The sequence below is a fragment of the Kitasatospora sp. NPDC096140 genome, assembly GCF_040303045.1.
In the GTDB taxonomy this organism is placed as follows: Bacteria; Actinomycetota; Actinomycetes; order Streptomycetales; family Streptomycetaceae; genus Kitasatospora.
On record NZ_JBEOUW010000045.1, the window covers coordinates 1 to 56502 of the forward strand.

A 56502-nucleotide genomic window follows, 5' to 3' on the forward strand; every position below is an offset into this window, starting at 1 on the left:
ATAAAACGAACACGCCGAATAAGAACCGAGCCGCGACGCAGAAATGCGAACGCAACCCAGCCCGAACCTGGGAAGTGGTGTTTCAGAGGATTGGCTGCCCCGGGGGCCGTCCGCGCTGATGCGTGTCCGGTGCTCCATGTCAGGCAACTCGAAGAACACTAGACCTCTGGGATGGCCGAGTCAAGGCCCGCAAGCGAATTTTCGGCGACCTCCGCCGCCGGCAGGTGGAAGGCCAGGACGGCGACGTCGTCGTCGTGCTCCGAGGTCACGCCCATCGCCCGCAGCAGACGGGCGCAGATGACGTCGGGGGCGCCGATCGCACCGGTCAGGGTGCGGGCCAGGAGGTCGAGGCCCTGGTCGATGTCCTCGTCGCGACGCTCGACCAGGCCGTCCGTATAGAGGACGCCGGTCGTGCCGGGGAGCAGGCGCAGGGTGTGGGAGACGTGCATGCCTCCCCCGGTGCCGAGCGGCGGGCCGTTCTGTTCCTCGCTGCGCAGGATGGTGCCGTCGGGGCAGCGCAGCAGGATCGGGAGGTGGCCGGCCGAGGCGTAGGAGAGGGTGCGGCGCTCCGGGTCCCAGACGGCGTAGGTGCAGGTGGCGATCTGGTTGGCGTCGATCTCCATGGCGAGGCCGTCGAGCAGGCGCATCACCTCGTGCGGTGGCAGGTCGAGGCGGGCGTAGGCGCGGACCGCGGTGCGCAGCTGGCCCATGACGGCCGCCGCCCGCAGGCCGCGGCCCATGACGTCGCCGATGACGAGTGCCGTGCGCCCGCCGTCGATGGCGATGACGTCGTACCAGTCGCCGCCGACGGCCGCCTCGGCGCCGCCGGGCTGGTAGGTGGCGGCGACCCGCAGGTCGGCCGGCTGGTCGAGCTTCTGCGGGAGCAGGCTGCGCTGGAGGGTGACGGCGGCCTCGCGCTGGCGTCGTTCGGCTTCGCGCAGACGGGCGGCGGCGAGGACCTGGTCGGTGACCTCGGCGGCGAAGATCAGGACACCGGCGGGCGGGCCCTCGACGGGGGCGTCGGTGGTGTCGCCGGAGCCGAGCGGGACGCAGGAGACGTTGTAGTAGCGGTTGCCGGTGAGACCGAGGATGCAGCGGGCCTTGACGCTGCGCGGGCGGCCTCCGCGGATGACCTGGTCCATCAGGGGCAGGACGCCCATGGTCCCGAGTTCCGGGAGCGCCTCGCCCGCGGGCAGGCCGGTGGGGCGTTCGCCGAAGAGTTCGCGGTAGGCGCGGTTGGCGTAGCCGAGCTGGTGGAGCGGGCCGTAGGTGACGGCGACCGGGGCGGGGATGCGGTTGAGGACCTCGCGCAGGTTCTGGGGTTTGTGCGGGTCGAGGAGTTCGGAGGCGGCGGCGGTGGAGCCGGCCGGTTCGCGGGGGCTGGGCACGACGACGCCGTCGGCGGAGGGCGCGCCCTCGTCGGTGCCGACCCCGCAAGTCGGGGTGGCACGCCAGGGGACTCCGGTGAGCCGGGCGCTCCAACGCATCAGGTTCAAACGACGGCCGCTTCCTCGTTTTCCAGGCATATCATCACTTTTTGTGTACACGGCAGTACACGGGGTAATGACCAGGTCGGGCTGATCCTGTCAGGCAGAGGCCCGGTTTCGGAAGTCGCGCGCCCGGCGTGGCCGTCCGATCGGTTTCCGGGCCGCATCGGCGGGGGCGGTCAGCGGGGCGCATCCGGTCCGGCGTCGGACGGCCGTCCGGGCTTCGGGTCGAACCCCTCCTCGAAAGCCGAACGCGGGTGCTCCATCGCACCCAGCGAGACCACCTCGCGGGAGAACACCCCGCCCAGCACCCAGTCCATCAGCACCCGGACCCGGCGCTCCGCGGTCGGCAGCCGCCGCAGGTGCCTCGCCCGGTGCAGCCACCAGGCCCGCCGGCCGGTGAGCTTGCCGCCCCGCCGGGTGTGCGCGACGGCGCGGTGCGGGCCGAGCGAGGTCGAGCAGGCCGCGGGACCGGGCTCGTACTCCGCCAGGCCCGGTGCGTGCGGCCCGCCGTCCAGGGCGACCGCGATGTTGCGGGCGAGCAGCGCGGCCTCGGCGAAGGCGTGCTGGGCGTTGGGCGCGCAGGGGGCGCCGTGCGCGTTCGGATCCGGTACGGCCGCGCAGTCGCCGGCCGCCCAGACGCCGGGCAGGGCCCGCCCGTCCGGTCCCACCGCCTGCAGGGTGGACAGACAGCGGACCCGGCCGAGGGTGTCCAGCGGCAGGTCGGTGTCGCGCAGCAGCGGGGACGGCCGGACGCCCGCCGTCCAGACCAGGGTGCGGGCGCCGAAGCGGCTGCCGTCGGAGAGTGCGACGACCCGGTCGACGGCGGACTCCAGGGTGGTGCGCAGCCGGATGTCGACGCCGCGTTCGCGCAGCTCGCCGAGGGTGTGCTCGGCGAGTTCGGGCGACTCCTCGGCGAGGATCCGGTCGGTCGCCTCGACCAGCACCCAGCGCAGGTCCTCCGCGCGGACGTTGTGGTAGCCGCGCACGGCCGTGCGGACCATGTCCTCCAGCTCCGCGAGCGCCCCGACGCCCGCGTAGCCCGCGCCGACGAAGACGAAGGTGAGCGCGGCCTGGCGCAGGGCGGGGTCGCGGGTGGCGGAGGCCAGGTCGAGCTGTTCCAGGACGTGGTTGCGCAGGCCGACCGCCTCGCCGACGGTGGAGAAGCCGAGGCCGTGCTCGGCGAGGCCCGGCACCGGTGCCGTCCGGGAGACCGATCCGGGGGCCACCACCAGGACGTCGTAGGGCAGTTCGATCGGCGCCGGGGGTTCGCCGGGGCTCGCGGCGTCGGCCAGGGCGCGGCGGGCGGCGTGCTCGATCCGGGTGATCCGGGCGGTGAGCACCCGGCAGTCGGGCAGGACCCGGCGCAGGGGGACGACCACGTGTCTCGGGTCGATCGAACCGGCCGCGACCTCGGCCAGCAGCGGGTGGTAGGTGAAGTAGGCCTGGGGCTCGACCACGGTGATCTCCACCTCGCCGCTCCGCAGCCGCTCCCGCAGGCCGCGCTGGAGGTGGAGTGCGGTGGCCGTACCGGCGCAGCCGCCGCCGGCGATCAGGATCCTGATGGTGCACCTCCTGCCGATGTGACGTTTCGTCCCGGCCTCGCGGCCGGGGGTGTCCCCCATCACGCCCCCCTATGAAGGACCGGCGGAGGTGGTCTTGTCCACAGTCCGTACGGGGCTGGTTGCGTCGCGAGTGGCCGTCGTGGCCAGTTGTGCTTCCTGGGCGACTTTCTGACGCACTTTCGGCCGCGAAGAGCCGTGAACTATGGTCGGATTGTGTACCGGGGCGGCTGTCGCCATGACAATCGGCGGCGACGCACCGTGGAGCGGCCACTACGGCCAGTTCCAGCGTTGGCGTGAGAACCCGACTGGGGGACAGTCATCCGGGGAAGGGTAGTTCCCGGACAGGGCCCCGGGCGGTGCCGACGCGCCGAGCCGGACATGGACCCGGCCCGGCGGCACGAAACCGTGGTCACCGGAACGGGACGGGCGGCACGAGCGATGGTTCATCGGGTCATTTCTGACGGGCTGAGCTGCACCGGGGGGTGCAGGGGCGGGCGACGACAGGGTCCGGATTCGGACGCCTGCGGGGGAGAGTTGGGATGATGGAACAGGAGCAGGTGTTGGGGCGGGCGGGAGCACCGCAGGCCGGGCCGGGCACGGTGCCCGAGCAACGCGGCCCGGTGGACCTGTCGGTGCAGGCCGGGATGGCGCAGGCCGGGATGTTCCAGGGCGCCGCGCCGTACCGGACCGAGTCCGCGCAGGCCGTGCCGCCGGTGCCGGGGGCACGGCTCCGGGTGGACGCCCGACGGAATCTGGAGAGCGTGCTGCGGGCGGCCCGCGAGGTGTTCGGCGAGTTCGGCTACGGCGCGCCGATGGAGGAGGTCGCGCGCCGGGCCGGGGTCGGCGTCGGCACCGTCTACCGGCGGTTCCCGAGCAAGGAGGTGCTGGTCCAGAGGATCGCCGCCGAGGAGGTGGCGTGGCTGACCGCGCAGGCGCGCGAGTCGCTGTACGGCGGCGACGGCGCCTGGGAGTCGCTGGCCGGCTACCTGGCCCGGGCGGTGAGCAGCGGGGCCGGTCGGCTGCTGCCGCCGGAGGCGTTCCGCTACGCGGAGGAGCTGGGCCGGGTGCCTCAACAGCGGGTGCCGGAACCGCCCGCGGCGGTCCGCTTCGACCTGCGCGGTGAGGAGGCCCGGTCCGGCGGGGCGGTCGAGCCGTCGGCCGCCGACGCCGATCCCCGGCTGCTGCTCCAGCTGCTGGCCGCGCTGGTGGCGCGGGCCGGTGCGGCGGGCGAACTGCGGCCGGGTGTCACGGTGTCGGACGTGGTGCTGGTGCTGACCGCGTCGGTGCCGGTGCACGCGGCCCGCCCGTCGGTCTCGACGCCGGCGGCGGGCGGCTTCTCGCCGGTTGCTCCGCAGACGGACGGTCAGGCGCTCACCGGTCCCGCGGACCGGCTGCTGCAGATCCTGCTGGACGGCCTGCGGGCGCGCTGACTCCCGGCGGCGGGTGTGGCCGCCGCGCTTGGCGGGCAGGGCAGTTGGACGGATCACCGGCGCGCGGGGCAGGCGCGCGCGCCGGATGCGGGTGTCGCGCGACCGGGCGCCGCACACTGGGCGAACACATCCGCGACGGCCCCACGGAAGAGTGGGGAACGGCCGGTCCGGCTACCGCGCGTCCCTGCGCTATGCCATCCTTTGCCCGTGGTTGGAGCCAATGTCCGGATGCGCGCCCTTCGCGCGCCGTCGGCGCCGCACGCCGGGGAACCGTGCGCCTACGCACGTCCGCGCGCCCTGCCACACTACGGGGGCTGTCGTGGAATCTGGGGTCCGTTGTGAGCGCCGAGGAACAGAACGACTACGGGTACGGCCTCGACTTCGGAGGCCTCTCGGGTAGTACCGCCGAAGGGTCCGCCGCAGGCTCCGGCGGGCTCGGCGGTACGGGCGGGCTCGGCAGCCCGGGCGGGGCCGGCGGACCGGCCCAAGGCCCGGGCGCCGCAGCGGGTTCCGCGGCCGGACACGTCCCCGACCAGGCCGGGATGCCCAGCCGTGAGTCGCTCTCCGCATCGGCCGCCGCGCTGCCCTCCGGCCGGGTGCCCGGCCAGGCCCCGGCGGGCCGCGGCGGCGTCGCCCCCGAGGCGTTCGTCGGCGAGCAGTTCGGCGGCGGCCGGCCCGTGCGCCCGACCGTGCCCGCGCCCGCCGACCCGGTGGACGGTGAGCGCCCGCCCTCCGACGCCGAGTTGACCGCCCGGGTGCGGGCCGGCGACGACACCGCGTACGAGGAGATCTACCGCCGGCACGCCGAATCGGTCCGCCGCTACGCGCGCACCTGCTGCCGGGACAACTTCACCGCCGAGGACCTCGCGGGCGAGGTCTTCGCCCGCACCCTGCAGGCGCTGCGGGCGGGCAAGGGACCGGAGTTCGCCGTCCGCGCCTACCTGCTGACCGCCGTGCGCAACGTCGCCGCCGCCTGGCACCGCAGCGAACGGCGCGAGCAACTCGTGGACGACTTCGCCGTCTTCGCGCAGACCTCGGCCGCCGTGGCCGACCCCGACCTGGCCGACCCGGGCGCCGACGCCTGGGCGATGGCGATGGCCGACCAGCGGATGGTCATGCAGGCCTACGCCGAACTGCCCGAGGACGACCGGGTGGTGCTCTGGCACACCGAGGTCGAGCGGGAGTCCCCCAAGACCGTCGCGGTGATGCTCGGCAAGACCGCCAACGCCACCGCCGTCCAGGCCCACCGGGCCCGTGACCGGCTCGCCGCCGCGTTCCTGCAGGCACACGTCTCCGGCAGCCAGGACCGGGCGTGCGAGGGGTACGCCAACCGGCTCGGCGCGTACGCGCGCGGCTCGCTGCGCAAGCGGGCCTCGGCGGAGGTCGGACGGCACCTCAAGGAGTGCGACCGCTGCACGGCGGCCTGCCTGGAACTGACCGAGATCAACACCGGCCTGCGCGCGCTGCTGCCCGGCGGCGTGCTCGTCTGGGTCGGGGTCGGCGGGTTCGGTGCCGCCGCGGCCGCCGTCGGCGGTGTCGCCGCGGTCGGCGGGGCGGCCGCGGGGACGGCGGCGGCGACCGCCGGGTCCTCGGGCGCGGCGGCCGGCTCGGCTGCGGGCGGTACGGCGGGTGCGGCCGGGTCCGTCGGTGCCGCGGGCTCGGGCGGTGCCGCGGGCGGAGGGGCCGCGGGGACCGGTGCGGCCTCCGGCGGGCACGCGGCCGCCCTGGCCGGCGAGGGCCTGGGCGCGGCCGCCAAGGCCGGGATCGCCGCCGCCGTCGCGGTGGCCGCGGCCGCCGTCGCCGCCTACGCGCTGACCGGTTCGTCCGAGCCGACTCCCCCGGCGGCCGCTCCCCCGGCCGTCAGCGCCCCGGCCGCGCCTTCCCCGGCGGCCCCGTCCCCGGCGGCTCCCCCTCCGGCACCGGCGCCCCCCGCGCCCGCCCCGGCACCCGCGCCCAGCAGCGCCGCGCCGGCCCCGGAGCAGCCCGCGCCGAGCCCCAGTGCGCAGCCGCCCGTCAAACCCGCTCCGGCACCGCCCGCGGCCCGGGCGCCGAAGCCCGCCCCGGCCGCGCCCAGCAGCCCGGCGGCCCCGAAGCCGACCTTCGTGCCCCCGGTCGTGCCCGCGCCGACGCTGCCGCCGGTGCCCGTGCCCGAGCCGCCCGTCGTCCCGACGCCCACCCCGCCGCGGGTGCCGACCCCGACCGTCACACCGCCCACCCCGCCGCTGCCCACCGACTTCTGGGCCGACGCGCTGCCCGTGATCAAGCCCGGCCACAACCGGGTGCCGCCGCCCCAGCCGAGCATCCGGCAGAAGGGCAGCGACAACTTCTGGCAGCGCGTCGGCGGCTGGATCGGCGGTGACCACCACGCGCACGTCCTCACCGTGCGCGCCCCGGCGACCACCCTGATCGACCTCAACCGCAGCTGCACGTCCTTCGACGCGGTGGCCGGAGTGGACGACGCCACGCTCTCGCCCGGCGGGGTGGTCTTCTCCGTCGAGGGCGGCGACGGCCGCACCCTGTGGCGCTCCCGGGCGCTCGCCGTCGGTGACGACGCCGTGCCGGTGCACGTGCCGCTGGCCGGGCAGAAGTCCATCCGGCTGGTGGTCACGCCGGCGAACGGGATCTGGTCGGCGCTGAACGTCGCGGACTGGGCCGAGGCCCGCTTCCGGTGCTCCTGAGGCAGGTGCACCGGAAACGGGCCTCGGGCTCCGGGCCGCCGGGGCCCGGAGGGGGTCAGATGGCGCAGGCGCCGTCCGCGCAGGCCTCCCCGGCCGGGGCGACCTGCACCGGGGCGGGCCGGCGCTCGCCGATCTCGGTGGCGACCTGGTCCAGCACCTTGCGGAAGGTCTCGGCGTCCTGTCCGCCCTGGACCGCCCACTTGCCCTCGAACACGAAGGTGGGAACGGCGGAGATCCCCAGCTCCCGGCCCTCGGCCAGCTGGGCGTCGACCTCGGCGGTGCCCTCGTCGCCCGCCAGGTAGGCGGTCACCCGCTCCCGGTCCAGGCCCACCGCCACGGCGACGTCGACCAGCGCGGCGCGGTCGCCGACGTCGACACCGTCGGTGAAGTGCGCCTTGAGCAGCGCCTCCTTCAACCGGCCCTGGGCCTCAGGGCCGTACTCGGACTCGGCGAGGTGCAGCAGGCGGTGGCCGAGGAAGGTGTTGGCGTGCAGCGCGGCGTCGAAGTCGTACGCGATGCCCTCGGCGAGGCCCAGCTCGGCCACCCGGGCGTCCATCGCCACGGACTGCGGCCCGTAGCGCTCGGCCAGCCAGGCGCGGTGCGGGCTCGCCGTCGCGGGGGCGTCCGGGACCAGCTGGTACGGGCGGTAGACGACCTCGACCTGCTCCTTGCCCGGGAAGTCCGCGAGGGCCTGCTCGAAGCGGCGCTTGCCGATGTAGCACCAGGGGCAGGCGATGTCGGACCAGATCTCGACCTTCATGCGGGGTCTCCAGGGGGCGTCTTGTCAGATGTGTACGAGATGGGTGAACGATGAACCATCTCGGTACATTCCCGACAACTCCCTGACCTGCCGGTTCAGCCGGCCGGCGGCGCCGGGACCACCAGCACCGGGCACGCCGCGTGGTGCACCATCGCCGAACTGACCGACCCCAGCAGCAGCCGGGCGAACCCGCCGTTGCCCCGGGTGCCGACCACCATCGTGTGCTGCCGGGGCGCCGCCTCCAGCAGCACCTCGATGACGTTGCCCAGCACCACGTGCAGCGACATCTCCCCGGCGTACGGCGTCGGGCGCTGCCGCTGCACGGCGACCACCGAGCGGCGCAGCCCGTCCGCGGTGCTCTCGACCAGCGTCTCCACGCTCTCCTGCACCAGCTCCGCCATCCCCGGCGGATAGCCGGCCGGCGCCGGGTTCACCACGGCCAGCACGTACAGCGGCAGGCCGAACAGCTCCGCCTCCGTCATCGCCCGGTCCAGCGCCCACAGCGACCCGTCCGACCCGTCGCACGCCGCCAGCACCCCGGCCGGGCGGCCGGCCGGCGGCCGCCCGAGCACCGACAGCACCACGGGCACGTCCCGCCCCGCGCTCCCACCGGTCACCGCACACCCTCCTCGCCCCGGATCCACAACCCCGCCATCATGGGCGCCCGGACGACGCCGCCGCCGCAACCGCGCCGAGAGAAGGGGGCGGGTCGGTGGGTGCGGCCCGGTCGACGGGCGGAGGAGCGCGGAGGCGGCCCACCGCGCGGCACGGCCGTCCTGCGTCGGGTCAGGGGGTGAGGGCGGGGGGCTGGGGGTGCGGGAGGCCGGTCCAGCAGGCGCCGTGGCGGCGGGCGCGGACGCGGCGCAGCCAGAGTTCGGCGGAGACGAGCTCGGCCAGGCCGGCGAGCGCACCGGGAGAGATCGGGGAGGCGGGGTCCGCGGAGTCGGCGAGGCCGGCGCGGACGGCGGGGAGGTCGATGAGGCCGGCTTCGGCGAGGAGGGGGGCGTCGAAGAGTTCGGCGAGGCCGTCGGCGGCCAGGCGCAGTCCGGCGCGGGCGGGGGCGGTGCGGTCGGGGCGGGGGCCGCGGCCCCAGTCGGGGGGCAGGTCGGTGCGGCCGGCACCGGTGAGGACGGCGTGCAGGAGGGCGTGCCGGGCGCCGGGCTGGAGGCGGACGTCGTCGGGGAGGAGGCGGGCGGCGCGGACGACCTGGTTGTCGAGGAAGGGCGCGTGCAGCCGTTGGCCGGGCTGTTCGGCAGCGTGCACGAGCGTGCGGAAGGAGCGTGCCTGCCGGTAGAGGGCGTGCCGGGCGCGGTGCGCGCCGGGGCGTTCGTCGGGCGCCGGTTTGCGCGCCGCCAGGCGGAGCCGCAGGGCCACGGAGGAGAGCGCCTCGTCGGAGAGCCAGCGGGCGGCCGGCCCGGGAACGCACCAGGCGAGGTCGACGGCCGAGCGGCTCCCCGCCGTCCCGCCGCCGTCCGGGACGTGGCGGGCGGTCAGTTTGGCGGCGGCCTCGTCCAGCGCCTCGGCGTAGCCGACCCGGGAGAGCCGGTGGGCGGCCCGGACCACGGTGAGCGGTGTGCGCAGCGCGCCGGTCAGGACGCCCGCGACGGCCCGGTCGGCCCCGGCCAGCGCGGCGACCGGGGGCAGGAGTTCGCGCGGGCGGCCGGCCCGGATGAGGTCGGCGAGGCGGGCCGGGTGGCCGTCGAGGACCTGGCGGGCCCCGTAGCCGGTGAGGTGGTCGGTGCCGCCGGCGTCGAAGCGGGCCTCGGCGCGGGCGGCGGCGACGAGTTCGGGCCCGGGCTCGTCGGTGAGCCGGCCGGCCTGCGGGTCGGTGCGCAGCCCGGCGTACGGGAGGGTGTCGGGGCCGGGGTCGAGCACGGTGTGCCGCAGTCGCGGGGTGTCGGGGGCGAGTGCGAGGGTGGCCGGCGGCTCGGTCTCGCCGAGCGTGACGGCGGCCAACTGCTCGGGCGCGGCGGGCTCCCGGACGGCGGCCCGGGCCCAGGACCCCTTGACGGCGCCGTTCCTGGCCCCCGGTGCGACTCCGGGAGGCCCCGCGGCCCCTGCGGCCCCCGGTGCCCTCGGGGCCGGGACGGTCGCCGCGGGCACCGGCGGCAGCGGTACGGCCGCGGCGAGCAGCGCGACGGTGGCGGAGGCGGTGCCGTACGAGAGGTCGACGCCGAGCCGGGCCCGCCCGGCGGGGTCGAGGACCGGCGCGGTGGTGCGGACCCGGGAGCGGACGGATTCCAGCAGGGCGCGGGTGAGTTCGCGGACGGCGGGCGCCTCGTCGCGGGGCTGCTCGGCGGAGACCGGGTCGTCGTAGCCGGACAGGTACGGGCGGCCGCCGCGGATCCCGAGCACGTGGCCGGGCGGCACCTGCTGGACGCCCAGGTACGGCGTTCCGGTGCCGAGCGCCTCGGGGGACTCGGGGCAGGCGAGCCGGGCGGCGAGGTGGCCGGTGTCCAGGGCGGCGCCGACCAGGTCGGCCAGCGGGAGGGCGGCGGTGGCGTACGCCGTGCCGCCGGCCCAGGGGGTGTGGAAGACCGGCTGGGCGCCGGCGAGGTCGGTGAGCAGCAGGGTGGAGCGGGTGCCGGCGCGCAGCACGACGGTGTAGCTGCCGGGCCAGGCGGTGAGGTGGCGGACCGCGCCGCCGCGGGCGGCCGCGAGGCCGGCGGCGAGCTCGGCGTCGGTGGCGCCGCAGTGGCCGAGGACGGCGAGCCGGGTGGTGGCGGGGGTGTCCTCGACCGGGTCGGGGGCGGTGGGGCCGGTGCTGACCGCGGCGGGGGCGCCGGGGCGGAGGGTGACCAGGCGGATCTCCTCGGGGCGCCAGTCGCCGACGGCCCAGAGCGGGTCGGGTCCGGTCCACAGCGGGCGCGCGGCGATCGGCGCGACCGTGCCGGGCGTCCCGTGCACGGGCGTGCCCGCCCGGGGCCCGCCCGTGCACCAGCCCGTCAGCCACCGCATCGCGCCTCCACCGGACGAGGACCTGCATCCGCGCGGCGTGCCGAACGCCGGGTGGGTGTGCCGTGGCGGCCCGTGCGCGTCCCGACGTGCCCCCGCAGCTCGATGCGCCGTCAGGGACATCGTGCCACCGCTCGGCGTCGCTGTGGCCGGTGTTGCGGGTTCCGCTTCGGTGGCGGCCTTTCGGCGGCGGGACGGAACCGGGGCTGAACTCCCCGCGGCGGCGGGGCGGAACGGGGGCGGAGTGCGCCCACGGCGGTGGGACGGGGCCGGGCGGGCCGGGCCTCCCCCTCCTTGGCCCGGACCGCCCGCGGGCCGCCTTGGCATGGGCATCGCGAGATGGCCGAAAGGCGTCGCCCAGCCCGGGAGGGCATCCGCATGCCCTCCCGGACTTCACCGCCGCCCGCGGGGATTGAGGCGGCGGCATCCCCCGGCCCGCCGGGTCCTCGACGGCGGGCCGACCCACGACCACCAGCGAATCGCCGACCAGCCGGTGCGGCCAGGGGGCACGGCCGGGCGCACGTGAACACGGGACCGGAGCACGACGCTCCGGCGCGCGGCGCGATCGGCCGGATCCGAGTGGTCCGGACCAACCCCCGTGCGGCGCCGCCGAGTGCGCGATCCCGCCATCCGGAATGCGACCTCTTAACCGTCGGAACGCGTCCGACTACTCTAGGTACAGCAGCTACGGCCCGGTGCCGCCCGGGCCCCGCGCACAAGGCCGCAGGAGGTGCCGCCGCCACCATGACCGTCAGCCCACGTGGACCGAACGAACGGCTCGGCACGCTCCTGACCCTCGCCCAGATCAGCAACGCCGGACTGGCCCGCCGGGTCAACGACCTGGGCGCCCAGCGGGGGTTGACCCTGCGGTACGACAAGACCTCGGTGGCCCGGTGGGTCAGCAAGGGCATGGTCCCGCAGGGGCCCGTCCCGCACCTGATCGCCACCGCGATCGGCGGCAAGCTCGGCCGGCCCGTCCCGCTGGAGGAGATCGGCCTGGGCGACACCGACCCGGCGCCCGAACTCGGCCTGGCCTTCCCGCGCGACGTCGCCGAGGCCGTCCGCTCCGCCACCGACCTGTGGCGGGTCGACCTCGACCTGCGCCGGGGCCCCGGCGGCGGCCGGTGGAGCGACAGCCTGGCCGGCACCTTCTCGGTCGCCGCCTACGCGACGCCCGTCTCCCGCTGGCTGATCACCCCGGCGGACGGCTCGGTGGCCCGCGAGGTGCCGCGCTCCCCCAGCGACACGTCCTCCTACCGGGTCGGCCACTCGGACGCCGCCAAGCTCCGCGAGGCCGCCCAGGAGGCCCGCCGCTGGGACTCCAAGTACGGCGGCGGGGACTGGCGTTCGTCTATGGTGCCGGAGTGCCTGCGGGTGGAGGCGGCGCCGCTGCTGCTGGCCTCGTACAGCGACGCGGTCGGCCGGGCCCTGTTCGGGGCGACGGCCGAACTGACCAGGCTGGCCGGGTGGATGGCCTTCGACACCGGGCAGCACGAAGCCGCCCAGCGGTACTACATCCAGGCCCTGCGGCTCGCCCGGGCCGCCGCCGACGTGCCGCTCGGCGGCTACGTGCTGGCCTCGATGAGCCTGCAGGCCGGCTACCGGGGCTTCGCCGAGGAGGCGGTGGACCTGGCGCAGGCCGCCCTGGAGCGCAACCGGGGCCTGGCCACCGCCCGCACCATGAGCTTCTTCCACCTGGTGGAGGCGCGGGCCCAGGCCAAGGCCCGCAACGCGGCGGCGTGTGCGACGGCGCTCGGGGCGGCGGAGAGCGCACTCGAACGAGCGCGCGCCGGGGATCCCGATCCGGCGTGGATCGACTTCTACGCCTACGACCGGCTCGCCGCCGACGCCGCCGAGTGCTTCCGCGACCTCGGAGTGCCCTCCAAGGTGCGGCAGTTCACCCGCGAGGCACTGGCCAAGCCCACCGAGGGCTTCGTCCGCTCGCACGGCCTGCGGCTGGTGGTCTCGGCGATGGCCGAGGCGGAGGCGGGCAACCTGGACGCCGCGGTCGCCGCCGGCGAACGCGCCGTCGAGGTGGCCGGCCGGATCTCCTCGCAGCGCAGCCGGGAGTACGTGGTGGAGATGCTGCGGCGCCTGGAGCCGTTCCAGGGCGAGCGCCGGGTGCGGGAACTGACCGAGCGGGCGCGGGCGGTGATCGTCGCTCCGGCTTGAGGAGCGCCGGGCGGGCCCGCCACCGCGCCGGGCGGGCCTCCCACTCCGCCGGGCGGGCCGGCCGCTGCACCGGGCGGGCCGGCCGCTGCACCGGGCGGGCCGGCCGCTGCACCGGCTGATGCCTGACGGTAAATGAGGTGCGCCTGCGAGAGGGGCCTGGCTAAGGTCTCTCTCGTCCAGGTGCGCAGGCAGAGGTTACTTCCAACTCCCAATTGGGCAGGTCGCGGGTTCGAATCCCGTCATCGGCTTCGGGCCGGTGTAGCTCAGTGGCCAGAGCAGCTTCGTCACCTCAGCCGTCCTCGAACTCTGGACACCCATACGTGAATAGTTCGTCCGCACCTCCCGGTGCGACGGCAGCGGTTACTTCGGTCGAGTGCCCCCCGTGGGCGCGGTGAAGCTGAGTTCCATCGACCGCGGCCACCTTTGATCTCGGGAGGCAGTGCGCTTCGGAGTGCCCGGTGCGCAGGCGGGGGTTACTTCGGATCTTGTGGTTCCGGGTTCGAGTCCCGGGCGTGCCGTGCGCGAGCGCGGGCGCTAGCTCAAATGGACAGAGCACAAGGCATACAAACCTCCGCCGACGTCGGCCGTCCTCGCGACGGTCGGCACGATCTCGGGCACCCCGGACGCAGCACGCCTCCCTCCCACTGACACCGACACGCCGAGGGGGGCTGTCCCATGTCCAGGTTCAACATCCGCAGGGCGAAGGCGGGCCCGAGCTCGCCGGTGGCCACGACCGGACGGCTCACCCGCAACCACAACGGCGGCACCGGCCACGTCCGGGACGCCCGGTCCGAGCTGTTCCTGCTCGCGGTGGCCGACATGGTCGGCAAGGACACCTACTACGAGCGCGGCGGCGAGCGCGACGACCGCTACACCGCGCTGGTGCGCGAACTCGCCGTCTCCGATCCCGAGTGGACCGTCGGGCTGCTGCGCTGGCTGCGCTACGGCGCCCACATGCGCACCGCCGCCCTGGTCGGCGCCGCCGAGTTCACCCGGGCCCGGCTCGACGCGGGTGCCCACGGGCACTCCCGGCAGGCCGTCGCGGCGGTGCTGCGGCGCGCCGACGAGCCCGGGGAGCTGCTCGCCTACTGGACCTCGCGCTACGGCCGGGCGCTGCCCAAGCCGCTCAAGCGCGGTGTCGCGGACGGTGTCCGGCGCCTCTACGACGCCCGCTCGCTGCTCAAGTACGACACGGCGGGCAAGGGTTACCGCTTCGGTGACGTGATCGAGCTGACCCATCCCTCGCCGGACCCGGACAAGCCGTGGCAGGGCGCCCTGTTCGCGTACGCGCTGGACCGCCGGCACCGGCCGGACGAGGCCGTCCCGCCCGCGTCCGAGCCGCTGCTGACCGCCAACCGCGAGCTGCTCGCGCTGCCCGTCGAGGAGCGGCGGGCAGCGGTGACCGCCGAGGACGGCGCCGAGCGGCTGGCCGCCGCCGGGCTGACCTGGGAGGCGCTGGCCGGCTGGCTGCAGGGGCCGTTGGACGCGCCGGTCTGGGAGGCGGTCATCCCGTCGATGGGGCCGATGGCGCTGGTACGGAACCTGCGCAACTTCGACCAGGCGGGGGTGTCGGACGCGGTCGCGGCCGACGTGGCCCGGCGGATCTCCGACAAGGGTGAGGTGCGGCGCTCGCGCCAGTTCCCGTTCCGCTACCTGTCGGCTCACCGGCACGCGCCCTCGCTGCGCTGGGGGCACGCGCTGGAGACCGCGCTCGGCCACTCGCTGGCCAACGTGCCGGAGCTGCCGGGCCGGACGCTGGTCCTGGTGGACCGCTCGGGCTCGATGTTCGACCGTTCCGGCGGCCCGACCGAGCTCAACCGGGCCGACTCGGCGGCGATCTTCGGCACCGCGCTGAAGGTCCGTGCCGCCGACGCGGACCTGGTCGAGTTCGGCACCACCAGCCGGGTGGTCAAGGTCGGCCGGGGCGAGGCGGTGCTGCGGGTGCTGGATCGTTTCTCCAGCCTCGGCGGCACCAACACCGCCGACGCCGTGCGCGCCCACTACCGCGGCCACGACCGGGTGGTGATCGTCACCGACGAGCAGACCGGCCCGAACCACTGGGGCGGCGACCCCCTCGCCGCCGTCCCCGCCCACATCCCCGTCTACACCTGGAACCTGGCCGGCTACGCGCCGGCCCACGGCCCCAGCGGCGGCGCCCACCGCCACACCTTCGGCGGCCTGAGCGACGCCGCCTTCCGCCTCATCCCGCTCCTGGAGGCCGGGGCGAACGCCCACTGGCCCTGGGAGGAGTGAGGGGGCCGGCGGCCCGCGCGGTCGCCGGCCGTCCCGCAGCCACGGTCGTGGGGGCCGGGGCTGCGGGACGGGACCGCACCGGACACCCGGCGGGGCCGTGCCCGGCATCGGGCACCGCCGGGGGCGGGCGGCCGGGAAGGGATCCACGGGGGTGGTTCCTTCCCGGCCGCTCGCCGTTCCCGCGCGGGCCGTTCGCACTCTCGACCCGGCCCGGCCGCCGTGGCAGCATCGGCGGCGGTGGGGGCGGCCGGGCGAGGCGAGGAGCCTGTGGTGGCGGACGAGATCGATGTGCTGGTGGTGGGCGGCGGGATCGTCGGGCTGGCCACGGCGTACGCGCTGACCGGGGCGCGGCCGGGGCTGCGGGTCGCGGTGCTGGAGAAGGAGACCGGCTTCGCGGCGCACCAGACCGGGCGCAACAGCGGGGTGATCCACAGCGGCGTCTACTACAAACCGGGTTCGTACAAGGCCCGGTTCGCCGTCGAGGGCGCCGCCGAGCTGGTGGCGTTCTGCCGCGAGCAGGGCATCCCGTACGAGGTGACCGGCAAGCTGATCGTGGCCACCGGCGCCGCCGAGCTGCCCCGGTTGGCGGCCCTGGCGGAGCGCGGACGGGCCAACGGCATCCCGGTCACCGAGCTGGACCGGGCCGGGATCGCCCGGTACGAACCGGAGGTGTCCGGGCTCGCCGGGCTGCACGTCGGCACCACCGGCATCTGTGACTTCCCCGCCGTCGCCACCGCCTACGCCCGGCTGGCCCGGGAGGCCGGGGCCGAGCTGCGGCCCGGCAGCGAGGTCCGGACGGTGGCGCGGCGCAGGGACGGGGTGACGGTGGGCACCGCCACCGGCGAGCTGCGGTGCCGGGTGCTGGTGAACTGCGCCGGGCTGCACAGCGACCGGATCGCCCGGATGGCCGGGGACGAGACCGGGGTGCGGATCGTGCCGTTCCGCGGGGAGTACTACGAACTGGCCGAGCACCGGAGGGACTTGGTGCGCGGCCTGGTCTACCCGGTGCCCGACCCGGCGTTCCCGTTCCTCGGTGTGCACCTCACCCGGGGGATCCACGGGGACGTCCACGTCGGCCCGAACGCGGTGCCCGCACTGGCCCGCGAGGGCTACGACTGGCGCACCGTCCGCCCGCGCGACCTGGCCGGGACCCTGGCCTTCCCCGGCACCTGGCGGATCGCCCGCCGGCACTGGCGGTACGAGCTGGGCGAGCTGCACCGCTCGCTGTCCAAGCGGGCGTTCACCACGGCCGTCCGACGGCTGCTGCCCGCCGTCTCCGCCGAGGACCTGGTGCCGGCCACCGCCGGGGTGCGGGCCCAGGCGGTGGCCCGGGACGGCTCGCTGCTGGACGACTTCGCCTTCGCCGGCTTCGACCCGCAGGACCCGCGCTCCCCGCGCCGCGCGGTGCACGTGCTGAACGCGCCCTCCCCGGCCGCGACGGCCTCGCTGCCGATCGGCCGGGAGGTGGCCCGGCGGGCCCTGGCCGCGCTGGAGGCGGGCGGATGAGCCCCGTCACACACCCCGCCGGGGGCCCCGCACGGCCCCGTAGACTCGGGGGATTGTGACTGCCACCGCCCCGATCCCCCAGCCCTCGCCGTCCGCCCGGCTCTCCGCCGCGCCGGCCGGCTACCCCGCGCCGATGTACCCGCACAAGGCCACCGAGGAGCAGCACCGGGAGCGTCGCATCCGCAGCTTCCAGCCGCGCCGGGGCCGGATGACCAACGCCCAGGCCGGCGCGCTGGACCGCGGCTGGGAGACGTACGGCATCCCGATCGACGGCACCCCGCTCGACCTGCGGGAGCTGTTCGGCGAGCTGCCGGTGACGCTGGAGATCGGCTTCGGCATGGGCGAGACCACCGCCGCGATGGCCGCCGCCGACCCGGGCACGGGCATCCTCGCCGCCGACGTGCACACCCCGGGCCACGGCAACCTGCTCGGCCTGCTGGAGCGCGACGGCTCGGACAACGTCCGGCTGGCCGCCGGCGACGCGGTGATCCTGCTGCGCGACATGCTCCCGGACGCCTCGCTGGCCGGCCTGCGGGTCTTCTTCGCCGACCCGTGGCCCAAGCCCAAGCACCACAAGCGCCGGCTGGTCCAGGAGTCCTTCCTCGACCTGGTGCTGCCCCGGCTCGCCCCCGGCGCCCTGGTGCACTGCGCCACCGACTGGGAGCCGTACGCGGAGCAGATGCTGGCGGTGCTGTCCGCCTCGCCGGAGCTGGAGAACCTGCACCCCGAGGGTGACGGGACCGGCTGGCTGGAGCCCGCGGACCACCCGGACGGCAGCATCCCGGGCTACGCACCGCGACCGGAGTGGCGGCCGGTCACCAAGTTCGAACGGGCCGGGATCGCCAAGGGCCACGTGGTCCACGACCTGCTGTTCCGCCGGCGCTGACCCACCGGCCGCCGTTCGAACGGCGGCCGCGCGGCGGCCGTACGGACGTGCCCCGAACGGACGTTTCGTCCCGAGTCCTCCCGACGGGCGGCTGCCGTGGCCTACCCTGTGCCGCATGGGCAGCCCGTCCGGCGGCGGGTCCCGGCCGACCGCCCTGACGACGGTTCGGACGGCTGTTCGGGTCGCCGCCGACGCACCGGAGACGGTCCCGAGCACCGGCGACACCCGGACGATCCCGGGGCCCCGGTGGCGCCGGGACCGACGGCTGCTGCCCCGGCCGGGGGGCTCGTCACCGCCGACCGTGAGGCTCCCCGCCACCGCTTCCGCCGCCGTCGGCGCAGCCGACGCCCCCGGAGGACCGCCGGGCCGCAGCCGCTCGACGGTGCTCTCCTCGGTCACCGCGACCGCCGTTCTGGTCCTGCTCGGCTGCGGCGTGCTGATCCTGCACCTCGTCCAGCGGCAGACCGGCACCGTCGGACTGCTGGTCGGCCTGGGGCTGGCGATGGTGCCGCTGCCCTTCGTGCTGGGCGGTCTGGCCTGGCTCAACCTCACCGCCCGGGTGCCGCTGCGGCACACCGCGTTCTGCCTCGCCTGGGGCGCCTGCGCCGCCACCACCGTCGCCATCCTCGCCAACAACTGGACGGCCAGCTACCTGACCAGGCACCGGGGCCCGCTCGGCGCGCTGCTCGGCGCCGGGATCGCCACCCCGGTGATCGAGGAGACCGCCAAGGCCACCGCCCTGCTGGTGCTGCTGCTGCCGCTCGGCCGACGACTGCGCTGCCGGGGCCTCCGCACCGGGCGCCCCTGCGCGCCGCTGCTGCACCGGTCGCCCGCGCCCCGGCGCCCCCGCCCGTACCCGCGCCGCGAGGTCGGGCCGCACGCCCGGGGCCGGCTGGGACTGCGCCCCTACCTGCGGCCGCTGCCCTACCTCTGCCCCGCCCCGCCGTCCGGCGGCGCACCGCACCGCCGCTCCCGGCCCCGCACCCTGGCCGCCGGGGTGGTGCTCGGCGGGACGACCGCCTGCGGCTTCGCCTTCACCGAGAACGCCCTCTACCTGGGACGGGCCTTCACCAGCGACCAGCGGCAGCGGCTGGACAGCCTGGGCCTCGGCGATCCGCCCAGCCTGCGCGACTTCGACAGCACCGTGCAGACCTTCGTGCTGCGCGCCCTGCTCTCGCCCTTCGCCCACCCGCTGTTCACCGCGCTGACCGGGATCGGCCTGGCCGTCGCCCTGACCACCGGGCGGCGCTGGCTCGCCCGGCTGGCCGCACCGACCGGGCTGCTGCTGGCGATGGTGCTGCACGGCACCTGGAACGCCGCCGCCGACCTCGGCACGCACGGCTTCCTGGTGGTGTACGCGGCGCTGATGGTGCCCTGCTTCGTCGCGCTGGTCTGCTTCGCGGCCTGGGCGAGGGCCCGCTCGGCCCGGCACGGGGTACGGGGTGCCCGGCAGGCCGCCGGGCACCCCGCCGGGGGCCGCTGAGGCCCGCGGCGGGGGTGCGCCGGGCCCGCGGCGGGGGTGCGCCGGGCCCGCGGCGGGGGTGCTCGCAGAACCGATTTCCCATCTCGGCGACTTCCACGTATTGTTGTGTTCACCGACGCGGGGTGGAGCAGCTCGGTAGCTCGCTGGGCTCATAACCCAGAGGTCGCAGGTTCAAATCCTGTCCCCGCTACTCAGTAGCACGAAAGACCCGGAGGACTCGTCCTCCGGGTCTTTCGCGTTTCCGGGTACACGGAGAGCACGGTCCTGCCACGAAGCTGTAACAGCGGCGGATTGCAAGATCCCCCGTCCGGCGTCTGACCCATACTGAGGAAAAATTCATCCAGTTGGGGGCGGCCCGGGGCCACCCCCGGGACAAGGAAGCACCAATGCTCTCGAAGCGCCTGGTCAGCACCGCCGCGATCTGCCTCGTCCTGGCAGCCGGCACCGCCGCGTGCGGCGACACCAAGGGCGACAGCAAGGGTGGCGGCGACTCCAAGGCGGCCGCCTCGCAGAAGCTCGACACCGACAAGCTCAGCGCGCAGGACATCGAGAAGCAGGCCAAGGACGCCCTGGCCGGCGCCACCGCCCTCAAGATCAGCGGCAACATGGTCGACGAGGACGGGAAGATGGAGCTGAACCTGTCCCTGGACAACAAGAGCCAGTGCACCGGCACCATGTCGATGCCCGGCATGGGCAAGTTCGAGATCATCAGCGACGGCAAGACCTCCTACGTCAAGCCGGACACCGCCTTCTGGACCAACCTCGGCGGCCCGAACGGCGCCCAGGCGGCCGAGCTGTTCAAGGGCCGCTACCTGACCGGCTTCGACACCGACCCGGAGATGAAGTCCCTCTCCAGCGTCTGCAACCTGGCCGACTTCAGCAAGAAGATCACCGAGGACGACGGCACCGAGAACAAGGTCGAGAAGGGCTCCGCCGGCAACGTCAACGGCGTGAAGACCTTCAGCCTCAAGTCCACCGACTCCAAGGGCGGGGTGTCGACCATCCACGTCGCCACCGAGGGCAAGCCGTACCCGGTCCGGATCGAGCACACCGGCGGCACGGACGGCAGCGGCCAGATCGACTTCTCCGACTTCGACAAGCCGCTGACCATCCAGGCCCCGTCGGCCGACAACGTCATCGACTTCGCCAAGTTCAAGAGCCAGTTCAAGACCGCCTGAGCGACGCGCCCGGATAAATCCGTTGCCGTCCCGACAGTGGCCTGCCTATGGTGGCGGCACACTGAAAGGAGGTGATCCTGAGTTGAGTACGACCAGGATGCGTGAGGTGGCTGCTCGCTAGAGCCGCCCCTGCCTGCGCGGGGTGAGGCCCCTGGCCTCCGGCAGGCGAAATCCATAGCAGTCACCCGGCCCGCAGGCTCACCGGTACATCCCCGGTGCCTCGGCGCCAGGCCAGTGCACGGGCCGGCGTCGCAGGAGCAGCCTGCGGGCTGTCTGCGTTTTCGGGGACCGTCGGTGTTTTCACGGGTCTTCCTGTCGTAGCCGGGGCGTGCTCCGGGCGTTTCCGTGGTGGGGCCGCGGCGCTAGAGTCGGCGCGGGGTTCCGGAGCGGAGCGGCACGGACACAGGGGGTGGGCGATGGCGGGGTCGCGGCGGCCGGGCGGCAGGTCGGCGATGGGCACGGCGCAGTGGGGTGCCGCCGGCGCACTGGCCGGGACGGGACTGATCGGACTGCTGCTGTTCGCGCTCGGCCGGGACGAGACCTGGCAGGCGCTCGGCGGGGGCCTGGTGGTGACCGGGGCCTCGACGGTGCTCGGCGGCGCGCTGGGCTTCCTGTTCGGGGTGCCCCGGGTGCGCGGCGGCTCGGACCAACCGCAGGGCTCGTACGCGCCGAACACCAATCTGGAGCAGGTCTCGGACTGGCTGACCAAGGTGCTGCTGGGCGTCGGACTGACCCAGCTCGGCTCGCTCGGCGAGCGGCTGCACGAACTCGGGTCGGCGCTGGCGCCGGTGCTCGGCGGGGGCGACTCCGCGGTGCCGTTCGCGGCGGCGCTGGTGCTCTACTTCCTGGTCCTCGGCTTCCTCGCCGGCTGGCTGGTGACCAGGCTCGCGCTGCCCCGGGTGCTGAACGACGCCGACCGGGCACTGGACCTCTTCCTCGCCGGGCAGGACCGCGACCGGCACGGCGACAAGGTCGGCGCCGACGACCTGCGGGTCCGCGCGATGCAGCAGCTCGGGCTGCTGGGCGGCAGCGCCGAGCACCCCGCCGCGCTGGCCGGGCAGCTGCCGCCGGCCTCGGGCTCGCCGGCCGGGCCGGAGGGCGTGGTGGCCGAGGTCCGTTCGACCGCGCGGCGCTCGGCACTGACCGCCGACCAGGTGCGGGGCCTCTTCACGGACGGCTCCGAGGGACGGCGGATCCAGGCGCTCGCGCTGATGCAGGGCGACCCCGCCCTGGCGGACCTGACGAGCGTGCTGGACGCGATCGAGCACCCGCGCTCGGGCTTCGAGCAGTACCACGCACTACTGGCCGCCCGGGGACTGCTCTCCCGGCTGCCGGCCGCCGAGGCGCAGCGGCTGCGGGACGCGGTGGCGGCGCAGCTGGTCGACCCGCGGGGCATTCCGTACGGGTCGGACCGCAGTTGGCTGGCGGAGAAGATCCTCTCCCGGCTGCAGGTGACGGCCTTCGTGCCGGCGCAGCCGGTGGGGTCGGCGCCCGCGGCGGCGCCCGCAGCAGCGGCCTCCCCAGCCTCCCCGGCCTCCCCGGACGCGGCGGCGCCTTCGGCTCCGTCGTCCTCCGGTGCTGCGGGCGCGTCCTAGACGGTGAAGCGCAGTTCGGGCTGCTCCCACGGGGTCCTGGGCTGCGGCGGCCGGGTGCCGGTGCGCTCGGCGCCCACCCGGAGGTAGAAGCGCTCGGCGGGCGGGTGCGACACGACCTTGACCGAGGTGATCCCGGCCGCCCGGGCACGGTCCAGCATGTCCGCGATCAACTGCCGCCCGACGCCGAGCCCCTGGGCCTCGTCCGCGACGAACATCAGGTCCAGCTCGGCCGGTTCACGGATCAGCGCGTAGAAGCCGAGCAGGCGGTCGTCGGTGCTGTCCACGGCCATCCGCACCTCGTGCCGCGCGAGGTAGTCGGGCGTCACCTGGTAGCCGTCGATCATCGCGAAGTACTCGCCGCGGTAGGCGCCGGAGGCCTGGATCAGCCCGGTGAGCCGGGCGGCGTCGGCCGCTTCGGCACGCCGGATCGTCATGTCGGTCATGCGGCGAGTATAGGCGGCCGTATAGGGGCGCAGGTCGCTAGTGGCCATTACATGCCGAGCGACCCCGCCCGACGGCGGTGGTCGGCTGCCCTCAGTACCAGGACGCGGCGGGTGCGGCCGCCCTCGGCCGGGGGGACGCGGTGGACCTCGCTGGCGATGCGGCGCTCGCCGAGCGCGTGGCGCAGGGGGTCGAGGTGGGGGCAGCGGCGGCCCCGGGCGTCGCACAGCGGTTGGACGCGGACCTCGCCGTCCGGGGAGGTGACCCGGACCAGCTCGGTCAGGGCGGCCAACTGGCGCTCGGGGCCGAAGAGTTCGGGGTAGGCGAAGAGCAGGTAGCCGCTCAGGGTGAGGGCGAAGGTGCCGTCGGCGAAGGGCAGTCGGGGCAGCGCGGCGGCGACGTACCGCTGCGGGTGCGCGGCCGAGTCGGCGGCGAACAGCCGCCGGGCGCGGTCCCAGCTGCGCAGGTAGCGCTCGGGCCGGTGGGGGTGGGGCGGGGGGTAGAGGTACGGGCGGTCGGCCATCGCGGTGGCCATCGCCGCCCGGGCGGCCCGGGCGCGGGCCGCGACCACCGGCAGCGGCAGCGCGTACGCCGGGTCGGCGGCGATCACCCGGCAGCCCAGCTCGCGCGCCTCGGCGGCCAGGCCGGCCGCGCCGCCGGGGCAGTCCAGCAGCGGCCCGGGCAGCGCGGCGAGCCGGGCCCGGGTGAGGCCGAACAGCGCGCAGTACTCGTCCAGCGGACGGGAGGTGACCAGGACGTCCCGGGGTTCGGAGGGAGCCCGTTCGAGGGGGAACCGCTCCTCGGGGAACCGTTCGGTGGGAAAGCCTTCGGCGGCCACCCGGCCATCCGAACACGCGTCGGCCCCGCCCGCACCCGGAGGGCGGACGGGGCCGGACGGAGCGGAACGGGGCCTGACAGCCGGGGCCCGACGGGCCCCACAAGCCCGACGGCCGGTACCGGCTCAGCGGCCGAGCAGACCCTGGGCGGCGGCCCGGTTGACGTTGGTCAGACCGCGGACCAGCTGCGCGGTGAGGAACACCAGCACCACCCCGACCAGCGAGACCGCGGCGATCTGCCACACCCCCTCGATGTAGTAGACGTGCCGCACGTGGTGGCTGTCGGTGTAGTCGAACACCTGGTACCCGCGCCAGTCGGTGAAGGTCGGGAAGACCCAGTGGTAGACGGGGTAGAGCGCCATCGCCCAGCCGACCAGCAGGAACACCAGCGTCATGGTGAAGCTGAAGATCGCCCAGGGGAACATCACCACCTGGTGCAGCGCGGCCTTCCAGCCCGCCGGGTCCGCCAGCCGCGCGGTGACCGCCCCCCAGCTGCCCGGGCGGACCCGCCGCGCCGGCTTCGGGCCGGGGACGTCCAGGGCCAGCATGCCGCGCACCCGGGCCCGCTCCAGCCGGCCGAAGCCCCGGCCGGCGACGGTCAGGGCGGCCAGGACGGGCAGGCCGAGGGCGGTGACGAAGGTGCCGAGACCGAGGCAGAACAGGGTGATCGCGACGGCGAACCCGGCGATCGCCACCGGCAGGCCGGTGAGCACGTACCCGATCTCGCGGTAGTAGTGCGCGGAGAACGGCGCCGCCAGGAAGGCCGGCGGCTGTTCCGTCCGGTGGGCCCGGTCGGGACGCGGGTCGGCGTCGTACCCGCCCAGGACGTCGAACTCGTGGTCCAGTGTGCTTCGGCTGCTGCTCATCTCCCGGCCCCCGGCCCTTCGTTGTGACGGTCGTTCGCGTTCCCTGACGTCGTCCAGTCTGGTCGAACGGCCGGGGCCCGGGGCATCCGGAGGCCTGGCGGATCGGAGGTGGGGTTAACCCCCCTCCCCTTCGGGCCGCCGCTCGGCCGGACGGCGGTCGGCCGGGCCCGGCCACGCGTCGGCGAGCAGCACGTAGTGGTCCGGGCCGGACCGCTCGCCGTCCGGGAGCCGGTCCTGCCGCGCCCGCTCCTCCGGCCGGAACCCGAGCCCGGTGAGCACCGTGGCGGCGGCCGCGTTGGCCGCCTCGGCCCGGGCCGTCAACCGGTGCAGGCCCAGGACGCCGAAGCCGAGGTCGCAGAGCAGGGCGGTGACCTCGCGCCCGTGGCCGCTCCCCTGGAACTCGCGGCCGAGGACGCAGCCGAGGTCGGCGGCGCCGTGTTCCCCGAGGGTGAGCGAGGCCTGGCCGATCGGGGTCGCGTCCCGCGGGTCCTCGGCGTCGGCGAGCCTGGTGACGGCGAGCCGGTAGGTGTCCCGCTGCTCGGCCATCGCCTCCTCCAGGTAGAGCTCGATCTGGTCGGCGCAGGTCTCGCGGTCGTGCGGCTCGAACGGCAGGTGCCGGGTGACCTCCGGGTCGCCGAACAGCGCGTGCAGGGCGTCCACGTCGCCGTCGGTGTGGTGGTACTCGCGGATGGCCAGCCGGGGGCCGGTGAGTCGTACGGGGACCATGGCTGCCGACCCTACCCGCCCCCGGCGGCTACCGTTCGGACTATGAACGACGAAGACCTGCGGCTCGCCCCGCGCACCAGGGCCGCCGACCTGCTCGCCTGGGCGGCCGAGCAGGGCCGCACGCCGGTGGCCGAGGGGCCGCTGCACGCGGTGCTGGCGCTGCTGGAGCTGGGCGAGAGCAGGATGCACGACGGCTGGCCCGAACTGACCTCCGACGCGGTGGAGCACCTGCTGTACGAGCGCCTCCACCTGTACGTCCAACCCGCGCCCGAGGAGGACCCGCTCGCGTACGGCGAGGCGGTCCGGCTGCTGATCGACCACCAGCGGGCGGCCCGGCGGCTCAACGCCAAGCGCCAGGAGCGGCTGCACGCCGAGGCCGAGTGGCAGGGCGAGGTCGCGGCCGGGCTGCTGCGCCGCGCCGACCTGGTGACCTGGCCCCGGCTGTACGCGCTGCTGCTGCACGCGCACGGGGTGGACGTCGCGGACGGGGCGGCGGTGCGGGACTGGCTGACCGGCTTCGCCGGGCTGGCGGAGGAGGAGCGGCTGGCCGCGTACGAGGCGCTGGTGCCCACCGGCTGGCTGGACGAGCCGGACGAGCAGGGCTGGGGACCGGGACGGGTGCTGTCGGTCGGCATGGCCACGGACGGCGCCCGGCGGCTGCTGGAGCAGGGCCTGATGCGGCGCAGCTACCGCAACCTGGCCGAGCTGACCGCGCTCGGGCGCCCGATGCCGGACGAACTGGCCGGGGACTTCGGGCACTTCGAGGACGCGGCGGTCGACGCGGCGCTCGACCTGTTCGGGGAGTGGACGGTGCCCGGGCTGCCGCGGCTGCTGGTGGCGGAGTTCCCGGAGCTGGCGCCGGAGCCGGGCCAGGAGGAGATCGACGCCTACCTGGCGCAGCTGCCCGCCGAGGAGTAGCCGCCGTGGCACCCGGAAGCCCCCGGCCGCGTGCGGCCGGGGGCTTCCGGGTGACTGTTGCGGGCTTCCGGGAGGCCGCTACGGGCCTCCGGGTGTCCGTTACGGGTTGAGGCCGTGCTGCTGGAGCCAGGGCTCCGGGTCGACCGGGGCGCCGCCGCCGGGGCGGACCTCCAGGTGCAGGTGCGGGCCGGTGACGTTGCCGGTCGCGCCGACCTTGCCGATCTGCTGGCCGGAGGTGACCTTGCCGGAGCCCGCGATGATCGAGGAGAGGTGGCAGTACCAGATCTCGGTGCCGTCGGGCAGGGTCTCGACGATCCGGTAGCCGTAGGAGCCGGACCAGCCGGCCGAGGTGATGGTGCCCTGGCCGAGCGCGTAGACCGGGGTGCCGGTGTCGGCGGCGAAGTCCAGGCCGGTGTGCAGGTTGGCCCAGTAGCGGGCGCTCTGGCCGTAGTGGGCGGAGAGCCGGTAGTCCTTCACCGGGAGGGTGAGGGCGGCGGCCCGCTTGGCCTCCGCCTCCTCGGCGGCGCGCTTGGCCTCGGCCTCCTTGGCGGCGGCCTTGGCCTCGGCCTCCTGCGCGGCCTGCACGCGGGCGGTCTCCTCGGCGGCGGTGCGCTGGCTGTCGGCCTGCTGCTGGATGCGGGCGGCGAGCGCGAGGCCGGGGTCGGCGGAGAGGGCGACCGGCGTCTCGTCCGGGGCCTCGACGGCGGGTGCGGCGGCCGGGGTGGCCGAGGCGAAGCCGGTGGCGCCCAGGGTGGCGGCGACGGCGGTGACGCCGAGCAGCGGGGAGGTGCCGCGGACCTGGCGCGGCATCCGGTGCCGGTTGGTCTCGGCCTCCGGGCCGAGGGCCTCGGGGCCGTCCGCACCGGGGTGGTCGAGGAGCTGGGTACCGGCTGCGGGGCCGGCCGGGTGTGCCGGAGTGTGCGTCGACGCCACGGAGGCGCGCTCCTTTCCTTCCTTCGCGCCTACCGGGTTAGCTGACGGGTTCGGAGCAGGAAGGTCTCCTACGGCCGGGCCGGGGCCCCGCCGATTCACCCCAAGGAACGTGGTTCCCCGGCTCCCTGACCTGCCCGGAGGCCGGCCGGCGGGATTAGGCGACGGCGCACGGTGCCGTCTGGGTACGGCGTTGACAACCGCGCTGCGTTATCAAACGTTAATCCTAGGACGCTCTGATTCCAAGCCATCCGTCCGGGACGGCCGTGGAGCGAGTGATAGGACGTCAACGAACGCCCCTTCGACACGAGCACCCCATCTGAGTACTCCTACTCATGTGCGGCCCGGTCGGGCGGCCGCATCCTGACGCCATGAGCGCACCGATGCAGAACCGCACGACGGCCGCCTACTACATCCAGGCCATCCTCTCCTTCGCCCTGTCGGGCACGGCCCTCGCCGTCGGGATCGCCTACCTGCCGGTCGGCGGGTGGACCCGGGCGTTCCTCGGGATCGGCCTCCTCTACACCGTCAGCTCCGCGTTCACCCTGGCGAAGGTGGTCCGGGACCGGCAGGAGACGAACGAGATCGTCAGCCGGGTCGACCAGGCCCGGCTGGAGAAGCTGCTCAGCGAGCACGACCCGTTCAAGGTCGAGGGGGTCTGAGGCGGGCCGCCCGACACCCCCTCCCCCCTCCGCCGCGGTCGAGCACTTGACGGCTAAGGCTATTAGCCTTAGCTTTATGGCTATCGGCAGCACCGCCGATGCCCGCAGCGGAGGACCGAGGAGGCCCACCATGAACGCCACCATCACCCCGGACACCCAGTACCTGACCCTCCCCGGCGGGCGGATCGCCTTCGACGACACCCGGCAGGGCGACGGCACCCCCGTCGTCCTGCTGCCCGGCATGCTCGACAGCCGCGCCGCGTACCGGCACCTCCGCCCGCTGCTCGTCGCCGCCGGCCACCGGGTCGTCACCATGGACCTGCGCGGCTTCGGCGAGTCGTCCATCGCCTGGGACGACTACGGCCCCGCCGCCATCGCCGACGACGTCCTCGCCCTGCTCGACCACCTCGGCATCGAGCGCGCCGTCCTCGCCGGGAACTCCTACACCGGCGCGACGGTCGTCAAGGTCGCCGGGGACGCGCCGGAGCGGGTCGCCGGGATCGTCCTGATCGACGCCTTCGTCGAGAACCCGCGGCCCGGCGCCCTGATGCGCGGCGTGCTCGGCCTGATGGGCGCGGCGCTCGTCCACTGGCCCGCCTTCTGGGGCTTCTACCTGCGCCGGATGGCCTTCCCCGGCGCCAAGCCCGCCGACTTCGACGCCTACGTGAACGGGCTGGTCGCCGCGCTGCGCACCCCGGGCCGCAAGACCGCCACCCGCGGGTACGTCACCGGGAACTCCTCGCCGGTCGGCTGGACGGCCGCCGTGCGGTGCCCGGCGCTGGTGGTCATGGGCAGCAAGGACCCCGACTTCCCGAGGCCGGAGCTCGTCGCCGACCGGCAGGTCGCGGCACTGGGCGCGCGGAAGGCGATGATCGAAGGGTCCGGGCACTACCCGATGGCCGACGACCCGCAGGCCACCGCGGACGCCCTGCTGCCCTTCCTCGCCGAACTCGCCTGACCGCCCGACCGCCGGTCCACCCGGCCCACCCGGCCCACCCGGCCCACCCGGCCCGCCACCGGCCCACCACCGGCCGGCCACCGGGCCGACCACGGCGGGACCACCGCCCGACCGCCGCCGACTCCCGCACGAGAGAAGCCCGAAACCATGCCCCGCATAGGACTGACCCCCGACCAGGTCGTCGACCACGCCATCGCCCTCCTGGACGAACAGGGCACCGAAGCCCTCACCCTCGCCGCGGTCGCCGCCCGGGCCGGCGTCGCCACCCCTTCGCTGTACAAGCACGTCAGCGGTGGCCTCGCCGAACTGCGGCGGCTGATCGCCGTCCGGGTCACCGGGGAACTGGCCGACTGCCTCGCCGCCGCCGCGGTCGGCCGCAGCGGGGACGACGCCGTCGCCGCCGTCCTGCGCGCCTACCACGCGTACGCCACCGAGCACCCGCACCGCTACAACGCCCTCCCCCAGGCCCCGCAGCCCGACGACGACCTCGCCGAAGCGGCCGCGCGACTCGTCGGCGTGATCATCGCCGTCCTGCGGGAGTACGGGCTCGACGGCTCCGAGGCGATCCACGCCGCCCGGACCGTCCGCTCCCTGGCCCACGGCTTCGCCTCCCTCAGCACCGCCGGTGCCTTCCGGCTCGCCGAGGACCTCACCACCACCCAGGACCGCCTCATCGCCACCCTCACCACCGGCCTCCGCGCCTGGCCCGCCTGACGAGCCGCCCACGCACCCGGCGGACCGGCGGACACGGGGCGTCGAGCCGGCCGACCCCCCGCGCCGCCCCGACGGAGGACGGGTGGACGCCGAGAGAAAAACGCCGGGGGAAACGCCGGGGGAAACGTCGGAGGGAGGCGCCGAGGGAAGACGCCGCCGGCCCCGCGGATCCGCTTTCGCGACACCCTGCACACAGGCCCCACACATCCCAGGGCGCGAACCGGCCATCGGGTGGGTTCGGGACGGGTGGCGGCCGACCCGGCGGAGCCGCCCCGAGGGCTTGCCCCAGAGGGCGATCGGGGACGAACGAGTCCGGAATGCGGGCGGATTGACTTGATTTTGACGAGATCCGGTCACTTGGCGAGATCCGTTCACACCTTCGTAGGATCATCACCCTAGAATTCGCCGCGTGACGATGACTCAGTGGTCAGTAACGGCAACCGGCGTGCTCGCCGTCCTCGCCCTCGTGGCCGCCGCGCGCTACCACGCCGTGTCCGTCACCCAGCGCGGCCGCGCCGACCGGCTGCAGCACGAACTCGCCCGGCTCCAGGAACAGCTCACCGCCGAACTCTCCCGCCGGGGCGTGGACCTGGCCGCCGTCCAGCACGAGCAGGAACTCACCGCCTCCACCCAGCGCGCCTTCCTCAGCGTGGCCCGCCGGATCCTGGTGATGGCCCACGACCAGCAGGCGCTGCTGGACGAGATGGAACGCACCCACGACGACCCGGCACTGCTGGAGGGCCTCCTCAAGGCCGACCACGCGGCCGCCCAACAGGCCCGGCTGGCCCAGACCCTGGCCGTGCTGTGCGGCGCCCGGGCCGGCCGGCACTGGCCGGAGCCGGTCACCCTGGAGGACGTCGTCCGCGGCGCCCAGTCGCGCATCCTGCCGTTCCAGCGGGTGGTGGTCCGCAGCCGGATCGAGACCGCGGTGGTCGGCGCCGCGGCCGAGGCGCTGATCCACGCGATCGCCGAGCTGCTGGACAACGCCACCCGCTACTCCCCGCCCAGCACCCAGGTGTTCGTCACCCTGATGCCGGTGCACAACGGCGCCGTCATCGAGATCGACGACGGCGGCGTCGGCATGCCCGAGCAGGCCGTCGCCAAGGCCGCCGCCGCGCTCGCCGGCGGCAGCACCCTGGAGGTCTCCCGCCTCGGCGAGGTCCCGCAGCTGGGCCTGGCCGCGGTCGGCCGGCTCGCCGAGCAGTACGGCTTCCGGGTCACCCTCAGCTCGGCGCCCTCCCCGTACGGCGGTGTCCGCGTGGTCATCCTGCTGCCGAACGCGCTGCTCACCGAGCCGCTGCCGCCCACCGTCCCCGGCTTCGGGCCGGGCGACCCGGCGTTCAGCCCCGGCCCCGGGCCGGCCTCCCCGGCCGACCACCCCCTGCTGGAGACCCCGCCACCCGGCCGGGCCCCGGTCGGCGGCGACACCCCACCGCCGCTGCCCCGCCGCAGCCACCGGCGCGACCGCGCTAACCGGCCCGCCCAGCACGCCGCTCCCCCGCCGCCCGCCCCGCCGTACCGCTCGGCCCGGGACGCGCAGACGTTCATGGCGATGTTCCAGGCCGGGACCGCCAGCGGCCGGTCGGCCGCCCGGGGCCAGGGCCGGAACGCACCCGGCCCCTCCTGACCACACCCGCACCGCTTCCCCCGACTCCCCCCGACTCCCCAGCGCTCCGGAGAACTCCATGACCACCACGCCTGATCTCGGTTGGCTGCTCGCCGACATCATCAATGTCCCGCAGGTCCAGCACGCCGTCGTCGTCTCCAACGACGGCCTGGAGATCGGCCGCAGCGCGGGCATCGCGCGCGAGGACGCCGAACGGCTCGCCGCCGCCTGCTCCGGCCTGCAGTCCCTGGCCCGCGGCGTCGCGACGGGCTTCGGCGGACCGGGCAGCGCCACCCGCCAGATCATCATCGAGTACGGCGGCGGCTACCTCTTCATCGTCGCCGCCGGGGCCGGTGCGCACCTGGCCGTGGTGACCAGCGAGGCGGTGGACGCCGGCCTGGTCGCCTACCAGATGCAGGTCCTGGTCGAGCGGATCGGAGCCCACCTCACCAGCCCGCCGCGCGTCGACCACGCGGCGGGGGGCCACCGGTGAGCGGGCCGGTCCGGCCGTACGTCATCACCGGTGGCCGCAGCCGCTCCACCCGCCCCGAGCTGGCCCTGGAGAGCCTGGTCAGCGCGTTACCCGAGCCCCCGGAACTGCCCGAGCACGTGCTGCTGAACCGTGAGCACCGGCGCATCCTCGGGCTCTGCCACAGCCTGCTGTCCATCGCCGAGGTGGCGGCCCACCTGGGGCTGCCGCTCGGCGTCGTCAAGGTACTGGTCGGGGACCTGTGGGACCTCGGCGCCGTGCAGGTGCTCCCACCCGTCCCGCAGGCCGAACGCCTGCCCACAACCCTTCTGGAAGAGGTGCTCGTTGGCCTCCGCCAACTCCGCTGAAGCCGCCCCCGGGGCCGCCGGGTCCGCCGACGGGCCGCAGTACCTGCCGTCCTCGGTGCAGGGCGCGGTCAAGATCCTCGTCACCGGCCCGTTCGGGGTCGGCAAGACCACCCTGGTCGGCTCGCTGAGCGAGATCACCCCGCTGCGCACCGAGGAGACCATGACCGCCGCCAGCAGCGGCGTCGACGACCTCACCGGGCGCGGCGGCAAGACGACCACCACGGTCGCGCTGGACTTCGGCCGGATCACGCTCAACCCCCGGCTCGCGCTGTACCTGTTCGGCACCCCCGGGCAGCAGCGGTTCTGGCCGCTCTGGGACGACCTGTCGCGCGGCGCGCTCGGCGCCATCGCCATGGTCGACCTGCGCCGGCCGGACGAGAGCTTCGACGTCCTCGGCCGGCTGGAGGAGCAGCGCATCCCGTTCGCGGTGGCGGTCAACACCTTCCCGGACACGCCGAGTTACCCGGAGGAGGAACTGCGCACGGCGCTGGACCTGCTGCCGGACGTCCCGATCCTGTTCTGCGACGCACGCGACCGGCGGCAGTCCTACGACCTGCTGATCGACTTCGTCGACCACCTGCACCGCAACTCGATCCTGGAGCTGCAGGGATGAACGCCTCCGACCCCGGGGCCGCGGGCGCCCACGGCTGCCCCGTCGCCCACGGCGGCAGCCTGCCCGGCGGCCTGCCGGTGGGCGTGCCGCTGACCCCGCTGCACGGCACGGCAGTCGCCGAGGACCCGCACGGCCTGTACGCCCGGCTGCGCGCTCACTACGGCCCGGTCGCACCGATCGAGCTGGAGCCCGGCGTCGAGGCCTGGCTCGTCCTCGGCTACGCCGAACTGCTCGAACTCACCCGCAACGAGGCGCTGTTCTCCAAGGACTCGCGCCGCTGGCGGGTGCCCGCCGAGGGCCGGCTGGCCGCCGACTCCCGGCTGCTGACGATGACCGCCTGGCGCCCGACGCTGCTCAACCTGGACGGCGCCGAGCACCAGCGGCTGCGCTCCGCCGTCTCGGACACCCTCGCCCAGATCGACCACCACCAGCTGCGCGGCACCACCGAGGCCGCTGCCAACGGCCTGATCGACAGCTGGGGGCCGGACGGCACCGCCGACCTGATCGCCCAGTACGCGCGGCGGCTGCCGCTACTGGTCTTCACCCAGCTGATCGGCCTGTCCGCCGAGGCCGGGCCCCGACTGGTCGAACTGATCAGCCACTTCGTGGACAGCAGCGCCGAGTCCCAGCGGGCCGGCGCCGAGTTCCAGGCGATCCTGGTCGACCTGGTCCGGCGCCGCCGGGCCGCGCCCAGCGCCGACCTCACCTCCTGGCTGCTCGCCCACCCGGCCGGGCTGACCGACGAGGAGGCGGTGCACCACCTGGTGGTGCTGATGGTCGCGGGCAACGAGACCTCGATCAACTGGATCGGCAACACCCTGCGGCTGCTGCTCACCGACCGGCGGTTCCGGGCCACCCTCACCGGCGGCCGGCTCACCGTGTCCGACGCGCTGGAGGAGGTGCTCTGGCGCGACCCGCCGACGCAGAACTTCCCCGGCCGCTGGGCCACCGGCGACACCGTGCTCGGCGGCCAGTACATCAGCGCCGGCGACATGCTGGTCCTCGGTCTGGCCGCGGCCAACGCCGACCCGGCCGCCCAGGGCGTCTCCGCCGCCGCCCAGGGCTCGCTCGGCGGCAACCGGGCGCACCTCGCCTGGGGCGCGGGCCGGCACGTCTGCCCGGCCCAGCACCCGGCCCGGATCATCGTCGAGACCGCCGTCGAGACCCTGCTGCACCGGCTGCCCGACCTCCAACTCGCCGTCCCGCCTGGCGAGCTGTCCTGGCGCCCGTCCCCGTGGTCGCGGGCCCTGACCGCCCTGCCGGTGCTGTACAGCGCCTTCACCCCGCCCCGCCCGCCAGCCCCCGAGAGGCCCGCATGGACACCGCCGTCGATCCCGCAGGAGCCCGACCCGAGCCCGTCCGACTCGACCCCTTCGGAGGCGACCAGCACGGAGAGAACGCCCGACTCCGCGCGGCCGGCCCCGCGGTCCTGGTGGAACTCCCTGGCGGGGTGGTGGTCTGGGCGATAACCCACCACGACACCCTCCAGACGCTGCTCGCCGACCCCCGCGTCGGCAAGAACCCCCGGCTGTGGACGACCTTCCGGGAGGGGCGGCTCCCGGAGGGCTGGCCGCTGACCAACTTCGTCTCCGTGCCCGGCATGGTCACCGCCGACGGGGACGACCACCGGCGGCTGCGCGGACTGGTCTCCCAGGCGTTCACCCCGCGCCGGATAGCCGCCCTGGCACCGGCGATCGAGGCCAGGACGATCGCGCTGCTCGACCGGGTCGCCGAGCTGGAGGGCGAGTTCGACCTCCGCGAGCACTTCGCCTACCCGCTGCCGATGCAGGTGATCGGCGAACTGCTCGGCCTCGCGCTGGAGCAGCAGGACCGGCTGCACGAGCTGTCCGACACCCTGGTCTCCAGCTCGGCCACCCCGGCGGCGGCCGTCGCCGCGCAGCGGGACCTGAACGCGCTGCTGGCCTCCGTGGTGGCCGCCAAGCGGGCCGCGCCCGGCGACGACCTGACCACCGACCTGATCGCCGCCCGCGAGGCCGGCCCGAGCACGGACCGGCAGCAGCTCAGCGAGGCCGAACTGGTCGGCACGCTGCTGCTGATGCTGGTCGCCGGGCACGAGACCACGCTCAACCTGATCACCAACGCCGTCCGCGCCCTGCTCGCCCACCCGGACCAGCTGCAGCTCGTCCTGGACGGCGCGCAGCCGTGGTCGGCGGTGGTCGAGGAGACGCTGCGCTACGACTCGCCGGTCGGGCAGTTCCCGCTGCGCTACGCGGTCGAGGACATCGAGGTCGGCGACGTGGTCATCCGGCGTGGCGAGGCGCTGCTGGCCTCGTACGCGGCGGCCGGGCGCGACGCCGGGCACCACCCCGACGCCGACCGCTTCGACCTCACCCGGCAGCCCGCCCGGCACCTGTCGCTCGGCCACGGCCCGCACTTCTGCCTCGGCTCCGGGCTGGCCCGGCTGGAGGCCGAGACGGCGCTGCGGCACCTGTTCGGGCGCTTCCCCGGGCTGGCCGTGGCGGAGGGCCGGACGAACGAGCCGATCGCGTCGTTCGTCAGCAACAGCGTGCGGACCCTGTGGGTGACCGTCCGGCCCGCCGGGTGACCTGAGGGCGGCCCGGTCGTTCGGCAGTGCATGACGAACCACGGCACCAAGAACGACGGCACGCACGGCACGAGGAGCCACGGCATGAAGAAGCTCGCCACCCTGGCCGCCCTCACCATGGCGGGCCTGGCCCTCGCCGCCCCGGTGGCCTCCGCCACCACCCAGACCGCCACCTCGCCGGACGCCACCGGGGGCCTGACCGACGGCCTCAACCTCTCCCCCGCCGACCTCGCCCTGCAGACCGCGGGCAAGCTCCCGGTGGTCGGGCACGCCGCCAACGAGGTCGAGGCCGTCGGCACCAACCAGATGAGTCACCCGGGGCTCAGCGGGCAGATCGGCTGACGGGCGTCGGCGGCGCCCCGGGCCGACCGGCCGGTGCCGGGCGGCCGGCTGTCCCCCCGAACGGTCGGCCGCCCCCGGTCCGGGCCCGGTGCCGGAATCCGGCCCGGTCCCGGGGTTCAGTCGGAGAAGAGCCCGTTGAGCTCCGGGTACGTCAGCCCGCCGTCGAGAGCGCCGTACGTACCGCTCGTGTACAGCTCCTCGGCGGCCCGGCGGACCGCCGCGTACGCCGCCTTGGCCAGGCCCGGGCCGAGGCTGATCCGGGCCACGCCGAGCTTCGCCAGGTCGGCGACCGACGGGGAGCCCGGGCCGGCCAGCACGTTCAGCGGCGCCGGGACGGCCGCGACCAGGGCGGCGATGGTCTCCGGGTCGGCCACGCCGGGGACGAACACGGTGTCCGCACCCGCCTCGACGTACGCCCGCAGCCGGCGGACGGCCTCGTCCAGCCGGCCCTCCGGGGCTCCCGTGCCGTGCAGGAACACGTCGGTGCGGCCGTTGACGACGAGCGGGACACCGGCTTCGTCCGCCGCCGCCCGGGCCGCCGCGATCCGCTCGGCGGCCTCCTCCAGGGGGCGTCCGCCGTCCTCCAGGTTCACCCCGACGGCGCCGGTGGCGAGCAGCGCGGCGACGGTCTCGCCGACCCCGGCGGCGGTGTCCGCGTAGCCGCTCTCCAGGTCCGCGGTGACCGGCAGGTCGACCGCCCGGACCACCTGGGCGGTCCGGGCCAGCACCTGCTCGCGGTCGGCGCCGCCGCCGTCCGGGCTGCCGAGCGACCAGCACACGCTGGCGCTGGCCGTCGCCACCGCGCGCGCCCCGGCGACGGCCACCAGACGGGCGCTCGCCGCGTCCCACACGTTCGCCAGCACCAGCGGCTCGCCCGGGCGGTGCAGCTCCCGGAGCAGCCGGGCCTTCTCCTGCTGGGTCGTCACGTCGTCGGCCCTCACTTCGCGGCCGGGCTCAGGCGGGTGCTCACGCCGATCCGGTTCCAGGCGTTGATGGTGGCGATCAGCGCGACCAGCTGGGCCAGCTCCGTCTCGTCGAACTGCTCGGCGGCCTCGGCCCACACGGCGTCCGGCACGTGGCCCTGGGTCAGCAGGGTGACCGACTCGGTGAGGGCCAGGGCGGCGCGCTCGCGGGCGGTGAACCAGGGGGTCTCGCGCCAGGCCGGGAGGGAGAGCAGGCGGTGCTGCTGCTCGCCCTGCTTCACGGCGTCGGTGGAGTGCATGTCGATGCAGAAGGCGCAGCCGTTGACCATCGAGGCGTGCAGCTTGACCAGCTCGACGATGACCGGGTCCAGGCCGGTGCGGGCGGCCTGGTCCACGGCGACCATCGCCTGGTAGTAGGCGGGGGCGAGCTTCGGGAGCGCGAGGCGCTGGGCCGGGGCGGGCACGTGCGCACCGGCCGCCGCGTCGGGGGTCGGCAGGCTGTCGTTCGTCGTCATGATCACCAGCCTAGGAGCGCGGTGGCCCGTCGCCGTGGTGCATTCGGCACCGGGTTCCTTGGGCCATTTCCGGCGTACGAACAGCCGTGCGAGGATCGCTGACAGGACGAGGTCAGGGGGCCAGGGTCGTGTGCACGGCGTTCGTCAGCATCGAACCGGGGGCGGCGGTACCGGTACTGCTGCTGTCCGTCCGGGACGAGTACCTGGGGCGCGCCTGGCTGCCGCCGGACCACCACTGGCCGGACCGGCCGGAGCTGCTCGGCGGGCTCGACCTCGCGGCCGGCGGCACCTGGCTGGCCGTCGACCCCGCCCGGCGGACCGCCGCCTGCCTTCTGAACGGCTTCGGCCCGCTCGCCCCCGCCGACTCCCGGCGCACCCGGGGCCGGCTGCCGCTCACCGCCGTCACGGAGAGCGGGATCGGCCACCTCGACCTGACCCCGTACGACCCCTTCCACCTCGTCCTGGTCCGGCCGGACGGCGCCCGGGTCGCCAGTTGGGGCGGCGGCCGGCTCACGGAGCACGAACTGCCCGCCGGCCTCAGCGTGGTGCTCAACGACGGACTGGAGGGCCTGGCCGCCAACCGCGCCGCCTCCGAGCGGATCAGCGCGCTGATGGCCGCGCGCGCCGCCCACTTCCGGGCCCGCTTCAGCGCCGCGCCCCGCCCCGAGCCGACCGGCGCCGGGCCCGCCGCGCGGGCCTGGGGGGCGTGGCTGCCGATCGTCAGCGGCGACGGGCTGGCGCCGGACGAGGACGCGGCGCTCGTCCAGCGCCGGGACTTCGGTGACGGGCGGGTCTGGGGCTCCTCGTCGATCTCGCTGCTCGCGCTCGGACCGGACCGGCTGCGGTACGACTTCGCGGCCGCGCCGGTGGCGCCGGACGGGCCGGACGGCTCGGGCTGGCGGCGGATCGCGACGGACTGACCCGGGCCTGTCCGCCTCGGCCCGCGCGGCCCGGCACGGCCCGGCACGGCCCGGCACTCCGGCCGCCGGGGCGAAAAGGACTTGAACCTGACGCAGCGGGAGGCGCCATCGTGGCGTGCGTCGAGCCCGAAGCCGAGTCCGGGGAGCCACGATGCACCGCCTGTCCGCCGTCCTGACCGTCGCCCTGCCGCTGGCGGGCGCACCGCTCGTCGTGAGCGCCTTCGTCCTGCTCGGCCACCCCGTGCACCGGGCCGTCCCGAGCACCACCCTGCTGGCCGCCGTGGCAGGGGCGCTGATCCACCACCTGGGCGCCGGTTTCCCGTAGACGTACGGTCGGTGAACTTCTGGCGGCGGGGCTGCCGGGCGTCTACATGGGCGTAGTAGCTTCGCGGGGGCCACCGGACCAAGGCCGGCCACCGACCCCCCGATCGAAGGTGCGCGATGTCCACCCTGACCTACCCGGAAGCGATAGGCGTCGGCCTGCTGCAGGGCGTCACGGAACTCTTCCCGGTCTCCAGCCTCGGCCACAGCATCCTGCTGCCCGCCCTGATCGGCGGGAAGATCCAGCACGACCTCGACATGACCGCCGAGGGCTCGTCCTACCTCGCCGCCCTGGTCGCCCTGCACCTGGCGACCGCGCTCGCGCTGGTCGTGTACTTCTGGCAGGACTGGGTCCGCGTCGTCAGCGGGCTGATCACCTCGATCCGCCACCGCCGGGTGGAGAGCCGCAACGAGAAGCTCGCCTGGCTGCTCATCCTCTCCACCATCCCGGTCGGCGTGGCCGGCCTCGTACTGGAGAAGGCGCTGCGCAACGCGCTCGGCAAGCCCCTGCCGGCCGCCGTCTTCCTCGCCCTCAACGGGCTGGTGCTGCTCGGCGCCGAGCGGCTCAAGCGCGGCGGCTCCGGCCGCCGCCGGGCCGGGCACGCTGCCCCCGTCGACGAGCCGGGCCTGGACCCGGCGGTCGCCTCCGACCACCGGCTCACCAAGCTGGGTTACGGGCAGGGCGCCTGGATCGGCGCCGCGCAGATCCTCGCGCTGTTCCCCGGCATCAGCCGCTCCGGCGTCACCATGAGCGCCGGCATCCTGCGCGGGCTGCACCACGAGGACGCCGCCCGGTTCTCCTTCCTGCTCGCCACCCCGGTCATCCTGGCCGCCTCGGTGCTGAAGGTCCCCGAGCTGTTCAAGCCGGAGAACTCCCCCGTGCTCGGCCCGGTCCTCGCGGGCAGCGTCGCCGCCTTCGCCGCCGGGTACGTCTCGGTGCGGTTCCTCACCAAGTACTTCGAGACCCGCAGCCTGACGCCGTTCGCGATCTACTGCTTCCTGGCCGGCCTCGGCAGCGCGGTCTACCTGTCGGTCTGAGCCGGGCCGTCCGCCCGGGCCGGGCCGTCGCTCCGAGCAGGCCCGCCCGGCCGGACCGACTCCAGCAGGATCCGGGCCAGTTCGGCCGGCCGGGAGAACATCGGCCAGTGCCCGGTGTCCAGCTCGGCCAGCCGCCAGTGGCCGTCCGCGACCAGCGCGGCGACCACCGGTGGCGGCTCCGGCCAGTCCAGCAGGCACTTCACGTACACCGCCGGGAGGGCGCTCAACGGCCCCTCCAGCACGGCCGGTTCGGTCAGCGAGGCGCCCGGGTGCGGGGTGGCCCGCTCGGCGATCCGGGCGATCTGCCCGGTCGTCAGCCCCTGTCCGGCGAAGTCGGCGGGCGGCAGCGGCGGCCACCAGCCCCCGTGCGCGGCGAGGTCGGCCCGCAGCCCGGCCGGCTCCGGTATCCCGTCGGCGAAGGACTCCCCCGTCACCGGCACGTCGGCGTCCACCAGGACCAGCCGGGCCAGCCGGTCGCCGATCCGCTCGGCGGCCTGGCCCACCGGGACGCCCGAGTAGCTGTGCCCGACCAGCACGACCTCCCGCAGGTCGTGCTCCTCCACCGCGGCCACGACGTCCGCCACGTGCTCCCGCTGCCCGGCCGGCACCGCCCGCTGCTCGGCGAGCCCGGACAGCGTCAGCGGGTACGCCCCGTGCCCGGCCGCGCGCAGCTCCGGCACCACGTCGTCCCACGCCCAGGAACCGAGCCACGCGCCCGCCACGAGTACGAAGTTCGCCATGCGCGGCACGGTAGCGCGAGAGGGTGACAACTCACCCCTCGAACACGTGGAGGAAGCATGACGGAACCACTGCTGCCGGCCGGGAAGGCCGCGGTCGTCACGGGCGGCTCGCGGGGCATCGGGCGGGCCGTCGTCCGGCGGCTGGCGCGCGACGGCGCACAGGTCGTCCTCGGCTACGCCCGCGACGAGGCGGCCGCCGCCGAGACGGTCCGCGCCGTGGAGGCCGAGGGCGGCCGCGCGTGGGCCGTACGGGCCGACCTCGCCGAGCCGGACGCCGCCGAGCGGCTGATGGCCGAGGCCGAGGACCGGCTCGGCGGGCTCGACGTCCTGGTGAACAACGCCGCCGCGTCCTTCGTCCCCGCCCCGCTCGCCGAACTCGACGACGAGGCCCTCGACGCCGTCCTGGCCGTCAACACCCGCGCCGCCTTCACCACCGTCCGCTACGCCGCCCGCCGGATGCGCGACGGCGGGCGGATCATCAACGTCTCCACCGCGAACACCGTCCGGCCCGTCCCCGGCATCGCCGCGTACGCCGCCAGCAAGGGCGCCGTCGAACAGCTCACCGCCGTCGCCGCCGTCGAACTCGGCCCGCGCGGGATCACCGTCAACACCGTGTCCCCCGGGGCCACCGACACCGACCTGCTGCGCGGCACCAACCCGCCCGAGGCCCTCACCCGGGTGGCCGGCCTGACCCCGCTGCGCCGCCTCGGCCGCCCCGAGGACATCGCCGACGTCATCGCCTTCCTGGCCGGCCCGGACGGCCGCTGGATCACCGGCCAGAACCTCCGCGCCACCGGCGGGCTGGCCTGAGAACCGGTCCCCGGGTCCGTCCGTCCGTCGAGCGGCCGGACGGGCCCGGGGAGCGGGTGCCCGGTCAGGCCGTGAGGCCCAGGGCGGCCAGGCGGGTCGGGTCGGTGAGGATGTCCATCGCGGTGATCCGGCCCCCGTGGATGGTGAACGACATGACCGACAGCGGACGACCGTCGGCGAACGACACCACCCCGGGCGAGCCGTTGACCAGGACCAGGCGGCCGTCCGCGGCGAACCGGGCGAAGGTGATCGCCTGGGCGGCGACGTCCGCGGCGCCGCGGCGCAGCACGCTCGGCACCAGCGTGCCGCCGTCGGAACGGGCCACCACGTCCGGGTCCAGCACGGCCAGCAGGGCATCGAAGTCGCCGCCGCGGGAGGCCGTCAGGAACGCCTCCACCACCTCGCGCTTGCGGGCGACGTCGGTGTCCGCGGCCGGCGTGGCGCCCTGCACCCGGCGGCGGGCGCGACTGGCCAACTGCCGGGTGGACGCGGACGTGCGGCCCAGCACCTCGGCGATCCCGTCGAAGGGCACCTCGAACATGTCGTGCAGCACGAACGCCACCCGCTCCGCCGGGGACAGCGTCTCCAGGACCACCATCAGGGCGATCCCCACCGAGTCGGCGACCAGGATCTCGTGCACCGGGTCCAGCGCCGCCAGCCCGCTGACCACCGGGTCCGGCAGCCGCACCTGCCCCTCCTGCTCGGGCAGCGGATCCTCCCGGCGGGAAGCCCGGGACCGCAACTGGTCCAGGCAGACCCGGCCGACCACCGTGGTGAGCCACGCCCCCAGGTTGCGCACCCCGCCCACGTCGCTGCGGCTCAGCTTCAGCCAGGCCTCCTGGACGGCGTCCTCGGCCTCGGCGACCGACCCGAGGATCCGGTAGGCCACCGCGCGCAGCTGCGGCCGCTCCGCCTCGAAACGCCCTGCCAGCTCGGCCAGTTCGGACTGTTCAGCCGGTTCGGACTGTTCGGCCGGTTCGGACGGCCGGGCCGGCTCGGCCGGGGAAATCTCTTCGCTCATGCTGTCACATCCTCGCGTCGGGATCCGTCGGTCCAGTGACGGACGCTAACCGACGAGGAGATCACCGTGACCACCGCACGCATGAAGAACCCCGCCCTGGTCCTGCCCGACGCGATGAAGGGCGTCCAGGCCGTCTACAAGGCCATGTACCAGGGCGGCGTCTCCCCGCAGCTCCTCGAACTGGTCCACCTGCGGGCCAGCCAGATCAACGGCTGCAGCGCCTGCGTGTTCGCGGGCGTCCAGGGAGCCAAGAAGCACGGCGAGACCGACGAGCGGCTGCACGCCGTCGCCGCCTGGCGCGAAGCACCGTTCTTCACCGACGAGGAGCGCGCCGCCCTCGAACTCACCGAGGCCGCCACCCGGATCGCCGACCGCTCCGGCAAGGCCGTCCCGGACGAGGTCTGGGACGCCGCCGCCGACCACTTCAACGAGGAGCAGCTCTCCGCGATCATCCTGATGATCGCGCTGACCAACTTCTTCAACCGCATCAACACCACCATCGAGGAGCCCGCCGGCACCTCCTGGTGACCCCGGCGGGCCGCCCCTGCGCGCGAGAATGGGCCGGTGACCAGCTCCTGGACCTCCTTCGGCGGCGACCTGCACCTCGACCTCACCGAGCGGCGCGCCGCCGGGACCGGGCTGCGGGCCGCCCTGGAGGACGCCCTGCGCGAGGCCGTCCAGGACGGGCGGCTCGCGCCCGGCACCCGGCTGCCCTCCTCCCGGGCCCTCGGCGAGGACCTCGGGATCGCCCGCAACACCGTCGTCGAGGCGTACGGCCAGCTCACCGCGGAGGGCTGGCTCGACTCCCGCCAGGGCTCCGGCACCACCGTCGCCCGGCGGGCCGTACCCGAGGCCCCCGCCCACGGCAGGCGGGCCGCGGCCCGCCGGGTTCCGCAGCGACGGACCGCCCGGCACGACCTGATGTCCGGACGGCCCGACCTCTCGCTCTTCCCCCGCACCGCCTGGCTCGCCGCCGCCCGCCGCGCCCTCGCCACCGCACCGCACGAGGCCCTCGACTACGGCAGCCCGCTCGGCCGGATCGAACTGCGGCAGGCCCTCACCCACTACCTGGCCCGGGTCCGCGGCGTCCGCACCGACCCCGACCACCTGCTCATCTGCACCGGCGTCACCCAGGGCCTCGGCCTGCTCTGCACCGCCCTGCGGGAACGCGGCACCCGCACGCTCGCGGTCGAGGAGTACGGGCTGCCGCCGCAGCACGACGTCGCCCGGGCCGCCGGACTCACCACCGCCCCGCTGCCGCTGGACGAGGAGGGCGCCCGGGTCGACCGGCTCGACGCACGCCCCGGCGCCGTCCTGCTCACCCCGGCCCACCAGTTCCCCACCGGCGCCCCGCTCTCCGCCGAACGACGGGCGGAAGCGGTGCGGTGGGCGCGCGAACAGGACGGGTACGTCGTCGAGGACGACTACGACGGCGAGTTCCGCTACGACCGGCAGCCGCTGGGCGCCATGCAGGCGCTCGACCCCGAACGCGTGGTGTACGCCGGAACGGCCGCCAAGAGCCTCGCGCCCGGCCTGCGGCTGGCCTGGCTGGCCCTGCCGGACGCCCTGGTCGAACCGGTCGCCCGGCTGAAGGTCCTGGCCGACACGATGTCCCCGGTGCTCGACCAGCTGACGCTGGCGGAGCTGATCACCTCCGGCACGTACGACCGGCACGTACGGCGCTGCCGCCTGCACTACCGGCGCCGCCGCGACCACCTGGTCGCCGCGCTCGCCGAACACGCCCCGCACGTCCGGGTCACCGGGATCGCGGCCGGCCTGCACGCCGTCCTCCAGCTCCCGCCCGGCTCCACCCCGGAACCCGAACTCCTCAGCCGCGCCCAGGCCGCCGGCATCTCCCTCAACGGCCTCGCCTGGCACCGCGCCACCCCGGACCCCACCGACGCACCGCCCTCCCTCGTCATCGGCTACGCCACGCCACCGGAGCACGCCTTCCCGGCGGCGGTGCAGGCCCTCTGCGAGCTGCTGCGCAGGGCGTGAGGAGGGGGCGGGGAAGAGGAAAGGGCGGGGCGCGGTGGAGGCCCTCTCCGAGCCGCCGCGCGGGGCGGGGCGGCGGGGTGCTCGCGAACTGTCGGGCGGCACCGGCAGGTCGGCCGGACGGCGTTCCGCCCGCCTCCCTCGGGGGTGGAGGCGGGCGGACGACGGAGGGGCGCCTACTTGTTGCGGCTGCCGAGTTCGAACAGGAGCATGATGAAGCCGGCGAAGACGTGGATGCCGGCGGTGTAGATCACCAGGCGCAGGTAGACCCGCTTGTTGGCCCACTTCCCGGCGTCCATGGTCTTCGGGCCGGTCGGGGTGTCGGCCGCGCCGACCAGGGGGGCTGGGGCGGTGGTGGCGGTGGTGGTGGGATCGGCCATGGTGATCTCCTCCGGATGGTTCTGACGGCAGGTCAGTGGGTCGCGGCGGGGCCGCCGCCGAGGCAGAGTTCGCCGCCGGGGCTCTGCAGCAGGGTGTGGATGAAGAGCAGTTCGACGCCGTTCTCGGACTCGGCGGCGATGCAGTGCGGGGTGAGCGAGTCGTAGTGGGCGGAGTCGCCCACGCGGAGGTGGTGGACGCGGTCGCCGAGGGTGAGTCGGAGTTCGCCGCGCAGGATGTACAGCCACTCCTCGCCGGGGTGGACCCGGACCACCGCATCCTGGACGCCCGGCGGGACCTGCACGCGCAGGGCCTGCATGGCGCGGCCGGGGGCGCCGGCCCGGCGGTAGCCCCAGCCGCCGGCCCGGCCGGGCTCTATGGCGCCGCCGCGGACCACCGGGTCCGGTTCGGCCATGGTCTCGCCGAGCAGGCCGGACACCGAGGTGCCGTAGGCGCGGGCGAGGCCGAGCAGGACGGGCAGCGAGGGCTGGCGGCGGCCGGTTTCCAGCCGGGACAGATACGCTGGGGAGAGTCCGATCCGCGCGGCGGCGACCTCCAGGGTGAGGCGGCTGCTGAGCCGGTGCTCGCGGAGGCGGGCGGCGAGGCCGACGACCTCCTGGTCGTCGAGCTGGTCGCCTGCGGCGGGGGCGCCGGTGGAGCTGGTGGTCATGTACCCAGTGGACACCCGGCGTGCCGGTCGGGCAAGAATCTTGCCTCAGAGGCAAAAGCCCCGGAGCAGGGGCTCACGACCGGGACCCGCGGGCCCTCCCCGCCTCACGGCCGCGGGATGTTCCGCAGGTTGCTCCGGGCCAGGTCGATCATGCGTCCGACCCCGCCCGAGAGCACCGTCCGCCCGGCCGCCAGCGCGAAGCCCTTCAGCTGGGCGGCGGTGATGTGCGGCGGGACGGACAGCGCGTTGGGGTCGGTGACGACGTCGACCAGGGCCGGTCCCGGTCGCTCCAGCGCCTCGGCCAGCACCTCCCGCACCCAGGCCGGCTCGGTCACCCGCTTGGCCGGGATCCCCATCGCCCGGGCGATCCCCGCGTAGTCCACGTCCCCGTTGTCGATCTCCGACTCGGGGTACCCGGAGACCAGCATCTCCAGCTTGATCATGCCGAGCGCGCCGTTGTTGAACACCACCGTCTTCACCGGCAGCCGGTGCTTGGCCACCGTGAGCAGTTCGCCGAGCAGCATGCCGAGGCCGCCGTCGCCGGCCATCGCGATCACCTGGCGTCCGGGGTTGGCGAGCTGGGCGCCGATGGCGTGCGGGAGGGCGTTGGCCATCGAGCCGTGGAGGAAGGAGCCGATCACCCGCCGGTGGCCGTTGGGCTGCAGGTAGCGGGCGGCCCAGACGTTGTTCATGCCGGTGTCGACGGTGAACACCGCGTCCTGCGCGGCGACGTCGTCGAGGACGGCGGCGACGTACTCGGGGTGGATCGGCAGGTGCTTCTCGATGTCCCGGGTGTAGGCGCCGACCACGTCCTCCAGCGACCGGGCGTGCTTGCGCAGCATGCCGTCCAGGAAGGCGCGGTCGCCCTTGGCCTCCAGCAGCGGCAGCACGGCCCGCAGGGTGGCGGCGACGTCGCCGTGGACGGCCAGGTCGAGCGCGGTGCGCCGGCCGAGGCGGGTCGCGTCGTGGTCGACCTGGACGGTGTGCGCCTGCGGCAGGAAGGAGTCGTACGGGAAGTCGGTGCCGAGCAGCAGCACCAGGTCGGCGGAGTGCAGCGCCTCGTGGCAGGCGCCGTAGCCGAGCAGGCCGCTCATGCCGACGTCGTACGGGTTGTCGTACTGGATCCACTCCTTGCCACGCAGGGAGTGGCCGATCGGCGCGTTCAGGGCCTGCGCCGCCTCCATCACCTCGGCGTGCGCACCGCGCACCCCGGCGCCGCAGAACAGCACCACCTTGCGCGCCTCGTTGAGCAGCCGGGCCAGCTCCTGCACCTGCGACCACGGCGGCGCCGCGACGGCCTGCTCGGTGAGGAAGTGGCTGGTGCCGGTGGGGCCGGCGGCGGGCAGCGCGGCGACGTCCCCGGGGAAGGCGAGCACCGAGACGCCGTGCGCGCCGAGCGCGTGCTGGACGGCGATCCGCAGCAGCCGGGGCAGCTGGGCGGGGGCGGAGAGCAGCTCGCACCAGCTGCTGCAGTCGGTGAACACCCGCTCGGGGTGGGTCTCCTGGAAGAAGCCGGTGCCGATCTGGCCGGACGGGATGTGCGAGGCGAGCGCGAGGACGGGCAGGCCGCTGCGCTGGGCGTCGTAGAGGCCCTGGATCAGGTGGGTGTTGCCGGGGCCGCAGGAGCCCGCGCACACGGCGAGCCGGCCGGTGAGTTCGGCCTCGGCGGCGGCCGCGAAGGCCCCGGCCTCCTCGTTGCGCACGTGCACCCAGCCGATGCCCTCGGCCCGGCGGATCGCGTCCACGACCGGGTTGAGGCTGTCCCCGACGACGCCGTAGACCCGCTCCACCCCGGCCTGCCGGAGCACCTCCACCATCTGTTCGGCCACGCTCGCCACGGGTGCACTCCTTCACTGGGGCGCCGGTTCTCACAGGCACCTGCACACTCCGACGGGCGGCGGGGCGGCGCAGCCGGGGTGGGCCGGACGGGTGAGCGCACGCGGGTGCGGACGCCGCGGGGTGCGGGTCCGCGCGGCCGGCGCCGACCCGCACCCCGGGCGCTACTCCGCCGCCAGGTGGTCGTGCTGGCCGAGCTTGCCCGCGGCGAGGCCCGCCTGGGGCTGGCGGCGGGCGGGTTCGCGGCCGGGCGGCTGGGCGAAGCGCTCCTGCGCGGGCGGGGCGGTGGTGGGCAGGGTGACCGGCTTCCCGGACTTGAGCTGGACCGCCTCCCCGTCGTGCCGCAGGTGGAGCACGTCGCCGCGGCGCAGGGTGTACGTCGTCTCCTCGTGGCTGATCCGGACGTCGAGCAGGTGTCCGCGCACCAGCAGCGAGAAGCTGAGCCGCATCAGCCCGGACGGCAGCCGGGGGCGGAAGGACAGCGTCTCGCTGTGGTCGCGCAGCCCGCCGAACCCGGCCACCAGGGCGATGCAGGCCCCGGCGAGCGAGGCCATGTGCAGGCCGTCGCCGGTGTTGCCGCCGAGGTCGTGCAGGTCCATCAGGGCGGCTTCGGCGGTGTAGTCGTACGCGAGGTCGAGCTGGCCGACCTCGGCGGCGATGACCGCCTGGGTGCAGGCGGAGAGCGAGGAGTCGCGGACGGTGAGGCGCTCGTAGTAGGCGAAGTTGCGGGCCTTCTGCTCGTCGGTGAAGGCGTCGCCGCGGACCTGCATGGCGAGCACCAGGTCGGCCTGCTTGACCACCTGCTTGCGGTACAGGTCGAAGTACGGGAAGTGCAGCAGCAGCGGGTACTTCTCGGGCGGGGTGTTCTCGAAGTCCCAGACCTGGTGGTGGGTGAAGCCGTCGGCCTGCGGGTGGACGCCGAGGTCCTCGTCGTACGGGATGTACATCGCCGCGGCGGCGTCCCGCCAGGCGGCGGTCTCCTCGGTGTCGACGCCGAGGGCGGCGGCTTCGCGCGGGTGGCGGACGGCGGCCTCGGCGGCGGCGCGCAGGTTCGTCTGCGCCATCAGGTTGGTGAAGACGTTGTTGTCCGCGACGGCGCTGTACTCGTCGGGGCCGGTGACGCCCTCGATCCGGAACTTCCCGGCGACGTCGTGGTGGCCGAGCGAGCGCCACATCCGGGCGGTCTCCACGAGGAGTTCGAGCCCGTACTCGCGCTCGAACTCCTCGTCCCCGGTGGCCCGGACGTAGCGGGCGACGGCGGCCGCGATGTCGGCGCCGATGTGGAAGGCCGCGGTGCCGGCCGGCCAGTACCCGGAGCACTCCTCGCCGCGGATCGTCCGCCACGGGAACACCGCGCCGGACAGGCCGAGTTGGGCCGCCCGTTCGCGGGCCAGCGGGAGGGTGGTGTGCCGCCAGCGCAGGGCCTGGTTGACGGCGGCGGGCAGGCAGTAGGTCAGCACGGGCAGGACGAAGGTCTCGGTGTCCCAGAAGCTGTGCCCGTCGTAGCCGGGGCCGGTCAACCCCTTGGCGGGGATGGCCCGTTCCTCGCTGCGGGCGCCGGCCTGCAGGACGTGGAAGATGGCGAACCGGACGGCCTGCTGGAGTTCGACGTCGCCCTCGATCTCGATGTCGCTGGTCTCCCAGAACTCGCGCAGGAACGCGTTCTGTTCGGCGACCAGGCCGTCCCAGCCGGTGTACCGGGCGGCGGTGAGCGCGGCCTCCACCTGGTCCCGGACGGCGGGCAGCGAGCGGGTGCCGGACCAGCCGTAGGACATGAACTTGGTCAGCCGCAGCCGCTGTCCGGGCTTGAGCACGGTGGTGACGCTGATCCGGCAGTGGTCGGCCTCGGCCTCGGCGACGGTGTCGGACTTCTCCGGGCCCTCGATGATGTGGTCCATGCCGGCCGCGACCCGGATGCCGCTGTAGCGGGTGCGGTGCACCAGGACGGCCTTGGTGCCCCCGGCGTGGTGCACCTCGGGCTGCAGCGGCGCCTCCAGGACGGCCGCGGCGCGCGGGTCGCCCTCGGGGCCGCCGGGCAGCTGCTCGTTGGCGACCAGCTCGGACTGCAGCACGATCCGCACCGGGCCGTCCACCGCCTCGACGGCGTACTCGACGGCCGCGATGGCGCGCTGGGTGAGCGAGACCAGCCGGGAGGAGTGCACCCGGATCGTCCGCCCGGCCGGGGACGTCCACTCGGCCTCGCGGTGCAGCAGGCCCTCGCGGAAGTCCAACCAGCGCTTGTGGCTGACGAGTTCGCCGTACCGCAGGTCGAAGGGCTCGTCGTCCACCAGCAGCCGGATGATCTTGCCGTTGGTCACGTTGATGACGCTCTGGCTGGACTCCGGGTAGCCGTAGCCGCCCTCGCCGTAGGGCAGCGGACGCAGCTCGAAGACGCCGTTGAGGTAGGTGCCGGGCAGGCCGTGCGGCTCGCCCTCGTCCAGGTTGGCGCGCAGGCCGATGTGCCCGTTGGAGAGCGCGAAGACGGACTCGGCGCGGGCCATCGAGGCCAGGTCCAGGCCCTGTTCGGTGATCTGCCAGGGATCGATCGCGAAGTTGTCGGAGGGACTCATGCCGCCGCCTCCCTGCGGCCACCCAGGGGCCCCGCCTCGCCGCGCCCGCCCGGGGCCGTCACCTCGCCGCGCCCGCTCATGCCTCGTCCCCCAGGAGCTCGGCGAGGTCGTCGACGACCACGGTGGCGCCGTCGTGGCGCAGTTCGGCGGCCTGTCCGGTGCGGTTCACGCCGACCACCGCGCCGAAGCCTCCGGCCCGGCCGGAGGCGACCCCGGCGAGCGCGTCCTCGAAGACGGCGGCGTGCACCGGCTCGACGCCGAGCGCGCGGGCGGCGTACAGGTAGGTGTCGGGGGCGGGCTTGCCGGGCAGGCCCTCGGCCTTGGCTACGTTGCCGTCCACGATCACGTCGAACAGGTCCTCGATGCCCGCCGCCCGCAGCACGTCGCGGCAGTTGGCGCTGGAGGAGACCACCGCGCTGGGCAGCCCGGCCGCGCGCAGCCGGTGCACGTAGGCGACCGAGCCGTCGTACGGCTGGACGCCCTGTTCGCGGATCATCCGCAGCACGGTGTCGTTCTTGGCCCGGCTGATCCCTTGGACGGTAAGGGAGTTGGGGGGGTCGTCGGGGGTGCCCTCGGGCAGGTCGACGTGCCGGCTGTGCAGGAACGCCCGGGTGCCGTCGAGGCGCGGGCGGCCGTCCACGTAGGTGTCGTAGTCGACGACGGCGTCGAAGGGGACGAACGGCCCGCCGGTACGGGCGGCTTCGGCGCGCAGGAAGGCGTCGAAGGTGTCCTTCCAGGCCGCGGCGTGCACCTTCGCGGTCTGGGTGAGCACTCCGTCGAGGTCGAAGAGGAAAGCGCGGATGTCGTCCGGTAGCCCCAGCATGGGTGCAGTCTTACCCGGGAACGGGGGGAAGCCGCCCATTTCCCGGCGGCGCGTCGCGGGAAGGGCGGCTTCCGGATGCCCGGGCGCGCCGCGGGCGGCTACGGGGAGTCGGGCAGTTGCGCCTGGGCCGCCTGGACGACGGCGAATACCGCGCCCTGCGGATCCCGGACGACGGCCATCCGCCCGGCCTGCATGTCGAACGGCGGCTGGATCACCGAGCCGCCCGCCTTGACCAGGGCGTCCACCGTGGAGTCGGTGTCGTCCACCGAGAAGTACGTCATCCAGTGCGAGGGGGTGCCCGGGGCGAGGTAGCCGGGGATCGCCTGCATGCCGCCCACCGTGCGGTCGGCGACGTTGAGCGAGAAGTAGCCGTCCATGCCCTGGATGGTGGCCGGGCGCAGCCCGAGCGCCGCGCGGTAGAAGCGGCCGGCCGTGGCGCCGTCGGCGGTGTTGAGCTCGTTCCAGACCAGCGCGCCCGGCTCGTTGACCACGCCCGCGCCGATGAAGTCCATGGCCTGCCAGACGCCGAACACCGCACCGGTCGGGTCGGCGGCGACCAGCATCCGGCCGATCGTGCCGACGTCCATCGGCTGGTAGAGGATCGTGCCGCCGGCCGCGGCGATGGCCCGGTTGCTCTCGTCGGCGTCGTCCGAGGCGAGGTAGGTGGTCCAGGCGACGGGCGGCGCGGGCTGGCCCTCGGGCACGACCTGCCCCATGATCCCGGCGACCGGCCGGCCGTTGAGCGCGCACACGGCGTAGCCGCCGAACTCGGCCGGGCCGACCTCGCCCTGCCAGCCGAAGAGGTCGCGGTAGAAGTCCAGCGCGGCCTGCTGGTCGGCGGCCATCAGGTCGACCCAGCAGGGGGTGCCGGGCGGGTACGGATCGGTGACGACGGGCATGGCTGGGCCTCCCGGAGGCGGTGGGTGACCGGCGGTGGTGACCGGCGGTGGCCGGTACGACGGGGGTACACCGCCACCATCGGCCCGCCGCCGCGATCCCGCCACCGGACCGCGGTGTCGCGGGGCGGCCTGGGCGCGGTGTCGCGGGGCGGCCCCGGCGGGTTCACGGGGCGTCGTGGCGCCGGGCGGTGACGAAGTACGGCTGCACCTTGCCGCTCTGCGCGTAGTCCTTCAGCCGGACCAGCAGTTCGGCCCAGGTGCCGGCCACCGCCGGGACGCCCTCCTCGCTGCCCGGCTGCCAGCCCCCGTGGCGGAACAGTAGCCGGGTGCGGTCGGGCGCTCCGGGCTGCTCGGCGAGGTCCCAGCTGATCCAGGTGCCGGCCCAGTGCGGCGGGAACGCCCCGGCGTTGGTCCACACCACCCGCTCCTGGTCGGCCCGCTCCACGCGGAGCCGGAACGGCTCGGGGACCTCGGGGAAGTCGAACAGCAGGACGTCCTCCTCCCGGTCCGCGGCGGTGGTCCACCAGGAGGTCAGCCCGTCGTGCGTGGTGAGCGCGGCGAGGACGACCTCACGGGGCGCGGCGATGTCGAACTGCAGGGCGATCTCGGGCATGGGCTCCGCCTTTCGAGACCTGGGTCGAGGCCCGTGGCGGGCCTACGGCCACCATGGCACGACCCCCGGGCCCACGCGCTCCGGGAGCGCTGGTCCGGGGGTCGTCCCGCCGTCCGGTGGGTGCGGTCAGCCGCCGCTGCCGTACGTGGTGTTGGCGCAGATGTCGTCGTCCGCCGAGCGGGCGTCGTTGGTGACGGTGGTGGGCAGCGGCTGCGGGGGGGAGCCCGGGGTGCCGGCCGTCCCGGCGGGCGCGGCGGAGCCGACTCCCGCGGTGGCGGCGAAGTCCTGGCCGACGATCACCGAGATGCCGCGCGAGCTGCCGGAGGACATCTCGGCGCCCGGGAACAGCGCGGCGACCTTCTCGGCGTTCGCCTTCTGCCCGGTGCCGTACTCGATCGTGGTGACCTTGTACTTGGTGCTGGCCGCCTGGCCGGCGGTGGAGGCGGTGAACTTGGCGGTCTTCAGCAGTTCGGTGCCCTTGCCGGCCAGGCCGTTGGCGGTGGTCCCGTTGTAGACCGCCACCTTGATCGCGGCGTTGGAGGCGTCCCCGGCCGGGGCGGCCGGGGTGGTGGGCCCGGGCTGCTGCGGGGCCGGGCTGGTGCCGGACGCGTCCGGCTGCTGGCCGGTGGCGTTCTGGCCGTCGATGGTCTGGTCGGCCTTGAGGGTCTCCCAGAGCTTGTTGGCGTCCGGCTGGACCAGGTCCAGGTCGGCGTCCTGGGTGCGGTAGCGCCAGGGCGCCGTCACGAACTTCAGGTCGTGCATGTCGATGTTCTTCATCGACAGCCCGAAGGAGAGCAGCTTGTCGGCGGAGTCCAGGCCCGGGTCGACGGTCAGCGACTTGGTGGCGGCGTCGGCGAGCGGCAGGAGGGTGGTGGGGCCCATCCCGTCCTTCTTGATCTTGCTGGCGAGGGAGCTCATGAAGGCCTGCTGGCGCTTCATCCGGCCGATGTCCGAACCGTCGCCGATGCCGTGCCGCAGTCGCACGTAGTCCAGTGCCTTCTGGCCGTCCACGGTCTGCTTGCCCTGCGGGAGGACGAGGGCGCCCTTCTTGTGCAGGTTGGGGTTGATGTCCCCCTCGTAGATCGGCTGCGGCAGGCAGATGTCCACGCCGTTGACGGCCTTGGTCATCGCGGCGAAGCCGTTGAAGTCGACCACGAGGGTGTGGTCGACCCGGATGCCGGTGAGCTTCTCCACGGTGTTCTGGGTGCAGGCCGGGTTGCCGTCGTCGCTGCCGCCGGTCGAGAAGGCCGCGTTGAACAGGTCGGTGTTGCCGCCCTTGGTCCACTTGCCGTTGGGCAGCTTGCAGGACGGCAGCTGGACCTTGGCGTTGCGCGGGATCGAGATGCCGACGGCGTGCTTGTGGTCGGCGTAGACGTGCAGCAGGATCGTGGTGTCCGAGCGGGCGCCGCCGTCCTCGCCGCCGCCGAGGTCGGCGTTGTTCTTGCCGCGGCTGTCCGAGCCGATCAGCAGCACGTTGACCGGCTTGTTGCCGTCCGCGTCGGCCTTCGCCTCGGGCGGGCGGTCGCCGGCTATCGCGTCGGCGTCGAAGGACTTGATGTTGGCGTTCAGCTTGTAGTAGATCGCGCCGCCGGTCCCGGCGATCAGCACCAGCACGCCCGCCGCCGACCAGGCGACGATCTTCTTCACGTTCTTCTTCGGCTTGGCGTTCTTGCGCGCCGCCGCCCGTCCGCCGGCTCCGGAGTCCGGTCCGCCGCCGGCGCGGCCGCCCTTGCCCTGACCGGCGGCACGCCGGGCCTCCGCGCGTCCGCCGCCGGAACGCGGCGACGGCACGGCAGCGCCGCCCCTCTTGCCCCCGGTCGTGAGCGCGCCGGACTCGTCCCCGCCCCGGGCCGGGCCCTTGTCCCGCTGACCTGACATGCGCGTACCTTTCACCGACGGAAGCGACGCCCCGGACGATCTGGCGCACCGCACACAGAGAGACGGCCCCAACCGTTCCCAGGTTGCACATACGACCGTCTGCATCAACCGACGATCGTGGCTTCCGATCATATTTTGGCCCAACACGGTCATGGACCTCCGGTCGGTGGGCAAACCCCCCGACACCCGGGCAACCACCAGGCAGAACACCCGAAACCACCCGATTCCGACGTGACTTACGCCACTACGGCTCTGCGGTGCCGGGGGTCGCGGCGGGCGGTGCCGGGGCCGCCGCGGTCGGCTCAGAGCCAGCCGCGGCGGCCGGCCAGCAGGCCCGCCTCGAACCGGCTGCGGGCGCCGAGCCGGTCCATCAGGTCGGCCATCATCCGGCGCACCGTCCGCAGGGACAGGCCGAGGTGCTTTCCGGCCGCCTCGTCGGTGTAGCCCTGACCGAGCAGGCGCAGCAACTCCTGCTCCTGGCGGGTCAGGCCCTGCTCGTCGCGCTCGCGCGGGGCGCCGAAGGGGGTCGCGTCGGCCCAGGTCTGCTCGAACAGCGAGAGCAGCGCGGTGATCACGCCCGGCGAGGAGATCTGCACCGCGCCCTTGCGGGTGTTGGCAGGGTCGATCGGGACGAGCGCCACCCGCCGGTCGATGACCATCATCCGCAGCGGGAGCGCGGGCACCGTCCGGACCTCGCAGCCCAGTCCGGTCAGCCACTCGGCGTGCCGGACGGTGGCCCGGTCCTTGCGGACGCTGTCCAGGTAGACCGTCCGCATCGCCACGCCGCGGGCGAGCAGTTCCTCGTTGGCCGGGCGGCTGGCCTGGAGCGAGGCGGCGGACTGGGCTCCCCCGGGGTTGAAGGTGAGCAGTTCGCCGGAGACCGAGCGGATCAGCTCGTCCAGCCGGGCCTGCACGGTGGCGAGCCCGATCAGCCGCTCCAGCTGGCTGTCCTCCCGGGCCGACTCGTCCCGGTACTCGGCGAGCAGGTTGGTGATCGCCGCCTGGCGCCGCTCGAACTCCTGCTGGGTGCGCTGCTGGACGGACTCGTAGTGGCGCAGCAGGGCGGGCAGTCCGACCCTCGGGTCCACCGGCCGCAGGCCGCCCGGGAGCTCGCCCGGGAGTTCCTCGGACGGCCGGAGCAGCCGGAGGTCGGCGAGCTGGTCGAGCGCGTCGCGGACCTCCGCCTCGCTCAGGGCGAGCTTCTCGGCGAGCCCCTTGGCATCGAGGTGATGATCCGTCAGCATTAAGCGGTAGACCGCCTGTGCGGCGTTGTCGATCCCGTCCAGCATCGGCGCACCACCCCCGCAGTCCGTCCCCCTCCACCGGCAACTTCGACCGGGAAGTTGCCGCCTGATCATGCCAGGGCGGGCGGACCGGGACAACCGTCGAAAGCCCCACCGCTGCGGCTCGCGGAGAGGCCCGCGCGGCAAAGGTAATGGAATGGCAATGGCACCATCGTGCCAGGGCGATCTTCCTGCCGTCCCGAACACCTTCCGGTCCCCCTCGGCGTGCAGCAGACTTCCGGTTGTCGGGGGGCGGCGAGCTCCCCGGCCGGGCCCGCCGATGACCGCGGACCGCCCCCGCCGGCGGTCGACCGCCGCGGCTGCGGAAATGCCCGGCATCCGCTTCCGAAACTGCGCTCGTCCTGGGGGATTCCATGCTTTCCTGTCGCACGTTCGCCTGTACCGCCGCCGCCACTGCGGCCCTCGCCGTCGGCGTCCTGGCCGGAGCCGCGCAGGCCGCGACCGGCCACCCGCCGACCGCGCGTCCGGCGTCCGTCGCCTCGCCGTCCGCCGCTCCCTCCGCCACGCCGGGCGACCCCACCGACCCGGTGCCCGCCACCACGGCGAAGCCCCGGGACCCGGGCATCAACACGCCGGGCGACTGGCGCTGGGAGTGATCGGCAACAACGCCGACACGGACTGCACATGACGTCTCCTCACCGATCGCCGACCGCCGGGCAGCGCGGTCGGACGGTGCGGGACTCCCCGGTGGACGCACCCGGCCGCCGAGCCGGGCGGCGGAACCGACTCGCGTCGCACCCCACCCGTCCGCGCCACCGGTGCGCCGCCCGCGGGCACCGGCCGGCCGCCGCACGCCCCCACCCGGGGCGGACGCGGCGGGTCGCGCTCCGGACGCCCACACAAATTGAATGTGCAACAAAACCGTCAGGAGCGACAGTGCCGGTTATCGAGCCGATTGTGCTGAACTTCTTCGGCATCGAGGTCGGCCTGGTCCGCGCCGACCGCGACGAGATCTCGTTCCATTTCGGACCTCACCTCACCGGGATTTCCCAGGACCCCGACCAGCTGCGGGTGGAATTCTCCGGAATCACCGGAAAGGGCGATCCGGGCGATTTCCTGGTGCGGCGCAGCGACGGCACTCCGCTGCTGCGCCGCGCCTTCCGGGGCTGGGGCAACGTGCCGCCCGCCGTCCCGCCGTTCGCCGCACTGCAGGACCGGTTCTGCCTGGCCCCGGCCGTGGTGCTGGCCAAGGGCGGCGCCACCGTCGCCCTGCTCGGCGGCCCGTACTCGGAACAGGCGAACGTGGGGGCCGCGTTGGCGCAGCGCTCCTGGGAGTTCGTCTCCGGCCGGCTGCTGGTGCTGGACCGCCGCAGCGGCCACGTGCTGCCCTACCTCGCCCCGCTGGAGGCGCGCGGGCCCGCCGCGGCCTGGCTGCGCGGCGCCGGGCTGCCGGAGGGGATGTGGCGCACGGTGGCCTCGCCGATCGGCGGCGAGGTGCTGCTGGTGCGCCCGGAGTGCCTCGGCCCGGTCGTGCCGGTCCGGGCCCGGCTGGCGCCACCGGCGCTGGTCCGGCTGTGTCGCAGTGCGGACGAGGAAGTCCGGCTGGCACCATGGGAGTTCACGACCCAGACCTGGCCGGCCGGATCGGCCGGCCTGCTCGCCGGAGCGCCGACCCACTGCCTGCACCTCCCCGGTGTGGGCGGGGCGGAGGAGGCGGCGGGCCTGATCGATCACGCAATGACCAACGAGAAGGACGAGTCGTGCCTCGACGTACCCGCTATGCCCTCGGTGCACCGTGCTGGGCTGACTGCATCACTCCCGATCTGAGCGGCAGCCGGGACTTCTACTCGGCGCTGTTCGGCTGGGAGTTCGTCACCGAGTCCCCGGACTACCAACTGGCCCTCCTGGGCGGGGAGATCATCGGTGGCTTCGGCGCCGCACCGGCCGGGATGCCGCCGGGCGCGGTGTGGAACACCTACCTGGCGACCAAGGACGCGGACGACAGCTGCACGCAGGTCGGGCGGCACGGCGGCCGGGTGGTGATGCCGCCGGTGCCGGTCGGCGCGAACGGGCGGCTCTTCCTCGCCGTCGACCCCTCGGGCGTCGCGATCGGCTTCTGGGAGGGCCACCGCGCCGAGGGCGTGGTGCTCGCCGACGAGCCGGGCGCGATCTGCGGCCACGAGCTGCGGGTGCCGCTCGCCGCCACCGCCGAGGCGTTCTACGGCGCGCTCTTCGGCTACCGCCTCACCGGCGACGGGGAGTTCGAGCTGGACGGGGTCGGGCAGGCCCGGGTGGTGGAGAGCGACCAGGGCCGCCCGCAGTGGCTGCCCCACCTCGGCGCCCAC

Annotated in this window: 51 protein-coding genes, 1 tRNA gene, 1 pseudogene and 1 riboswitch (1 of these 54 only partly in view); of the genes and pseudogenes, 30 read left to right on the forward strand and 23 right to left on the reverse strand. The window is 74.8% G+C overall.

Annotated elements, in window-relative coordinates; translation table 11 throughout:
• Positions 1-191: 191 nt before the first annotated feature.
• Both ABT048_RS33595 and ABT048_RS33600 read right to left on the reverse strand, forming a co-directional pair.
• Positions 192-1496: pseudogene (locus ABT048_RS33595) on the reverse strand (SpoIIE family protein phosphatase); the annotation flags it as partial.
• A gap of 170 nt (positions 1497-1666) precedes the next feature.
• The gene (locus ABT048_RS33600; RefSeq protein WP_350525367.1) at positions 1667-3112 is read right to left on the reverse strand and encodes an NAD(P)/FAD-dependent oxidoreductase; all 1446 of its coding nucleotides are present in this window, start codon (positions 3110-3112) and stop codon (positions 1667-1669) included.
• Positions 3113-3591: 479 nt separating this feature from the next.
• On the opposite strand from ABT048_RS33600, the gene ABT048_RS33605 reads away from it, so the two are divergent.
• Together ABT048_RS33605 and ABT048_RS33610 are read left to right on the forward strand one after the other, a co-directional pair.
• Positions 3592-4482, forward strand: a complete 891-nt coding sequence (locus ABT048_RS33605; protein WP_350525368.1) for a TetR/AcrR family transcriptional regulator — start codon at positions 3592-3594, stop codon at positions 4480-4482.
• 338 nt (positions 4483-4820) lie between these two features.
• Positions 4821-7160, forward strand: a complete 2340-nt coding sequence (locus ABT048_RS33610; RefSeq protein WP_350525369.1) for a sigma-70 family RNA polymerase sigma factor — start codon at positions 4821-4823, stop codon at positions 7158-7160.
• Between the two features lie 55 nt (positions 7161-7215).
• On the opposite strand, the gene ABT048_RS33615 is transcribed toward ABT048_RS33610, so the two are convergent.
• From ABT048_RS33615 to ABT048_RS33625, 3 genes are all read right to left on the reverse strand, one after another.
• Positions 7216-7920, reverse strand: coding sequence for a DsbA family oxidoreductase (locus tag ABT048_RS33615; RefSeq protein WP_350525370.1), 705 nt, complete (start codon positions 7918-7920; stop codon positions 7216-7218).
• 95 nt (positions 7921-8015) lie between these two features.
• Entirely contained in the window at positions 8016-8537 is a 522-nt protein-coding gene (locus ABT048_RS33620) for a universal stress protein (RefSeq protein ID WP_350525371.1), read from the reverse strand.
• Between the two features lie 169 nt (positions 8538-8706).
• Positions 8707-10878, reverse strand: a complete 2172-nt coding sequence (locus ABT048_RS33625) for an asparagine synthase-related protein (protein ID WP_350525372.1) — start codon at positions 10876-10878, stop codon at positions 8707-8709.
• Between the two features lie 741 nt (positions 10879-11619).
• On the opposite strand from ABT048_RS33625, the gene ABT048_RS33630 reads away from it, so the two are divergent.
• The 8 genes from ABT048_RS33630 (at position 11620) to ABT048_RS33665 (ending at position 21948) form a co-directional block, all read left to right on the forward strand.
• Complete coding sequence (locus ABT048_RS33630) at positions 11620-13047, forward strand: NsdA family TPR-like regulatory protein (RefSeq protein WP_350525373.1); 1428 nt, start codon at positions 11620-11622, stop codon at positions 13045-13047.
• A gap of 675 nt (positions 13048-13722) precedes the next feature.
• A complete protein-coding gene (locus tag ABT048_RS33635) occupies positions 13723-15300 on the forward strand; it encodes a TROVE domain-containing protein (RefSeq protein ID WP_350525374.1) in 1578 nt (525 codons plus the stop codon).
• Between the two features lie 267 nt (positions 15301-15567).
• Complete coding sequence (lhgD, locus tag ABT048_RS33640; RefSeq protein WP_350525375.1) at positions 15568-16806, forward strand: L-2-hydroxyglutarate dehydrogenase; 1239 nt, start codon at positions 15568-15570, stop codon at positions 16804-16806.
• Positions 16807-16861: 55 nt separating this feature from the next.
• Positions 16862-17692 (forward strand): tRNA (guanosine(46)-N7)-methyltransferase TrmB, encoded by an 831-nt coding sequence (trmB, locus tag ABT048_RS33645; RefSeq protein WP_350525376.1) that lies wholly within the window; start codon positions 16862-16864, stop codon positions 17690-17692.
• 301 nt (positions 17693-17993) lie between these two features.
• Positions 17994-19175 (forward strand): PrsW family intramembrane metalloprotease, encoded by a 1182-nt coding sequence (locus ABT048_RS33650; protein ID WP_350525377.1) that lies wholly within the window; start codon positions 17994-17996, stop codon positions 19173-19175.
• A gap of 116 nt (positions 19176-19291) precedes the next feature.
• A tRNA-Met gene (locus ABT048_RS33655) sits at positions 19292-19365 on the forward strand.
• Between the two features lie 196 nt (positions 19366-19561).
• Complete coding sequence (locus ABT048_RS33660; protein ID WP_350525378.1) at positions 19562-20353, forward strand: hypothetical protein; 792 nt, start codon at positions 19562-19564, stop codon at positions 20351-20353.
• A gap of 452 nt (positions 20354-20805) precedes the next feature.
• Positions 20806-21948 carry a hypothetical protein gene (locus ABT048_RS33665; RefSeq protein ID WP_350525379.1) on the forward strand — a complete coding sequence of 381 codons (1143 nt, stop codon included), beginning with the start codon at positions 20806-20808 and terminating at the stop codon, positions 21946-21948.
• Here the strand turns inward: ABT048_RS33665 and ABT048_RS33670 are convergent.
• The 4 genes from ABT048_RS33670 to ABT048_RS33685 all read right to left on the reverse strand — a co-directional run bounded on the left by ABT048_RS33670 (position 21945) and on the right by ABT048_RS33685 (position 24817).
• Positions 21945-22391 (reverse strand): GNAT family N-acetyltransferase, encoded by a 447-nt coding sequence (locus tag ABT048_RS33670; protein WP_350525380.1) that lies wholly within the window; start codon positions 22389-22391, stop codon positions 21945-21947. The genes ABT048_RS33665 and ABT048_RS33670 overlap by 4 nt on opposite strands.
• A 47-nt stretch (positions 22392-22438) precedes the next feature.
• Positions 22439-23227 (reverse strand): class I SAM-dependent methyltransferase, encoded by a 789-nt coding sequence (locus ABT048_RS33675; RefSeq protein ID WP_350525381.1) that lies wholly within the window; start codon positions 23225-23227, stop codon positions 22439-22441.
• Positions 23228-23350: 123 nt separating this feature from the next.
• A complete protein-coding gene (locus ABT048_RS33680; RefSeq protein WP_350525382.1) occupies positions 23351-24091 on the reverse strand; it encodes a sensor domain-containing protein in 741 nt (246 codons plus the stop codon).
• 114 nt (positions 24092-24205) lie between these two features.
• Positions 24206-24817, reverse strand: coding sequence for a GNAT family N-acetyltransferase (locus ABT048_RS33685; RefSeq protein WP_350525383.1), 612 nt, complete (start codon positions 24815-24817; stop codon positions 24206-24208).
• 42 nt (positions 24818-24859) lie between these two features.
• Here ABT048_RS33685 and ABT048_RS33690 point away from each other — a divergent pair, with 42 nt between their 5' ends.
• Complete coding sequence (locus tag ABT048_RS33690; protein WP_350525384.1) at positions 24860-25735, forward strand: hypothetical protein; 876 nt, start codon at positions 24860-24862, stop codon at positions 25733-25735.
• Positions 25736-25834: 99 nt separating this feature from the next.
• Here ABT048_RS33690 and ABT048_RS33695 read toward each other — a convergent pair whose 3' ends face one another.
• Positions 25835-26668 carry a M23 family metallopeptidase gene (locus ABT048_RS33695; RefSeq protein WP_350525385.1) on the reverse strand — a complete coding sequence of 278 codons (834 nt, stop codon included), beginning with the start codon at positions 26666-26668 and terminating at the stop codon, positions 25835-25837.
• A 12-nt stretch (positions 26669-26680) separates the two neighbouring features.
• Positions 26681-26839, reverse strand: a riboswitch (cyclic di-AMP (ydaO/yuaA leader).
• Positions 26840-27036: 197 nt separating this feature from the next.
• Here ABT048_RS33695 and ABT048_RS33700 point away from each other — a divergent pair.
• From ABT048_RS33700 to ABT048_RS33745, 10 genes are all read left to right on the forward strand, one after another.
• Positions 27037-27327, forward strand: a complete 291-nt coding sequence (locus tag ABT048_RS33700) for a YiaA/YiaB family inner membrane protein (RefSeq protein ID WP_350525386.1) — start codon at positions 27037-27039, stop codon at positions 27325-27327.
• A gap of 130 nt (positions 27328-27457) precedes the next feature.
• Positions 27458-28285: an alpha/beta fold hydrolase gene (locus ABT048_RS33705; RefSeq protein ID WP_350525387.1), complete on the forward strand. Its 828-nt coding sequence runs from the start codon at positions 27458-27460 to the stop codon at positions 28283-28285.
• A 147-nt stretch (positions 28286-28432) separates the two neighbouring features.
• A complete protein-coding gene (locus tag ABT048_RS33710) occupies positions 28433-28999 on the forward strand; it encodes a TetR/AcrR family transcriptional regulator (RefSeq protein WP_350525388.1) in 567 nt (188 codons plus the stop codon).
• A 415-nt stretch (positions 29000-29414) separates the two neighbouring features.
• The gene (locus tag ABT048_RS33715) at positions 29415-30626 is read left to right on the forward strand and encodes an ATP-binding protein (RefSeq protein ID WP_350525436.1); all 1212 of its coding nucleotides are present in this window, start codon (positions 29415-29417) and stop codon (positions 30624-30626) included.
• Between the two features lie 58 nt (positions 30627-30684).
• Positions 30685-31098, forward strand: a complete 414-nt coding sequence (locus ABT048_RS33720; RefSeq protein ID WP_350525389.1) for a roadblock/LC7 domain-containing protein — start codon at positions 30685-30687, stop codon at positions 31096-31098.
• A complete protein-coding gene (locus tag ABT048_RS33725) occupies positions 31095-31442 on the forward strand; it encodes a DUF742 domain-containing protein (protein ID WP_350525390.1) in 348 nt (115 codons plus the stop codon). The genes ABT048_RS33720 and ABT048_RS33725 overlap by 4 nt, the downstream gene beginning before the upstream one ends.
• Entirely contained in the window at positions 31420-32055 is a 636-nt protein-coding gene (locus tag ABT048_RS33730) for a GTP-binding protein (protein WP_350525391.1), read from the forward strand. Before ABT048_RS33725 ends, ABT048_RS33730 begins: the two co-directional genes overlap by 23 nt.
• Positions 32052-33524, forward strand: coding sequence for a cytochrome P450 (locus ABT048_RS33735; RefSeq protein ID WP_350525392.1), 1473 nt, complete (start codon positions 32052-32054; stop codon positions 33522-33524). The genes ABT048_RS33730 and ABT048_RS33735 overlap by 4 nt, the downstream gene beginning before the upstream one ends.
• Positions 33488-34621, forward strand: coding sequence for a cytochrome P450 family protein (locus tag ABT048_RS33740; protein WP_350525393.1), 1134 nt, complete (start codon positions 33488-33490; stop codon positions 34619-34621). Before ABT048_RS33735 ends, ABT048_RS33740 begins: the two co-directional genes overlap by 37 nt.
• A gap of 84 nt (positions 34622-34705) precedes the next feature.
• Positions 34706-34963, forward strand: coding sequence for a hypothetical protein (locus tag ABT048_RS33745; RefSeq protein ID WP_350525394.1), 258 nt, complete (start codon positions 34706-34708; stop codon positions 34961-34963).
• A 116-nt stretch (positions 34964-35079) separates the two neighbouring features.
• Here ABT048_RS33745 and ABT048_RS33750 read toward each other — a convergent pair whose 3' ends face one another.
• A complete protein-coding gene (locus ABT048_RS33750; protein WP_350525395.1) occupies positions 35080-35889 on the reverse strand; it encodes an isocitrate lyase/PEP mutase family protein in 810 nt (269 codons plus the stop codon).
• Positions 35890-35900: 11 nt separating this feature from the next.
• Positions 35901-36401: a carboxymuconolactone decarboxylase family protein gene (locus ABT048_RS33755; protein ID WP_350525396.1), complete on the reverse strand. Its 501-nt coding sequence runs from the start codon at positions 36399-36401 to the stop codon at positions 35901-35903.
• A 128-nt stretch (positions 36402-36529) separates the two neighbouring features.
• Here ABT048_RS33755 and ABT048_RS33760 point away from each other — a divergent pair, with 128 nt between their 5' ends.
• The 3 genes from ABT048_RS33760 to ABT048_RS33770 all read left to right on the forward strand — a co-directional run bounded on the left by ABT048_RS33760 (position 36530) and on the right by ABT048_RS33770 (position 38680).
• A complete protein-coding gene (locus tag ABT048_RS33760; protein WP_350525397.1) occupies positions 36530-37321 on the forward strand; it encodes an NRDE family protein in 792 nt (263 codons plus the stop codon).
• A gap of 151 nt (positions 37322-37472) precedes the next feature.
• On the forward strand, positions 37473-37646 hold the full coding sequence (locus tag ABT048_RS33765) for a hypothetical protein (protein ID WP_350525398.1): 174 nt from the start codon (positions 37473-37475) through the stop codon (positions 37644-37646).
• A gap of 116 nt (positions 37647-37762) precedes the next feature.
• Positions 37763-38680, forward strand: a complete 918-nt coding sequence (locus ABT048_RS33770) for an undecaprenyl-diphosphate phosphatase (protein ID WP_350525399.1) — start codon at positions 37763-37765, stop codon at positions 38678-38680.
• Here the strand turns inward: ABT048_RS33770 and ABT048_RS33775 are convergent.
• Entirely contained in the window at positions 38665-39420 is a 756-nt protein-coding gene (locus ABT048_RS33775; protein WP_350525400.1) for an alpha/beta fold hydrolase, read from the reverse strand. The two genes, ABT048_RS33770 and ABT048_RS33775, sit on opposite strands and share 16 nt — an antisense overlap.
• 57 nt (positions 39421-39477) lie before the next feature.
• Between ABT048_RS33775 and ABT048_RS33780 the strand changes: the two genes are divergently transcribed.
• Positions 39478-40230, forward strand: coding sequence for a glucose 1-dehydrogenase (locus ABT048_RS33780; protein ID WP_350525401.1), 753 nt, complete (start codon positions 39478-39480; stop codon positions 40228-40230).
• 64 nt (positions 40231-40294) lie between these two features.
• Here ABT048_RS33780 and ABT048_RS33785 read toward each other — a convergent pair whose 3' ends face one another.
• Complete coding sequence (locus tag ABT048_RS33785) at positions 40295-41251, reverse strand: sigma-70 family RNA polymerase sigma factor (RefSeq protein ID WP_350525402.1); 957 nt, start codon at positions 41249-41251, stop codon at positions 40295-40297.
• A gap of 81 nt (positions 41252-41332) precedes the next feature.
• Between ABT048_RS33785 and ABT048_RS33790 the strand changes: the two genes are divergently transcribed.
• Positions 41333-41779: a carboxymuconolactone decarboxylase family protein gene (locus ABT048_RS33790; protein ID WP_350525437.1), complete on the forward strand. Its 447-nt coding sequence runs from the start codon at positions 41333-41335 to the stop codon at positions 41777-41779.
• 36 nt (positions 41780-41815) lie between these two features.
• The gene (gene pdxR / locus ABT048_RS33795; RefSeq protein ID WP_350525403.1) at positions 41816-43249 is read left to right on the forward strand and encodes a MocR-like pyridoxine biosynthesis transcription factor PdxR; all 1434 of its coding nucleotides are present in this window, start codon (positions 41816-41818) and stop codon (positions 43247-43249) included.
• Positions 43250-43422: 173 nt separating this feature from the next.
• Here pdxR and ABT048_RS33800 read toward each other — a convergent pair whose 3' ends face one another.
• The 9 genes from ABT048_RS33800 to ABT048_RS33840 form a co-directional block, all read right to left on the reverse strand.
• Positions 43423-43626, reverse strand: coding sequence for a DUF6126 family protein (locus ABT048_RS33800; protein ID WP_350525404.1), 204 nt, complete (start codon positions 43624-43626; stop codon positions 43423-43425).
• Positions 43627-43658: 32 nt separating this feature from the next.
• A complete protein-coding gene (locus ABT048_RS33805) occupies positions 43659-44294 on the reverse strand; it encodes a helix-turn-helix domain-containing protein (RefSeq protein ID WP_350525405.1) in 636 nt (211 codons plus the stop codon).
• Positions 44295-44398: 104 nt separating this feature from the next.
• Entirely contained in the window at positions 44399-46132 is a 1734-nt protein-coding gene (locus tag ABT048_RS33810; protein ID WP_350525406.1) for a pyruvate dehydrogenase, read from the reverse strand.
• A gap of 162 nt (positions 46133-46294) precedes the next feature.
• Positions 46295-48700, reverse strand: coding sequence for a glycoside hydrolase family 65 protein (locus ABT048_RS33815; RefSeq protein ID WP_350525407.1), 2406 nt, complete (start codon positions 48698-48700; stop codon positions 46295-46297).
• Positions 48701-48776: 76 nt separating this feature from the next.
• Complete coding sequence (locus ABT048_RS33820) at positions 48777-49523, reverse strand: HAD family hydrolase (RefSeq protein WP_350525408.1); 747 nt, start codon at positions 49521-49523, stop codon at positions 48777-48779.
• A gap of 98 nt (positions 49524-49621) precedes the next feature.
• Positions 49622-50422, reverse strand: coding sequence for a VOC family protein (locus tag ABT048_RS33825; protein WP_350525409.1), 801 nt, complete (start codon positions 50420-50422; stop codon positions 49622-49624).
• Between the two features lie 163 nt (positions 50423-50585).
• Positions 50586-51035 (reverse strand): SRPBCC family protein, encoded by a 450-nt coding sequence (locus tag ABT048_RS33830; protein WP_350525410.1) that lies wholly within the window; start codon positions 51033-51035, stop codon positions 50586-50588.
• Between the two features lie 126 nt (positions 51036-51161).
• Positions 51162-52913: an LCP family protein gene (locus tag ABT048_RS33835; protein ID WP_350525411.1), complete on the reverse strand. Its 1752-nt coding sequence runs from the start codon at positions 52911-52913 to the stop codon at positions 51162-51164.
• Between the two features lie 302 nt (positions 52914-53215).
• Positions 53216-54202, reverse strand: coding sequence for a LuxR C-terminal-related transcriptional regulator (locus ABT048_RS33840; RefSeq protein ID WP_350525412.1), 987 nt, complete (start codon positions 54200-54202; stop codon positions 53216-53218).
• 368 nt (positions 54203-54570) lie between these two features.
• Between ABT048_RS33840 and ABT048_RS33845 the strand changes: the two genes are divergently transcribed.
• The 3 genes from ABT048_RS33845 to ABT048_RS33855 all read left to right on the forward strand — a co-directional run.
• Complete coding sequence (locus tag ABT048_RS33845; RefSeq protein ID WP_350525413.1) at positions 54571-54813, forward strand: hypothetical protein; 243 nt, start codon at positions 54571-54573, stop codon at positions 54811-54813.
• A 301-nt stretch (positions 54814-55114) separates the two neighbouring features.
• Complete coding sequence (locus tag ABT048_RS33850) at positions 55115-55984, forward strand: hypothetical protein (protein ID WP_350525414.1); 870 nt, start codon at positions 55115-55117, stop codon at positions 55982-55984.
• Positions 55918-56502, forward strand: partial view of a VOC family protein gene (locus ABT048_RS33855; protein WP_350525415.1) — the 5' portion only. It continues 147 nt past the right edge of the window; the window shows 585 of its 732 coding nt (coding positions 1-585); its start codon is at positions 55918-55920; the stop codon falls past the right edge of the window. Before ABT048_RS33850 ends, ABT048_RS33855 begins: the two co-directional genes overlap by 67 nt.

Coding starts and splice junctions, on each gene's coding strand:
- ABT048_RS33605 (WP_350525368.1), top strand. CDS start 3,592: ATGATGGAACAGGAGCAGGTGTTGGGGCGGGCGGGAGCACCGCAGGCC.
- ABT048_RS33745 (WP_350525394.1), top strand. CDS start 34,706: ATGAAGAAGCTCGCCACCCTGGCCGCCCTCACCATGGCGGGCCTGGCC.
- ABT048_RS33825 (WP_350525409.1), bottom strand. CDS start 50,422: ATGCCCGTCGTCACCGATCCGTACCCGCCCGGCACCCCCTGCTGGGTC.
- ABT048_RS33680 (WP_350525382.1), bottom strand. CDS start 24,091: ATGAGCAGCAGCCGAAGCACACTGGACCACGAGTTCGACGTCCTGGGC.
- ABT048_RS33775 (WP_350525400.1), bottom strand. CDS start 39,420: ATGGCGAACTTCGTACTCGTGGCGGGCGCGTGGCTCGGTTCCTGGGCG.
- ABT048_RS33735 (WP_350525392.1), top strand. CDS start 32,052: ATGAACGCCTCCGACCCCGGGGCCGCGGGCGCCCACGGCTGCCCCGTC.
- ABT048_RS33665 (WP_350525379.1), top strand. CDS start 20,806: ATGGGCACGGCGCAGTGGGGTGCCGCCGGCGCACTGGCCGGGACGGGA.
- ABT048_RS33765 (WP_350525398.1), top strand. CDS start 37,473: ATGCACCGCCTGTCCGCCGTCCTGACCGTCGCCCTGCCGCTGGCGGGC.
- ABT048_RS33700 (WP_350525386.1), top strand. CDS start 27,037: ATGAGCGCACCGATGCAGAACCGCACGACGGCCGCCTACTACATCCAG.
- ABT048_RS33790 (WP_350525437.1), top strand. CDS start 41,333: ATGAAGAACCCCGCCCTGGTCCTGCCCGACGCGATGAAGGGCGTCCAG.
- ABT048_RS33780 (WP_350525401.1), top strand. CDS start 39,478: ATGACGGAACCACTGCTGCCGGCCGGGAAGGCCGCGGTCGTCACGGGC.
- ABT048_RS33670 (WP_350525380.1), bottom strand. CDS start 22,391: ATGACCGACATGACGATCCGGCGTGCCGAAGCGGCCGACGCCGCCCGG.
- ABT048_RS33600 (WP_350525367.1), bottom strand. CDS start 3,112: ATGGGGGACACCCCCGGCCGCGAGGCCGGGACGAAACGTCACATCGGC.
- ABT048_RS33690 (WP_350525384.1), top strand. CDS start 24,860: ATGAACGACGAAGACCTGCGGCTCGCCCCGCGCACCAGGGCCGCCGAC.
- ABT048_RS33720 (WP_350525389.1), top strand. CDS start 30,685: ATGACCACCACGCCTGATCTCGGTTGGCTGCTCGCCGACATCATCAAT.
- ABT048_RS33820 (WP_350525408.1), bottom strand. CDS start 49,523: ATGCTGGGGCTACCGGACGACATCCGCGCTTTCCTCTTCGACCTCGAC.
- ABT048_RS33770 (WP_350525399.1), top strand. CDS start 37,763: ATGTCCACCCTGACCTACCCGGAAGCGATAGGCGTCGGCCTGCTGCAG.
- ABT048_RS33615 (WP_350525370.1), bottom strand. CDS start 7,920: ATGAAGGTCGAGATCTGGTCCGACATCGCCTGCCCCTGGTGCTACATC.
- ABT048_RS33715 (WP_350525436.1), top strand. CDS start 29,415: ATGACTCAGTGGTCAGTAACGGCAACCGGCGTGCTCGCCGTCCTCGCC.
- ABT048_RS33800 (WP_350525404.1), bottom strand. CDS start 43,626: ATGGCCGATCCCACCACCACCGCCACCACCGCCCCAGCCCCCCTGGTC.
- ABT048_RS33710 (WP_350525388.1), top strand. CDS start 28,433: ATGCCCCGCATAGGACTGACCCCCGACCAGGTCGTCGACCACGCCATC.
- ABT048_RS33660 (WP_350525378.1), top strand. CDS start 19,562: ATGCTCTCGAAGCGCCTGGTCAGCACCGCCGCGATCTGCCTCGTCCTG.
- ABT048_RS33845 (WP_350525413.1), top strand. CDS start 54,571: ATGCTTTCCTGTCGCACGTTCGCCTGTACCGCCGCCGCCACTGCGGCC.
- ABT048_RS33630 (WP_350525373.1), top strand. CDS start 11,620: ATGACCGTCAGCCCACGTGGACCGAACGAACGGCTCGGCACGCTCCTG.
- ABT048_RS33625 (WP_350525372.1), bottom strand. CDS start 10,878: ATGCGGTGGCTGACGGGCTGGTGCACGGGCGGGCCCCGGGCGGGCACG.
- ABT048_RS33755 (WP_350525396.1), bottom strand. CDS start 36,401: ATGACGACGAACGACAGCCTGCCGACCCCCGACGCGGCGGCCGGTGCG.
- ABT048_RS33815 (WP_350525407.1), bottom strand. CDS start 48,700: ATGAGTCCCTCCGACAACTTCGCGATCGATCCCTGGCAGATCACCGAA.
- ABT048_RS33805 (WP_350525405.1), bottom strand. CDS start 44,294: ATGACCACCAGCTCCACCGGCGCCCCCGCCGCAGGCGACCAGCTCGAC.
- ABT048_RS33830 (WP_350525410.1), bottom strand. CDS start 51,035: ATGCCCGAGATCGCCCTGCAGTTCGACATCGCCGCGCCCCGTGAGGTC.
- ABT048_RS33785 (WP_350525402.1), bottom strand. CDS start 41,251: ATGAGCGAAGAGATTTCCCCGGCCGAGCCGGCCCGGCCGTCCGAACCG.
- ABT048_RS33705 (WP_350525387.1), top strand. CDS start 27,458: ATGAACGCCACCATCACCCCGGACACCCAGTACCTGACCCTCCCCGGC.
- ABT048_RS33635 (WP_350525374.1), top strand. CDS start 13,723: ATGTCCAGGTTCAACATCCGCAGGGCGAAGGCGGGCCCGAGCTCGCCG.
- ABT048_RS33685 (WP_350525383.1), bottom strand. CDS start 24,817: ATGGTCCCCGTACGACTCACCGGCCCCCGGCTGGCCATCCGCGAGTAC.
- ABT048_RS33835 (WP_350525411.1), bottom strand. CDS start 52,913: ATGTCAGGTCAGCGGGACAAGGGCCCGGCCCGGGGCGGGGACGAGTCC.
- ABT048_RS33840 (WP_350525412.1), bottom strand. CDS start 54,202: ATGCTGGACGGGATCGACAACGCCGCACAGGCGGTCTACCGCTTAATG.